A 57,671-nucleotide genomic window follows, 5' to 3' on the forward strand; every position below is an offset into this window, starting at 1 on the left:
GGTCGCGTCAACAGCCTGTGGACCGCGCAGGACGTGTTTGGCGACAGCGCCGGCACCATCGGCATGGGCCTGCTGGCGATGCTGCTGAGCCCTGCCGCGGGAATCTTGGCGCTGGGCCTGGGCGCCTTGGCGCTCGCCGCCGCCGTGACCGCCACCGCCACCACGATGCGCGGAGCGCCGATGAGCGACCCCGCCCTGGAGGGAACCGGATGATGACGCGCGCCATGCCGATCCTGCTGACCGCCGCCCTGCTCGCCGCTGCCTACCCCGCCGCCGCCCAGACGCGGGTGAAGGTGACGGCGGTGGTCGCCGCCCCCGTCCGCCAGACGCTGCACCTCCCCGGCACGCTGGTGTCGCCGCAGAGCAGCGCCCTATCGGCCCAGGTCGAGGGCCGGGTGGACTCCCTGCTGGTCGAGGCCGGCGACCGGGTGGAGGCCGGGCAGCCCCTGCTGCGGCTGGACGACATCGTCGCCCGGCTGGAGCTGGAGCGGCTGGAGCATTCCCTGGCCGAGGCCGAACACCTGCAACGCGACGCCCTGCGGCTGGCCCGCGAGGCCGAGGCCCTGGCCGGCGTGCAGAGCGTATCGCAGTCCCGCTTCCGCACGCAGCTCGCCCAGGCCGCCATTGAGGAGGCCAAGGTCCGCCAACTCCGCGCCGCCGTCGCCATCCAGCGCGAGCAGGTGGCGCGCCACGGGCTGACCGCGCCCTTCGCCGGGGTGGTGACCGAACGGCGCACCGAACGCGGGCAATGGGTGGGGGCCGGCGGCTCGGTGCTTCAACTCACCGTCACCGACCCGCTGCGCGTCGTCGTTGACGTGCCGGAGCGCCAGCACGGGCGCATCGAGGCCGGCACGCCGGTCACCGTTCTGGTCGCCGACGCGGCGGACGGGGCCGGCATTGGTGCGGCGGTCGAGCGGGTGGTGCCCGCCGCCGATCCGGTCAGCCGCAGCTTCCGCATCCACATCGCGCTTCCCAACCCCGAGGGGCGGCTGATGCCCGGCATGTCGGCGCGCGTCGGCGTCGCGCTCAGCCCGGCGCCGGGAATGGCGGAGGTCGCGCTCCAGGTCCCGGCGGACGCGGTGCAGCGCCATCCCGACGGCAGCGCCCGCGTTTGGGTGGTGCAGCGCGGTGGCGACGGGGCGGTGGCCCGGCCGGTGGCGGTGCGCACGGGCCGCCATTCCGGCGACCATGTGGAGGTCCTCAGTTCCGAGCTTCGCCCCGACGATCTGGTGGTCGTCCAGGGCAACGAGGGCCTGCGCCCCGACCAGCCGGTGGTCCCGGACATGGTGGGGTGAAGAGTTCAGCCCTCTCCCCTCTGGGGAGAGGGTGCCCGCGAAGCGGGCGGTGAGGGGGTTGCGCTCGGCGGTACGTCCGGCAAAAGCGCAACCCCCTCACCCTAACCCTCTCCCCAGAGGGGAGAGGGAAAACCGCAAGTTTCCTATCCGGAGTCACGATGACCCGCCTGATCCTGCGCAACCCGCTGGCCGCTTTGGTGTCGGTCCTGATCCTGTGCCTGCTGGGCGCGGTGTCGGTCTTCCGCATTCCGGTGCAGATGATCCCCGACATCAGCCCGCGCCGGATCATGGTGGAAACCAACTGGCCCGGCGCCACCCCGCAGGACGTCGAACAGGAAATCCTGATCGAGCAGGAGAAATACCTGCGCGCCATCCCCGGCCTCGTCCGCCTGTCCTCCAGCGCCGAGTTTGGCGGCGGTCAGGTGGAGTTGGAGTTCCCCTCCGGCACATCCGTCGACGAGGCGCTGATCCACATCGACAACGCGCTGTCCCAGGTCACCGACTATCCGGAAACGGTGGACCGCCCGCGCATCGTCGCCGAATCCGCGACGGCCGAGCCCTTCCTGTTCTTCGGCGTCGAGCGGCTGGACGGTGCCACCGACGCAGAATCCATCCAGCGCGAGACCAATTGGATCGAGAACGTCCTGCGCCCGCGGCTGGAGCGTGTGGCCGGCGTGGCGAAGGCCGAGGTGATCGGCGGGGCCGCGCAGGAAATCCACATCCTGCTCGACCCGCTGAAGCTGTCCGCCCGCAACCTGAATGTGGGGACGGTGCGCGACGCCGTGCGGGCGCGCAACCGCGACGTCTCCGGCGGCGACCGCGACTTCGGCAAGCGCCGCTATTTCCTGCGCACCATCGGGCGCTTCGCCGATCTGGAGGATCTGGCCGACCTGATCGTCGCGCGCGAGAACGGCACGGCGATCCGCCTGCGCGACGTCGGATCGGTGACCATGGCGACCCAGGAGGCGCGCAGCGTCGCCTTCGCCGACGGGCGCCCCACCCTGCTCGTCACCATCGGCAAGCGGGCCGGCGCCAACGTCATCGCCGTCAAGGAGGCGGTGACCGACGCGGTGGAGGAGCTGAACCGCCACGCCCTGAAGGAGCGCGGGCTGACCATGCGGCTGCTGTCGGAGGACGTGCGCTACATGGAACGGTCCATCGACAACGTCCTGAGCAACCTGATCGCCGGCAGCGTGCTGGCCGCGGTGGTGCTCCTGCTGTTCCTGCGCTCCATCCCGGCGACCGCGGCGGCGGCGGCGAGCATGCCGGTCTGCACGCTGGCGACCCTGCTGGTCCTGGCGGCGGCGGGGCGCAGCATCAACGTGATCTCGTTGTCCGGCGTCGCCTTCGCCATCGGCATGACGCTGGACAACAGCGTGGTCGCGCTGGACGCCATCGCCCGGCACCTGCGCATGGGCAAGTCGAAGGCCGCCGCGACCGAGGACGGCATCGCCGAGGTCTGGCCGGCGATCCTGTCCTCCACCCTCACCACCGTCCTGGTCTTCCTGCCCGTGCTGTTCATCACGGCGGAGGCCGGACAGCTCTATTCCGACATCGCCATCGCCATCACCGGCGCCGTCATCATGTCGATGTTCGCCGCCCTCGTCCTGGTCCCGGTGGTCGCTGGGCGTTGGTCGGTGGCGTCCCCGGCAGGAAACGCTCCGGATAAGGAGGGTGCGCTGGGTGTGGCGGTGCGCTGGATGCTGCGCAGCGCCCGGCGCGAGCTGGCGATCCTCGCCGTCTCCGCCGCGGCCATGGTCGCCGTCATGCTCACCATGGTGCCGCCCGCCGAATATCTGCCGGAGGGCGAGGAGGCCACCGTCTTCAGCTTCATGGCCGCCCCACCCGGTTACAGCATGGACTCGATGCAGGAGGTCTGGCGGCAGATCGACCCGCTGCTGAGCCGTCAGGTGGGTGCTGCGGACACCGACGCCGAGACCGGCATTCCGCCGCTGCGCGTCAATCTGAGCTTCATCCGCCCCGGCTTCATCCGCTTCGTGACGGAGCCGATCAACCCCGCCGACACCGACGCGCTGATCGCCAACGTCACCAAGCGGATGCGGGCGATTCCCGGAATGCGCGGCTTCGCCGCGCGCGGGTCGATCTTTTCCGGCAACAGCGGCGGCGCCCGCGCCATCCGGCTGGAACTGAGCGGCGGCGACCTGACCGCGCTCTACGCCACGGCGCTGACGGTGCTCGACCGCGCGGGCGACCTGTTCCCCGACGGGCAGGTCAACAGCGACCCCTCCCCGCCCACGCTGGCCATGTCGCAGCCCTTCCTGGAGCTGCACCCGAACTGGGAGCGCGCGGGCGAGATGGGAATCGGGCTGGCCGAGCTGGGCTACACGCTGCGCGCCTATTCGGATGGCGCCTTCGCCGACGAGTATCTGCTGAACGACGAGACGCTGGACATCTATCTGCGGGTGGCCGGGGGCCTGGGCCGCGACCGCCAGAGCTTCGCCGATCTGGTGCTCCACACCGGCCGCGGCGCCCCGGTGCCGCTGTCCAGCCTCGCCGAGCTGCGGGAAACCGTGGGCTCCTCCAGCATCGCGCGGATCGACGGATTCCGGACGGTCACCCTGACCATCATCCCGCCGCGGTCGGTGGCGCTGGAATCCGGCATCGCCGCGGTGCGGACCGATCTGGTGGACCGTCTGCGCGCCGAGGGCGTGATTCCCGACGGGATGAGCACCCGCATCACCGGGGCCGGCGGATCGCTGGACGAGTTGCGCTCCGCCCTGACGGGCGGGTTCCTGCTGGCGCTCGCCATCACCTATCTGGTTCTGGTCGCCGTCTTCTCGCACTGGGGCTATCCGCTGATCATCATGGCGGTGGTGCCCACGGGGATCGGCGGCGGGCTGGTCGGGTTGTGGCTTTACAACCTTGTCGCCGGCCTGCCCGGAGGCTTCGGCCCGCCGCAGCCCTTCGACGTGCTGACCATGATGGGCTTCCTGGTGCTGGTCGGGACGGTGGTGAACAACCCCATTCTGATCGTCGAACAGGCCGCCGTGAACCGACGGACGCACGGCATGTCCGGGGCGGAGGCCATCGCCGACGCCTTGCAGAGCCGGTTGCGCCCCATCCTTATCACCACGGTGACGACCATCGCCGGCCTGATCCCGATGGTGGCGGTGTCCAGCGCCGGGACGGAGCTGTACCGCGGGCTCGGGCTGGTCGTGCTGTGCGGCCTGCTGATCTCCAGTCTGGTGACGGTGACGGTCCTGCCCGTCGTGCTGTCCCTGGTCTTCCGCCTGTCCGACCGCTTGGGCGCCAGAACGCACGACCGGAGGGTGGCGGAAGCGGGCGATTAATTCCGAGAGCGAAAAATCCCGCGTCGGTTGCAGAAAGCACTTGCGTGGGAATGGACATATCCCTATATTGCGAATGAGAATCATTCGCATTTCTATGTATGCGGACGCCGCTCACGGCCCCGGCAGAACGCCGGTGGTGATTCCCGCGCCCACACGGACCGGTAGCGGCGCGCCTTTTTTCCGAACATGTCAACGTCGTCCGCCCTGGCGGATGGACAGTGGAGGCTCGTGTTTCCATGGACGTTCTACCCCTGCCCGCCGGGGAGCGGCCGCTCGGCGGCCGTTCCGACCCGGATTTCGCCTTCGCCTCGCGTGGCCGCGTCCTGAAAGCCTACGGCGTGGATGAGCGGCTGGACGTGGCCCTCGACGACCGCAGCTTCGCCGATGGCCGGTGGGAGGAGGCGCTGGACCGCGCCTTCCGCCGCCGCAAGGCCCAGGGTGTCGAGAATCCAATTCTGGTCGGCGCCGTCCCCTTCGACGGACGCCAGCACGCCCGCCTGTTCATTCCCGAGCATTGCGATTACGAGGACGCCGGCCGGATGGCCGCCGACCCCGACCCCGTCGCGCTGAACGCCATCGAGGAGACGGTGGGGCGCAACGCCTTCGAGGCGGCGGTGGCCCAGGCCATCGACCTGTTCCGCGACACCGCTTTGAAAAAGGTCGTGCTGTCGCGCCCGCTCGACGTGGAAGCACGCGAGGCCTTCGCGCCGGGCCGCCTGCTGCGCGCCCTGCTGCGGCAGAATCCCGGCGCTCATGTCTTCGCGGCCCCGGTCGCCTACGGACAGACCCTGGTGGGGGCAAGCCCGGAACTGCTGATCCGTAAGACCGGGCGGACCGTGGTCAGCAATCCGCTGGCCGGCTCCGCCCCGCGCAGCCCGTCCGCCGAGGTGGAGCGCCAGCGCACCGCCGCCCTGCTCGCCTCCACGAAGGACCGGACGGAGCACCGATACGTCGTCGATGCCGTGCGCGCGGCGCTTGCCGGCCATTGCAACCCGTTGTCCGTTCCGGACGCCCCCAGCGTGATCCGCACCCCGACCATGCTGCACCTGTCCACCGAACTGACCGGTGAATTGGCCGATCCCGCGGTGTCGTCGTTGCGGCTCGCCCACGCGCTGCACCCGACGCCGGCGATCTGCGGCACGCCGACCGGCCTCGCCCGCGACGCCATCGACCGGCTGGAGGGCTACCCCCGCAACTGGTACGGCGGCATGGTCGGCTGGATGGACAGCCGGGGCAACGGCGAATGGGCGCTGTCCATCCGCTGCGGGCTGGTCCAGGGCCGGCATCTGCGCCTCTACGCCGGGGCCGGCGTCGTCGCGGATTCCGACCCGGCGGCCGAGTGGGAGGAGACGGCGGCGAAGCTGACCACCATGCTGAACCTGTTCGGCGTCGCGTCCGCTCAACCCTCCAACACCGACCTTCCGGTGGAGCTGGCGTCGTGACCATTCCCTTCACGCCCTGGCCCGCCGCGTTCGCGGAGCGCTACCGCGCCAAGGGCTACTGGACCGGCGATCCGCTGACCGACGTGATCGACCGTCACCGGGGTGCTGCGGCGGAGGCCACCGCGATCCTCTGCGGGGAACGCCGGTTCCGCTACGCCGACCTGCAGGTACTGTCGCTCCGTCTGGCGGCGGCCTTCCGCGCCCGCGGCCTGCGGCCCGGCGACACGGCGTTGGTGCGGCTGCCCAACCGCGCGGAATTCTATCTGGTCTTCTTCGCCCTGCTGCGCTGCGGAGTGGTGCCGGTCAACGCGCTGAACAGCCACGGCGTCTACGAGCTGAACGCCTACGCGCGCCAGATCGAACCGGCACTGGTCGTCCTGCCGGCGGCGGACCAGGCTTTGGTCACCCTGATGACGCAGACCGTCGGGGCGGAGCGGCTGCTCCTGCTCGGCGCTCCGTCCGACGACGGGATCGGCGGCTTCGCCTGGGCCGACGGCGATGCGCTGGCGGAGGACGCCGCCGGGCCGGACCCGTCCGCCGACTTGGCCGCCGACCCGTCCGGCGTGGCCTTCTTCCAGCTGTCCGGCGGCAGCACCGGCACGCCGAAGCTGATCCCGCGCACCCACGACGACTATCTCTACAGCGTCCGCCGCAGCGTCGAGATCTGCGGGCTGGACGAAACCTGCCGCTTCCTCTGCGCCCTGCCGGCACCGCACAACTTCACGCTCAGCTCGCCCGGCGCGCTCGGCGTGTTCCACGCCGGCGGCACGGTGGTGATGGCCGGCGACCCCAGCCCCGCCACCTGCTTCCCGCTGATCGCCCGCCACCGCGTCACCTGGGCGGCGCTGGTCCCGCCGATGCTGTCGGTCTGGCTGGAGGCCGCCGGCGGCGGCGAGGACCTGTCGAGCCTGGAGGTCGTCCAGGTGGGCGGCGCCAAGCTCAGCCCCGCCGTCGCCGAGCGGGTGCCGGAGCGGTTGGGCTGCCGTCTCCAGCAGGTCTTCGGCATGGCGGAAGGGCTGGTGAACTACACGCGGCTCGACGACGATCCCTGGACGGTGGTCAACACCCAGGGCCGCCCGATGAGCCCCGACGACGAGATCCGCATCCTCGACGCCGCCGGCCACCCGGTCCCGCCCGGCGCGGTGGGGGAACTGTGGACCCGCGGCCCCTACACCTTCCGAGGCTATTACAAGGCCGACGCGCACAACGCCCGCGTCTTCGACGCCGAGGGGTTCTATTGCAGCGGCGATCTGGTCAGCTTGGCGCCGGGCGGCAACCTCGTCGTCTGCGGGCGCAACAAGGACCAGATCAACCGCGGCGGCGAGAAGATCGACGCGCAGGAGGTCGAAGACCTGCTGGCCGCCCACCCCGCGGTGAGCCACGCTGCCGTCGTCGCCATGCCCGACGCGCTGATGGGCGAGCGGGCCTGTGCCTTCGTGATCGCCTCGCCCGGCACCAAGGCGTCGGAGCTGCGCCGCTTCCTGCGCGGCCAGGGGCTCGCCGACTTCAAGCTGCCCGACCGCTTCGTCTTCGTCCCGGACCTGCCCAAGACCGCCGTCGGCAAGGTCGACAAGCAGACCCTGCGCGAGCGGGCGCGCCAAGACAACGCTCTTATGGAAACGACCGCATCATGACCATCCGATCCATCGCCCCCTACGCCCTGCCCACCGCGGCGGACCTGCCGCAGGACAAGGTATCCTGGAACCTCGACCCCGCCCGCGCGGTCCTGCTGATCCACGACATGCAGGACTATTTCGTCGGCTTCTACGGCGCGGGGAACCCGGCCATCGTCAGCTGCATCGACCGGATCGCCCGGCTGAAGCGCCATCTGAAGGCGCTGGGCGTGCCCGTCGTCTACACGGCCCAGCCGGCGGTGCAGTCCGACGCCGACCGCGCCCTGCTGAACGACCTGTGGGGGCCGGGCCTGACGGCCAAGCCGGACCTCGCCGGCATCGTCGCCCCGCTGGCTCCGGACGCCGACGACCGGGTGCTGACGAAATGGCGCTACAGCGCCTTCTTCCGCGCTCCGCTGGCCGAGATGATGGCGGAGGCGGGACGCGACCAGCTCCTGATCTGCGGGATCTACGCGCACATCGGCGTGATGCAGACGGCGCTGGACGCCTTCATGCGCGGCATCAAGCCCTTCCTGGTCGCCGACGCCATCGCCGACTTCTCGCGCGAGGATCACATGATGGCGCTGCGCTACGTCGCGCGCAACGCCGGGCGGACGATCCATTCCGACAGTGTGCTGGCCGCCCCCGCGGCGGTGCTGAGCAAGGACGGGCTGCGGCGCATCCTGCTGGCCTCTCTCGACGAGGTGCCGGGGGACGACGACAACCTGATAGATTTCGGCCTCGATTCCATCGCGGTGATGCAGGTGGTGGACCGCTGGAAGGCCGCGGGGGTCGAGGTCGGCTTCGCCGAACTGGCCACACAGCCGAGCATCAACGGCTGGTGGGCGCTGATCGAGCCCCGGCTGGCCGCTTCCGGGCGCGTGGCAGCATGACGGACTTCGCGGGCCGGACCGCCTGGGTAACCGGCGCCGGGCAAGGGATCGGGCGGGCCGTGGCCGACCTCTTCCACGCCCGCGGCGCCATCGTCGTCGCCTTCGACCGCCACTGGCACGACAGCGGGGAGCGGCCCTACCGCGCCGTGACGCTGGACATCGCCGACGCCGGCGCGGTCGCCGGAACCTGCGAGGCGTTGTTCGCCGAGGGCACGCGGATCGATGTCCTGGCCAACGTTGCGGGCATCCTGCGCATGGGACCGGTGGAGGCGATGACCAACGCCGACTGGAGCGACACCTTCGCCGTCAACGTGGCTGGTCCCTTCCACATGATGCGGGCGGTGATCCCGGCCTTCAAAAGCGGTGGGAGCGGCGGCGCCATCGTCAGCGTGTCGTCCAACGCCGCCCATGTGCCACGGATCGGCATGGCCGCCTATGGAGCGTCGAAGGCCGCGCTGACCAGCCTGACCATGACGGTGGGGCTGGAATTGGCGCCCTACGGCGTGCGCTGCAACGTCGTTTCCCCCGGCTCCACCGACACGCCGATGCAGCGCGCGCTGTGGAGCGGACCGGACGGCGCGGCGCAGACCATCCAGGGCAATCCCGGCCAGCACAAGCTCGGCATCCCGCTCGGCAAGCTCGCCACGCCGCGCGACGTGGCGGAGACGGTGGTCTTCCTCGCCTCTCCCGCCGCCGGCCACATCACGCTCGCCGACCTGCTGGTGGACGGCGGGGCGACGCTCGGGCGCTAGCCTTTTCATTTCAGGGACGTACCCGATGACCAACGACCAGTATGTGAACCCCTTCGACGACGAGCGTCACGACTTCCTGGCGCTGGCGAACGACGCCGGCCAGTTCAGCCTGTGGCCGTGCTTCGCCGCGGTGCCGGAGGGCTGGACCGCCGTCTTCGGCCCCGCCGGACGCGCCGCCTGCCTCGACCACATCGAGGCCGCCTGGACCGACCTCACCCCCCCCGCCGCCTGACGGCTTTTCAAAGTACTTATGAGGACAGGGCCATGCGCATCATCCCCCTGCTGGGCACGCAACTGGGCATCTGGCTGGCGGATCAGGTCGCGGCCCGGAAGAACGCCTATGTCATCGCCCACGCCATCGAGCTGAACGGCGCCATCGACGCCGTGTGCCTGTCCCAGGCCATCCGCGATGGGCTGGCGGAGGCCGACACGGTGACCGCGCGCTTCGCCGAGCGGGACGGCCGCGTCGTCCAGATTCTGGGCGGCGATGCGGTGGCCGAGCCGGAGCGTCTGGACCTGACCACCGCCGCCGACCCGGAAGCAGCGGCACGCGCCGTCATGGCCGACGATCTGGCCGGCGACCTGCCCGCCGACGGCGAGCGCCTGCTGTGCCGCCAGATCCTGTTCGACGTCACCGTGGCGGATGGGGCGCCGCGCTGGATCTGGTACCAGCGCTATCACCACATCATGCTGGACGGTTACAGCTTCAACGCGCTGACCCGCCGCATCGCGGATTTGTACGGCGCATCCGTGCAAGGGCGGGCGCCGGCCCCCGGCCCCTTCGTCTCCGTCGCCACGGTGGCGGAGGAGGAAGCGGCCTATCTCGCATCTGACGCTCTGCCCCGTGACCGCGCGTACTGGAGCGGGCTGTGCCGGGATTTTCCGGCGCCGCTGACCCTCTCCGTCCAGGGCGCCAAGCCGACCGAGCAGCAGGCGACGTCGGAAGTGGTGGCCCACACTGCCGCCCTCCCCGACTCTCTGGCCCGCGCGCTCGCCGGGCTGGCGGAAAAATGTGGTGTGTCGGTCGCCGATCTGGCGATGGCCGGCATCGCCGTCTATCTGCACCGGCTGTCCGGCGATCCCCGCCCGGTGGTGGGCGTGCCCTTCATGCGGCGCATGGGGTCCGCCGCCGTCCATGCGGTGGCTCCGGTGGTCAACGTGCTGCCGGTGCGCATCGACCTGACCGGGGCCGGCACGCTGGCCGAGGCCGCCGGACGGGTGCGGGCCGCGCTGCGGGAGGCGCGCCGGCACCAGCGCTACGACGCGGAGCGCATCCCCCGCGACCTGGGGCAGGTCGGGTCGGGCAAGGCGCTCTACGGCCCGGTGGTCAATTACCGCCTGTTCGATTACGACCTCGACTTCGCCGGTGTGGAGGCGATCACCCACCATCTGGCGACGGGACCGGTGGACGACTTCGAATTCGGGCTGATGACCCGCGGTGGCGGCATAGCGCTGGAACTGCGCGCCGACCGCACCCGCTACGACGCCGCCGAACTGGCCCGCCACGCCCGGCGCCTGGTCCGGTTGCTCGACGCTGCGGTGACCGGCGCTCCGCTGGACGGCCTGCCGGTGATGGACGCCGACGAGGAAGCGGCCATCGCCGCTTGGTCCAGCGGTCCCGTCTTCGCCGCGCCGGAGCGCCCGGCGACCCTGGTGGAGGTTCTGGACGACCAATCCGCCGAGACGCCGGAGGCCACGGCGCTGGTGTTCGGCGACACCCGCATCACCTTCGCGGAGCTGTCGGGCGCGGTGTCGCGACTGGCCCGGTTGCTGATCGCGCGCGGCGTCGGTCCCGGCGACGTGGTGGCGGTGGCGGTGCCGCGCTCCGCCGACGCGGTGGTCGCCATGCTGGCGGTTCTGGCGAGTGGCGCCACCCACCTGCCATTGGACCTCGACTACCCCACCGAGCGGCTGGCGATGATGTGCGAGGACGCTGGGCCGCGCTGCGCGCTGACTTGGACCGCGGTGGCCGGGCGGCTGCCCGCCGGGCTGGAGGCGCTGTGCCTGGACGACGCCGACCTGCTGGCCGCCTGCGCCGCCCTGCCCGGTGGTCCTGTCGCGACGGCGGAACGCAAGGTGCCCCTGACGCCGGCCCACATCGCCACCATCATCTTCACCTCGGGCTCCACCGGACGCCCGAAGGGGGTGATGAACACCCACGGCGCGCTGCTGAACCTGCTGCTGTCGCACACGGCGACGGTCTACGGCCCGGCGCTGGAGGCCGTCCGGCGCCGCCATGGGTCGCGCGTCCTCAGGGCCGCGCACACCCATTCCTTCGCCTTCGATTCCTCCTGGCTGCAAATCTTCTGGATGCTGCTGGGGCAGGAGCTTCACGTCTTCGACGAGGAGATGCGGCGCGACGCCCACGCGCTGGTGCAGGAGGTGCGGGGTCGGCGCATCGACGCCATGGACCTGCCGCCCTCCTTCTGCGCGCAGATGCTGGCCTGCGGCCTGATGGAGCCGGGCCATCACCACCCGACGCTGATCCTGATCGGCGGCGAGGCGGCCTCCCCCGCCCTGTGGACGGACCTCCGCAGCCATGCCGATCTGATGGCGGTGAACCTCTACGGCCCGACCGAGAACACGGTGGACACGCTGCGCGCGCCCGTCACGGTGGCAGAGCGGCCGGTGGTCGGGCGCCCGGTCGGCAATGTGCAGGTCCTCGTTCTGGACACCCGGCTGCGCCCGGTGCCGGTCGGTGCCGTCGGCGAGCTGTACATCGGCGGCGCCGGTCTGGCCGCGGGCTATGTGGGCCGTCCGGGACTGACCGCCCAGCGCTTCGTCGCCGATCCCTTTGGATCGGGCGGACGGCTTTACCGAACCGGTGATCTGGTGCGCTGGACCGGTGACGGGCAAATCGACTTCATCGGACGCGCCGACCACCAGATCAAGGTCCGCGGCTACCGCATCGAGATCCCGGAGGTGGAGGCCGCCCTGCACCGCCTGCCCGGGGTGTCGGGAGCGCTGGTGGCAGCGGAGGCGGTGAACGGCAGTCACCGGCTGATCGCCTACTGCACCCTGGCCGAAGGGGTGGATCGGACGTCCCGCGACCTGCTGCATGGATTGCGTGAGCGGCTACCCGACTACATGGTGCCCTCGGCGCTGGTGGTGCTGGACGCCTTCCCGCTGACCGTCAACGGAAAGGTGGACCGCGCCCGTCTGCCCGCACCGGCGGCGGAGACCGATGGCGCGGCCCCCGCCACCCCGGTGGAGGCGCTGCTCTGCCGCGCCATGGCGACGGTTCTGCAGTTGCCGTCGGTGGGCGCCGACGCCGATTTCTTCGCACTCGGCGGCGACAGCATCAGCGCCATCGCGCTGGGCAGCGCGCTGCGCGCCCACGGGTTCGAGCTGCGCCCGCGCGACGTCTTCGCCGGGCGCGACCCGCGGCGCATGGCGCTCGCCCTGAAGGCGCTGGTTCCGGAAAGCCGAACCCTCGCGGCGGCGCCGGCCATCGATCCCACGGCGCTGGAGGCCCGTCACGGCCCGGTCGCGGCGGCGGTGCCGTTGCTGCCCTTGCAGAAGGGCATGCTGTTCCAGAGCCAGCTCGGCGGAAAGGCCAGCGCCTACAACGCCTTCACCGCGCTCGACCTCGACGGGCCGCTGGACGCGGAGCGGCTGGAGCGGGCCTTCGACGCGGTGCTGCGCCGTCACCCGCAGCTTGCCGGGCTGTTCGACCATGACGGCAGCGGCGACCCGCTGCTGGTCATCCCCGCACTGCCGGACGGCGGCGCCGGGCTGTGGCCCTTCGAGCGGCACGACCTGTCGGACGAAGCGCCGGAAGCCCGAGCCACAGAGTTGGCCCGCATCGAGGCCGCGGCGGCGGAGCGCGCCAACCCGACCGACCGTTTCCTGGGTCTGGTGAAGGCCATCCTCGTCCGCACCGCGCCCGACCGTCATCGTCTGCTGATCGCCGTGCATCATCTGGTGGTCGACGGCTGGTCCACGCCACTGCTGCTGCGCGACCTGCTGACCGCCTATGGGCAGGGACCCGACGCACTGACGCCTCTGCCCATCGGCTATCCGGCGGTGGTCCACGGCCTGCTGGCCCGTGACTTGTCCGCGAGCCGGGACGCCTGGGGTGCGGCGCTGGCCGGGGCCACCCCGACCGTCCTGTTCGACCCGGCCCGGTCCGGCGGCGACGCGCCGATGGAGGAGGCGGAGCTGGCCCTGCCGGCGGAGCTGACCGACGCCCTCCTCTCCCGGCTGCGGGCGGAAGGGCTGACCCTGAACGCCCTGATGCAGGCGGTGTGGGGACTTGTGCTGAGCAATCTGGCGGGGCGCGACGATGTGCTGTTCGGCACGCCGGTCTCCGGACGCTCCGCCGCCGTTCCGGGCGTCGAGCAGCAGGTGGGGCTGTTCCTGAACACCCTGCCGGTGCGGGTGGCGCTGGACCCGGCGCGGTCGCTGTGGGAGCAGCTTCCGGCCGTCCAAGAGCGCCACATCGCGCTGATGGAGCATGATGGACTGGGCCTGTCGGAGCTTCAGTCGATGGCCGGCGGCGCCGCGCTGTTCGACACGCTGCTGGTCGTGGAGAACTACCCGGACAGCGGATACGAGGCCCTCGACCTTGGCGGCGTCCGCGTCTCCGGCGTCCACAACCGCGGCTACAGCCACTACCCGCTGGCCCTGCTGGTGCTGCCGGGCCGGGAACTGACCCTGCTGGTGGAGAACCGCGGCGCGGTGCCCGACGCGGCGGCGCTGGCGGAGCGGGCCCGCGGCTTGCTGACCACGCTGGTCCGCCATCCCAAGACGCCCGTGGTCGCCCTGCCGACGCTGACGGAGGGGGAGCGGCGGCACCTCGCCGCGGTGAACGCCACCGCGTGGGCGGTGCCCCGGACCACGCTGCGCGACCTCCTCGTCGCGCAGGCGGCGCGCACGCCGGACGCCCTCGCCCTGGTCGACGAGCGGGAAAGCCTGACCTTCCAAGCCGTGCGGCGGCGGGTGACCGCTCTGGCCGGGCGGCTGCGCGCCCTGGGGGTGCGCCCCGGCGACGTGGTGGCGGTGGGCGTGCCGCGCTCCGCGTCCCTCAGCCTGTCGATCCTGGCGGTCATCGAGGCGGGGGCGGCCTATCTGCCGCTCGACCTCGGCTACCCGGCGGAGCGGCTGGCCTTCATGCTGTCCGACGCCCGCCCGCGGGTGCTGATGACCGACGCTGCCTCGCGCCCGCTGTTCGGCGACGCGGTGCCGGTGCTGTTCGTCGATGAGGACACCGTCGTGGTGGCCCGCGTGGTGGATGAAGCGCCTGTCCTTGCGGACGAGCTGACGCCGGAACACCCGGCCTACGTCATCTACACCAGCGGCACCACGGGACGGCCCAAGGGCGTGGCGGTGTCGCACGGCGCCATCGTCAACCGCATCCTGTGGATGCAGAACGAGTATCCCCTGGGGCCGGACGACGCGATCCTGCAAAAGACGCCCTGCGGCTTCGACGTGTCGGTGTGGGAGTTCTTCTGGTCCTTCCTGGTCGGGGCACGGCTGGTCATGGCGCCGCCCGAGGCCCACCGCGACCCAGCGGCGCTGGTCCGGCTGATCGAGGATCACCGCGTCACCACGATCCACTTCGTGCCGTCGATGCTCGCCCTCTTCACCGCCAGCGTGATCGAAAGCCACGGCACCGATGCCACGGCCTGCACCAGCCTGACCCGCGTCTTCTGCAGCGGCGAGGCGCTGGGGCGGAGCCTGTCGCGCGCCTTCGCCGGCCGCTTCGGCGCGGCGCTGCACAACCTCTACGGCCCGACCGAGGCGGCGGTGGACGTCACCTATTGCCCGGCGTCCGGCGGCTGGATCGCGGGGGACGGCGGCGTTCCCATCGGCCGGCCGGTGTGGAACACGCAGCTCCGCATCCTCGACCACGCCCTGCGCCCGGTGCCGCCCGGCGCGGTGGGGGAGCTGCACCTGTGCGGCGACCAGCTCGCCATCGGCTATCTCGGTCGCCCCGGACTGACCGCGTCGCGCTTCGTCGCCGATCCCTTCGACCATGGACGGCGCATGTACCGCACGGGCGACCTCGCCCGCTGGCTGCCGGACGGGGCGGTCGAGTATCTGGGCCGCACCGACCATCAGGTGAAGATCCGCGGCCAGCGCATCGAACTGGGCGAGATCGAAAGCGCGCTGGCCGACCTGCCCGGCGTGGCCCAGGCGGTGGTGTCCGCCGTGGTGCTGGGCGACGGCGGGTCCGAGCCGGGCATGGACCGGCGGCAACTCGTCGCCCATCTCGTCCCGGCGGTGGACCATGCGCTGGACGAGGCCGCCATCCGCGCCGCCCTGCGGGACACGCTGCCCCCGCACATGCTGCCCGCCGCCTATGTGACGCTTGCCGCCCTGCCCCTGTCGCCGAACGGCAAGCTGGACCGCAAGGCGCTGCCCCTGCCCACAATGGGCGCTGAGGCGGCTTCGTCGGGCCGTCCACCGGCGCCGGGGCTGGAAAGCCGTCTGGCCGCCATCTTCGCCGAACTGCTGGAGCTGGAGCGGATCGGCGCGGACGACGATTTCTTCGCCATCGGCGGCCATTCGCTGCTGGCGATGCGGCTGGCGGCGCGCATCCGCCGCGACCTGGGCCAGCCGGTCGCGGTCAGCCAGATCATGGTCGCCCCCACCGTCGCCCGGCTGGCCGCCCTGTTGGCCGAAGCGGGCGGGCGGGACGAGCCGGAGAATCTCGGTTTCGCGCCGGTGATCCGCCTGCGCGACGGCTCGGGGCCGCCTCTGATCTGCCTCTATCCGGGGTCCGGCCTGTCCTGGCAGTACAGCGTCCTGTCGCGTTACGTGAGCGGCGACCGGCCCATCGTCGGGCTGCAATCGCCGCGCCCCAACGGCCCGCTGGCGCTCAGCGCCGACCTCGACGAGCTGTGCGACCGCCAGCTCGCCATCCTGCGCGAGGTGCAGCCGCAGGGCCCCTACCATCTGCTGGGCTATTCGCTGGGCGGCACGGTCGCCTACGGCTTGGCGGTGCGGCTGCGGCGGATGGGGGAGCGGGTGGATTTCCTCGGCCTGCTCGACACCTATCCGGCGGAGGCGCACGACTGGAGCGGACTCGGCCGCACCGACGCCGACCAGGCGGCGGAACGGGAGCAGGAACAGTTCCTGGGCGACGCCCTGGCCGACGTGATGGACGAGGATCTGCGGCGGGAGAAGGTGGAGATGTTCGGCCACATCTTCGGCAACTACAAGGACGCCGTCCGGGTTCTCTCGAAGGCCCGCACCCCCGCTTACGACGGCGAACTGACGCTGTTCGTGGCGGAGAAGTCCATCCCACCGGACATTGATCCCGAAGGAAGCTGGACGGGCCGCGTGGGGCGCCTGTCCGTCCACCGCCTGTCCCATTGCTCGCACGAGGACATCATCGCCCCGGCGTCCCTGCGGATCGTCGGCCCTCTGCTCGACCGGGTGATCTCGGCGGTGGGAGTGGGATCGGCGACGGCCGACGCGGAGCCGGTCCGGGCCGCGGCCGGCGGATGAGAAAGGAAGGGCGATTGAAGCGTTTGACACGCGTGGGAATGGTGATGATGGTTCTGAACGCCTGCGCGGGGGTGCCGGACGGCTCCCCGTTGATTCTCGACGTTCCCGTGTCCGGCACGGAGCGCAGCGCCGTCCATCCCTTGGACCTCGACGACGGCGATTATGTGGAAGGCGTGCTCGATTCGGGAACCGACGCGGCGGAGCTGCGGCTGATCGACCGGGAAGGACGCCCTGTCCGGCTGCTGTTGAACGGCACGGCGGGCCGGGAGGTCTTCCGTTTCGTCGCCGAACCCGGCATGGCGGCGCTGCGGGTCACGCTGCGCGGGGTTGGCGGCTATCGACTGGCGCTGACCCGGCGCATCGCCGTGGCCGACCAGCGTCCCGTCCTTCAGGGGCACCTGAGCCCGACCATCGCCGCCTTGGCCGAAACGGTGAAGCGCGGCGGCGGGACCGAGGACTTCTGGCAGGACATCGCCCGGCGCGGCACGCCTTTGGTGGAGCCATTGAAGGACGCGCTGAAGGACGCGCCCGGATCGGACCGCGTCGCAATGACCTTCCTGGCGCGGGGCGCCCGCCACAACGTGCGCCTGCTCGGGGGACCGACCTCCAACCATGAAAATCTCGAACGGCTGGGCCGGAGCGACGTCTGGTTCAAGAGCTTCATCGTCCCCGCCTCCACCCGCGTGTCCTACCAGATCGCGCCCGACGTGCCAGATTTTCCCGGTACCTGCCGCGAATGCCGGATGGCGATCCTGGCGCAGCTTCAGGCCGATCCGCTGAATCACCGTCCCTGGCCGCCCGACGCCCCCGATCGCTACAATCAGGTTTCCCTGGTGGAGCTGTCTGGCGCCCCGCTCCAGCCCGGCCTGGAAGGCGGCTGGGCCGAACCGGCGGGACGGCTCATCGCGGAACGCTTCACCAGCCGCATCCTGGGCAACACGCGCGACGTCACGGTCTACGCACCGCCCGGCGTCGATCCGGCGGGCAAGGACACCGTGCTCCTGCTGCTGTTCGACGGGCCGGACTATCTCGACCGGCACGCGCCGGTTCCGACCATGCTTGACCGGCTGACCGGCAATGGCCGCCTGCCGCCGACCGTCGCCGTCTTCATCGCCAACCCCGGCACCGAGGCGCGGGAGCGCGAATTGCCGGCCAATCCCGCTTTCGCCGCGATGCTCGCCGACGAGCTTCTTCCCTGGTTGAGCGAGCGGATGGGCATCCGGCCCCGGCCCGACCGCACCGTGCTGGCCGGGTCCAGCTACGGCGGGCTGGCGGCGGTGTCCGCGGCGCTCGCGCACCCGGACCGGTTCGGGAACGCGCTTTCCATGTCCGGCTCCTTCTGGTGGCATCCGGCCGATGCGCCGCCGGACCGTCCGGAGCATATGGCTGGCCTGGTGGCGTCTCGTGATCGCCGTCCGGTGCGTTTTTTCCTCAGCGCCGGCCTGTTCGAGAGCGGAAGCGACGGTGAGATCGGCATCCTTGAAAGCTCCCGCCACCTGCGGGACGTCTTGGAGGCCAAGGGCTACGAGGTCACCTACCGCGATTATGCCGCCGGGCACGACCGGTTCGCTTGGCGTGGCGCGCTGGGCGACGGGCTGCTGGCGCTGTTCGGACGCTGACTGCACGAAACGAACCGCGGACGCGCTCCCTCACCCCCATTGGATGGCGGCGTCGGGATCGCCCAGCGCCAGCCCACGGGAACAGGCCCGCCCGTCCGGCATCCAGGCTCGCCGGATCATCGCTGCTCCGCAGCGGATTCCGCCGTCTCGCCAATGCGCGCAGAAAATATGTTCAGAAAACAGCGCCGCTACTCATGGTCACCGGCTGGCGGCATGGAGACCACCATATCGACCCAAATGCTTCCGCCCGTGGTCATGTGGTCGTGCATGTGCCGGCGTGCGGCCTCGCCATCCCCTTCCAGGATCGCTTTCACGAAACGGTCGTGCTCCGTGTAGGACTTCAAAGGGCGCGCGGTGTGCTGGAACGGATACTGGCGGTAGATGCGCAAGCGGCTGCGAATGAGTTTCGCCTGATGCTCCAGATGCTCGTTCCGGCTTCCGGCGTAGATCAACTCATGCAGTTCGCGATTGAGATTGTCGTAAGCCTCGATGTCGCTGGCCTCGGCGGCGGCGCGGCTCGCCTCGTGCACTTCCAGAAGACGCTTGCGCCCGGCGATTCCCATGCGGCGGGCGGCAAGGCTGGCGGCCAGGGATTCCAGTTCGACCAGAACCTCCATCATGCCGACGAGCTGCTTGGCGGACATCCGCAATACGGAGGCGCCGGCTCCCGGCTTTATCGTGACCAGTCCGCTCGAGCCAAGCTGGGACAGCACCTCGCGCACCGGCGTCCGTGACACACCGAACCGTTCGGCCAAAGCTCGTTCGTCCAGGCGCTCGCCGGGCGTGAGGACGCCGCCCAGTATTTCCTGTTCGAGCACCTGCCGCATTTCCATTACGCGGCTTGGCTTTTCCGCCTGCATGGCATGATCCGTTGGCAAATCGGGATTGGTCGACCGTATCGCGTCCGCTGGGCGACGTCAATGTCATGGTATGCCAAAACTCGGTTTTGGTCGACCGAACAACCGCAGCCGGCGGAGAAATCAGGCTGTGGCGGAGCATAGCGCACCCTCATCCAGCGGAGGGTTTTGGCTCTTCCCACGGCGTAAAGGCTTCTAAGGAAAATACCGCCACTCATTGCGCGCCCCGTCAACCATAGGCGTGCCAAACTTTCCATGTTGCATTCCATTATCACTCTCTGGTATGCATGAACTCACTCATGGTTCTTTAGAAAAACAAAGGCGGTATCCATAGGGCCGCGCCGTCGCCAATGACGGCACCTGGGAGGAAACGATGAACGGGACGCCACGGGGTCAATCGGACAGGCCGGCGACAGCCCCCCAACTGACCGTGAACGACGCGGTGGGCACCATCCGGCTCAACCGCCCGCTCCAGCACAATCGGATCGACGTGGCGGACATCGCCATTCTGGAGGACAAAATCGCGGCGGCCGAAGCGAACCCGTCCGTTCGCGTGCTGGTGCTGACCGCGACGGGGCCGAGCTTCTCGTCCGGCTACGACCTGACCGCGGCCCAGTCGTCCCGGCGCGGCGTGTCGGACGGCCAGGACGGGGAGAACGCCTTTGCACGGTTGTGCGATCGCGTCGAAGCGGTCCGTGTCCCGACGATCTGCGCCCTCAACGGCAGCGTCTATGGCGGCTCCACCGATCTGGCGCTCGCCTGCGACTTCCGCATCGGCGTGACTGGAATGCGGATGCGCATGCCGGCCGGGCAGCTTGGCATACACTTCTACCCCGGCGGCCTTCGCCGCTATGTGTCGCGGCTTGGCCTCAACGCGGCCAAGCGCCTGTTCCTCACGGCGGAAACGATCGCCGGCGACGACCTGCTGAGCATCGGCTTCCTGGACCGGATCGTCGCTCCCGACGACCTCCCGGCCGCCGTGGACGAACTGGCCGGACGCATCACCGCCTGCGCGCCGCAGGCCATCGCCGGCATGAAACGCGCGCTCAACGAGATCGCCCGCGGCGAACTGGACGATCGGGCGGCGGAAGCGGCCTTCGCCGCGAGCCTGCGGTCGGACGAGTTCGCCAACGCCCTGAAGGTCTGGTCGCAGCGCCGGGCGTCCTGACCGCCTCCGTTCCCCGGCACGCGCGGGATCGGCACACCAGCCGCATTCGGCCAGTCCTATTCAAAACCGGCCCTATTCAAAAAGAGACCGTCCATGACCAACCAGAACCTGGTTCTGAACACGACCCCCCATGCCCTCGCGCGCGAGTTGTCGGGTTTGCTGCTGATCGGCGGCGAACTCCGGCCGGCGGCCACGGGGAGGACCTTCGATGTCGTGAACCCCGCGACGGGTGACGTGATCGCCACGGCGGCGGACGGCGGCGAGCGGGACGTCGATGCCGCCGTCCGCGCGGCGGTCGCGGCGCAAGGCGCCTGGGCTCGCCTCTCGGCGCGCGAGCGGGGCCGGCTGCTGGTCGAATGCGGGCGCCGTCTGGTCGGCCATGCCGAGGAGATCGGGCGCCTGCTCGCCCTGGAGACGGGCAAGGCCATTCGCACCGAAAGCCGGGTCGAGGCGTCGCTGGTGGCGGACACCCTAACCTTCTATGGCGGGCTCGCGTCCGAGCTGAAGGGCGAAACCGTTCCCTTCCACCCGAAGATGCTGACCTTCACCCAGCGCGAGCCGATCGGCGTCGTCGGCGCCATCATTCCGTGGAACGTGCCGCTGTACCTGATGGCGCTCAAGATCGCGCCGGCGCTGGTCGCCGGAAACGCGGTCATCGTCAAATCCGCCGAGGAGGCGCCGCTGGCGGCCCTGCGCGTCATCCAGGTCATGAACCAGGTTCTGCCCGCGGGTGTCCTCAACATCCTGTCGGGTGACGGCCCCGGATGCGGGGCGCCCCTGGTCACCCATCCAGGAGTCGGCAAGGTCACCTTCACCGGCTCGGTGGAGACGGGGAAGATCATTTCGCATCTGGCGGCCGACAAGCTGATCCCCGTCACCCTCGAACTGGGCGGCAAAAGCCCGATGATCGTAATGGGCGACGCCGATCTCGACAAGGCCATCGACGGCGCCGTGGCGGGCATGCGCTTCACGCGGCAAGGCCAGAGCTGCACCGCCTCATCGCGCATCTTCGTCCACGAGAGCCTGCACGACGCCTTCGTCGACAAGCTGAAGGCGAAGGTCGACGCCATGACCATGGGCGACCCGCTGGACGAGGCGACGGACATCGGCACCATCATCTCGCCGCAGCAATTCGAGCGGGTGCAGTCCTACATCGCGCTCGGCGAGGCGACGGCGGGCGCGGTGGCGCACCGGTGCTCGGCCCTGCCGACGGACGAGCGGTTGGCGCGCGGCCTGTTCGTGCAGCCCGTCCTCTTCACCGGCCTTGCCAACGATCACCGGCTGGCCCGCGAGGAAATCTTCGGACCGGTCACCTGCGTGATCGCCTTCCGCGACTACGAGGACGCGTTGGCCATGGCCAACGACAGCGATTTCGGCCTCGCCGCGACCATCTGGACGCGCGACCTCCGCACCGCCCTCGACGCGACCCGGCGGCTCCAGGCCGGCTTCGTGCAGGTCAACCAGAACCTCGTGGTGCAGCCGGGCCTGTCCTACGGCGGCTTCAAGCAGTCCGGCCTTGGAAAGGAAGCATCCCTCGAAGCGATGCTCGATCACTTCACGCACAAGAAGACGGTCATCATCAACATGGACTGATCAAGAGTTCACCAAAAAAGGGAGGAAACAAGAATGCGTACGTCCTTCATCGCCGCGCTTTTGGCCACGACGACCTTGGCGGCCGGAGCAGCCCAGGCCGCCGACGTCATCCGGATCGGCGTTCTGAACGACCAGTCGGGCCTGTACAGCGAATTCGGCGGCGCCGGTTCGGTCGAGGCGGCGAAACTGGCCGTCGAGGATTTCGGCGGCCAGATCCTGGGCAAGAAGATCGAGGTCCTGTCGGCGGACCACCAGAACAAGCCCGACATCGGGCTGGCGAAGGCCCGCGAATGGTTCGACACCCAGGGCGTCCATGCCATCGCCGACCTGACCAATTCGGCCATCGCCATCGGGGTCCAGAACCTCGCCCGCGAACGCGGGAAGATCACTCTGGCCACCGGTCCGGGGACGACGCGCCTCACCAACGAAGACTGCTCGCCCAACGGCTTCCACTGGATGTGGGACACCTATTCCCAGGCGGTCGGAACCGCCCGTGCCGTGGTCCAGGACGGCGGCAAGGACTGGTTCATGCTGACCGCCGACTATGCCTTCGGTCATCAGATGGCCGCCGACATCGACAAGACGGTCAAGGAGAACGGCGGCAAGGTGCTGGGGCAGGTCAGGCACCCGCTCGGCAACGCCGATTTCTCATCCTTCCTTCTCCAGGCGCAGGCGTCCAAGGCCGCGATCATCGGGCTCGCCAACGGCGGGACGGACACCACCAACGCGGTCAAGCAGGCGGCGGAGTTCGGCATCACCAGCAGCGGCCAGAAGCTGGTCGGGTTGGCCGTCCTGATCAGCGACGTGCACGCGCTCGGCCTGGAAAACGCCAAGGGCCTCATCGCGACCACGGCCTACTACTGGGATCGCGACGAGGGCAGCCGCAAGCTGGGCGAGCGCTTCGAGGCGCGCATGAAGCGCAAACCCAACATGGTCCAGGCCGGCGTGTACTCGGCGGTGACGCATTACCTGAAGGCGATGCAGGCGGCCGGCACCGACGACGGCACCGTGGTCGCCGCCAAGATGCGGGAACTTCCCGTCGACGATCTCATCACCAAGGGCGGCAAGGTCCGCGAGGACGGCCGGGTCATTCGTGACATGTACCTGATCGAGGTCAAGACACCGGCCGAGTCCAAGGGCCCCTGGGATTACTACAAGGTTCAGCGCACCATCCCCGGAGATCAGGCGGCAATCCCCTTGAGCGAAAGCAAGTGCTCCCTGGTCAAGAAGTGACCCACTGAGAGACCCTTCCGGAGGAAAATCATGGCGCGGATTGCTTTCATCGGACTCGGCAACATGGGCCGTCCCATGTGCGACAACCTCACCAGGGCCGGGCACGACGTCATTGGGTACGACGTGGTGGCCGCGGCGCGCGACGCCTACGCCGCCGCCGGTGGCCGCGTGGCGGCCACGTTGGCCGAGGCGCTGGCCGATGCCGACACCGTCATCAGCATGATCCCGACAGGAAAGCATGTGCGGGCCGCCTACGAGGATGAGGGGGGCGTGCTGACGCACGCCCGTCCGGGCACGATGCTGATCGACTGCTCCACCATCGACGTGGAGAGCGCGCGGGCGGTCAGCAAAGCGGCGGCCGATGCCGGCTTCGTCATGGTGGACGCCCCGGTTTCCGGCGCGGTCCCGGCGGCGCAGGCCGGGACCCTGACCTTCATGGTCGGCGGCACCGCCGAGGGCTTCGAGCGCGCCCGCCCGGTGCTGGCCGCCATGGGTCCCAAAATCTTCCATGTCGGGGCATCCGGGAACGGCGTGGCCCTGAAGATCTGCAACAACATGATGGCGGGCATGAGCATGGTCGCCATCAGCGAGGTGTTCGCCCTGGCCGAGAAGCTCGGGCTCGACCACCAGACGGTCTACGACGTCATGACCGTGTCCTCGGGCAATTGCTGGGCCTTGCAGAGCTATTGCCCAGTTCCGGGGCCGGTGCCGGCATCGCCGGCCAACCGCGACTACCAGCCGGGCTTCGCGGCGGCGATGATGCTGAAGGACATGCGCCTGTCCCAGAACGCGGCCGCGACCAGCGGGGCCGCCACGCCGCTCGCCGGCAGCGCCGCCGCGCTCTACCAGATGCTTGTGGAGCACGGTCACGGAAACAAGGATTTCAGCGCCGTCTTCGCCCTGATCACCGGACGGCTGACATCGGCGTGATGCCGTCGAGCGTAAGTCCTGACTTACCCTCGACGGTAAGGGCCGCGACGGCGGCCCCGCAGGCTCATGCCTGCGAAGGCAAGCGGCCGGACGGCCGCGCCCGCCGTCTGAGGGCAAGCGCAAAGCCTGACGTGTCAGGCTTTGCGCTTGATTGAATGAAAGGGAAACCGATCATGGGTCATGCGATCCGCGTCCACCAGCCCGGTGGTCCCGAAGCCCTGGTCTGGGAGGAGGTGGCCGTGCCGCCGCCCGGCCCGGGGGAGGCCTTGGTCCGCCACACGGCGATCGGCGTCAACCTCATCGACACCTATCACCGCTCGGCCCTCTCCGGGCAGTACGCGATCCCGCGGCCGGCCGTGCTGGGCGTGGAGGGCGCCGGCGTCGTCGAGGCGGTCGGCCCCGGCGTCACCGATGTGGCGCCCGGCGACCGCGTCGCCTATTGGATGCTGCTCGGCGCCTACGCCGAGCGGCGCATCGTTCCCACGCACCGCCTGGTGAAACTGCCGGACACGGTGTCGGACGAGGTGGCCGCCGCCGCGATGGTCAAGGGGACGACGGCGCAGTATCTGCTGCATCGCGTTCACCCGGTCAAGGCGGGGGAAACCCTTCTCGTGCACGCCGCGGCGGGCGGCGTCGGCCAGATGCTGTGCCAGTGGGCGCACGCTTTGGGAGCGACGGTGATCGGCACGGTCGGCTCGCCGGAAAAGGCGGCCGTCGCCCGGGGCGCCGGCTGCGATCACGTCATCCTCTACCGCGAGGAGGATTTCGCCGCGCGCGTCCGCGACATCACCGACGGTCGCGGTGTCGACGTGGTCTATGATTCCGTCGGGCAGGACACCTTCATGGCGTCGCTGGACTGTCTGAAGCCCTTCGGCCTGATGGTCAGCTTCGGGCAGGCGAGCGGCCCGGTGCCGCCCTTGGATATCAGCGTGCTGGCGCAAAAGGGCTCGATCTTCCTCGCCAAGCCGACGCTGGCCACGGTCACCCGCAGCCGCGACGACATCGAGACCCTGGCCGGCGGGCTGTTCGAGGCCCTGGCCTCGGGCCGGGTCCAGGTCGGCATTGCCCACCGGGCGCCGCTCACCGAGGCCGCATCGGTGCACCGCGACCTGGAAGCCCGCCGCACGACGGGATCGATCGTGCTCATTCCCTGAAGCGAATCGTCCTCCGCCTCGGAATCACATGGCCCGCATCGCGGCGACAGGAACACCGGAATGACGCACAATCTCTACAGCCTGCTTTTGAAACCCGGAGCGACGTCCGATGCGCGGGTGGCCCTGAAAATCGATACCGGGCGAACCGATACCGGGCGAACCTGGACATACGCGGACCTGTGGCGGACCGCCGGACGCATGGCGCACGTCCTTCACGAGGCCGGCGTCGGCCCGGGAAACCGGGTCGCCGTGCAGGTGGCAAAGTCGCCGGAGGCGGTGTGCCTTTATCTCGCCGTCCTGCAACTCGGGGCGGTCTACCTGCCGCTCAACACGGCCTACACGCTGGCCGAACTGCGCTACTTTCTCGACGATGCGGAACCCACGGTGTTCGTCGGACAGACTCCGGTCGTCGGCGATCTGGTGCCGCCGGCCGGGTGCCGAACCTTCACGCTCGATCCGGACGGCGAAGGAACCGTGACGGCGGCGTGCCGCGGACTACCGCCCTGGGAGCGTGTCGCCGAGGTCGGCCCCGACGATGTGGCGGCGATCCTCTACACCTCCGGAACGACGGGGCGCCCCAAGGGCGCCATGATCTCCCACGGCAATCTGGCCTTTGGCACCCGCACGCTGAACGCGCTTTGGGGCATCTCCGACGCCGATGTGCTGTTGCACGCCCTGCCCATCTTCCACGCACACGGCCTGTTCATCGCCTTGAACTCGATGCTGTATGCGGGCGGATCCTGCGTTTTCCTTCCCAAATTCACGGCTGACGCCGTGATCGAGCATTTGCCGCACAGCACCGTGTTCATGGGAGTCCCGACGCTCTACACGCGCCTCCTGGCCGACCCGCGGCTCGCCAGGGAGCGCTGCGGAACCATGCGCCTGTTCACCTGCGGCTCGGCTCCTCTGTCACGGGAAATCTTCGAGGCGTTCGAGGCCCGGACCGGGCATCGGATTCTCGAACGCTACGGCATGACCGAAACCACGATCATCGCCTCCAACCCCCTCGACGGCGAGCGCCTGCCCGGCACGGTCGGCTATCCGCTGCCGGGGCTGGAGGTCCGGGTTGTGGACGCCGCCGGACAGCCGCAGCCTGCGGGCACGGTCGGCGGCCTCGAACTGCGCGGTCCGAGTGTGTTCAAGGGCTATTGGCGGATGCCGGAGAAAACGGCGGCGGAATTCCGGCCGGACGGCTTCTTCATGACGGGGGATCTGGCGCGCGCCGCCCCGGACGGCCGTCTCACGCTGGTCAGCCGCGCGAAGGAACTCATCATTTCCGGCGGCTACAATGTTTATCCGCGCGAGGTCGAGATCGTGCTCAATGGCATCGAGGGGGTGGGCGAGACCGCCGTCTTCGGCGTTCCCCACCCCGATTTCGGCGAGGGCGTGGTGGCCGCCGTCGAGCGCCAACCGGGCGGCGAGCCGCTCGATCCGGCCGCCATTCTCGCACGGGCGGCGCGCGAACTCGCCGGATACAAGCTGCCCAAGGCCGTGATCGTCCAGGATGCCCTGCCCCGGAACGCCATGGGAAAGATTTTAAAGAACGAACTCAGCGCGCTGCACAAGGATGTGTTCAGGAAGCGGGACGCAACCGGTTGAGGTGTCGATGCACGAAGGCAATGGGGCTGGAGGGCGAGACGCCTTGGCAGATGTGCGGAGTCGTCGTGTCCCTGCGGGTGGCCGCCACCGGGTTGGTGTCCGAACGCTTCCCGGTCCGCCGCATCGTGGGCGCCGATTCCGGCTGCATTCCCTGATTGCCCTGATTGCCGGGCAGTTTAAACAAAATAATATCGTTGATTATCTGAAAATCACACTTTTTGTGGAAGAGGAGAGTGGGATCGCCTATCCTTGCGGCAGAGCCTTCCGTTCCCATCGCCAGCCGGGTGTAGCCAGCATGCTCGACATCGGAAGAAAGTTGCAGGATCTGCGTGAAGCGCACGGCCTGTCGCAGCGCGCCCTGGCGCGCCGGGCCGGCATCAGCAACGCCCTGATCTCGTTGATCGAGAAGGAGAAGACCAGCCCGTCCGTCGCGTCGCTGAAGAAGATCCTCGACAGCTTCCCCGTCGAACTGTCCGACTTCTTCGCGCCGCGGAAGTAACCGTCCCTTCAACCGGCCGCCGCGGGTCCGGTGGCGAACTCCGCGGCAAATTCCGCCGTGAACAGCGCAACAAGATGCTCGATCACAGCCCGCACCCGCGGCACGTCGCGCAGGTCCGGGTGCAGCACCAGCCACGCCTCGCGCTCCAGCGGCGGGGCATCGCAGAGCACCGGCAGCAGGTCCGGCTCCTCCGCCGCCAGCCAGAAGGGCAGCAGCGCCACCCCGAATCCCGCCTTCGCCGCCGCGAGTTGGGTCTGAAGGCTGTTGGAGCGGAAGGCGACGCGGCGGCCGGCCATGTGGCGGGCCAGCCAGACCGCCTCCGGCAGCTCGGCCAGCGCCTCGTCGTAGCCGATCACCGTGTCGGGCGCCCCGGCGGCGGCGAACAGGCCATAGCCCATGGTGGCGAGCCGCCGCGCGATCAGGTCGCCGCGCTGCGGCCGGGCAAGCCGGATGGCGATGTCGGCCTCCCGCCGCGCGAGGCTGAGCGAGCGGTTGTCCACCGTCACCTCCAGGTCGATTCCCGGATGGCGGGCGCGAAACGGCCCCAGCCGCGGCATCAGGAAGCGGTCGGCCAAAGCCTGGGTGGTGGTCAGCCGGACGGTGCCGGTCAATCCGGCCCCCCGCCCGCCCTGGCTCGACACCTGGCGCAGGATGGCCAGCGCCCGCTCGTCCATCCCGTCGGCCAGCGCCAAGACCGCCTCGCCGTCGGCGGTGAGGCTGTAACCGTCGGCCCGCCGATCCACCAGACTGCGGCCCAGCCCCTCCTCCAGCGCGGCGACCCGGCGCCCGACCGTCGCGTGGCTGATCCGCAGCGCGCGCGCCGCCGCCGACAGGCTGCCGGTGCGGGCCAGTTCCAGGAAGATCCGCAGATCGTCCCAGTTCAGGGTGCCCGTCTGTTTCGGGGTGCCTGTCTGTTTATGAACAGTCATTGCGCAAACCTATCGAATGTCCGGCCAAAAGCACACAGGGCACACTGCGCCCCGACCGTTCCCTTTTCCGGAGCCGCAACCGCCATGAGCGCCACACCGAAGACCCTGCTCGCCCTCGCCGGAGCCCCCGCCACGCCGAGTCCCCTCGACACCGCGGCGCTGCTGCTGATCGACGCCCAGCGCGAATACACCGAGGGCGCCCTTCCCCTGGTCGGGGTGGAGGCCGCGGTGGCCGAGGCCGCGCGTCTGCTGGAACGGGCGCGCAAGGCCGGCACTCCGGTCTTCCACATCGTCCACCACGGCAAGCCCGGCGGCGCCCTGTTCAACCCGGAAGGCCCGCTGTCCGGCATCGTCGCGCCGTTGATCCCGCTGGACGGCGAGACGGTGGTGGTGAAGCACCTGCCCAACGCCTTCGCCGGGACGGAGCTGGACGCCCTCATCCGCGCCACCGGGCGCAAGGAGCTGATCGTCGCCGGCTTCCAGACCCACATGTGCGTCAGCAGCACGGTCCGCGCCGCCCTCGACCTCGGCTGGCGGACCACGGTGGTGGATGCGGCCAGCGCCACCCGCGACCTCCCCGACGGGGCCGGCGGCGTGATCCCGGCCGAGGCGCTGCACCGCGCCAACCTCGCCGCCCTGGCCGACCGCTTCGCCGTGGTCGTCAAGGACAGCCGCGCCTGGGGATAAGAGCATCGGGCAGCGGGCGCGGGTCATGGCGGGTCCTGCCATACGGCCCGCACCGCCGCCCGCAGCGCCTGGAGCGCCGGCTCCCCCTCCTTGTCCAGCGGCAGGATCAGATGGAGGTGGCTGCGCAGGGCCTCGCCGGGCCACAGCGCCACCTCCCCCGCCGCCGCGGCCGCCAGCGCCTGCTCCTCGCGCAGCAGGGCGAGGCCCAGCCCTTCGGTCACCAGCCCCTTCAGGGCGCTTTCCTGGTCGACCTCGATGATCGTGCCGGGGGCGACGCCGTTCCGGGCGAAGGCCCGCGCGGCGATCAGGTGGAAACTGCAGCGCGGCGGTGTGCCGACCCAGGGCAGAGCGGCCAGATCGCTCCAACCCGCCCCGGCCAGCCGGTCCCGCCAAGCCGCCGGCCCGACGACGCGCAGCCGCACCGGCGCCACCGGCAGATGACGCAGCGCCCGGTCGGGCCGCTCCTCCAGAACGAAGCCGGCGTCCAGGCGCCCGTCCTGCACCTGATCCACCACGTCGGCGGACAGGTGATGCGACACCCGCAAGCGCAGCCGGGGGTGCGTGGACAGCAGCGTGGACAGCAGCGTTCCCAGCCGCAACGCTGCCGGATCGCTGGCGATGCCCAGAGCGAGTGGCCCGGCGGCGTCACCCTGCAGGCCGCGGGCGCGGTTGACCAGCGCCTTGGCGGCGTCGAGCGTGCGCTCCGCCTCCTCCAGCAGGATCAGTCCCTCGCGGGTCAACTGCATGCCCTTGGCCGTGCGTTCGAACAGCACGGTGCCAAGCTCCTCCTCCAGCAGCTTGATATGGCCGCTGACCGCCGGCTGGCTGAGCAGCAGGATCTGCGCGCTTCGGGTCAGGCTGCCCTCGCGCGCCACGGTCGCGAAGGTCTTCAGGTGATGCAGTTCCATGAGCGCTCCGCCGTCCGGCTTGCCCTCTCCCGGCACGGTCGCCGGGACACGCATCATACGACACTGCAAGTACCATTGCACAAAATTCAATCGCATCGTCGTGTTAATAATATTTAACGCTCGCCGCCAACAGTCAATCAATCAAACATACAAAGTATTTGTTCAGTCCATGAACGCTAATTCATTTTTACAATTATTTGAAAATACATTCGTGTGGATCGGCCCACCCATCAATTTCGCCGATATTGGGGCTCGAAATTATTTATTGGACAGGGATCGGGCCTTCGACTGATTTCTCTATTAGATCACTGCGTAAATAAATTCAAACAACATGCAGGATCAGTGTTTCACACGGACGCCTTCCCAACGGAAGCCGCCACCACGAGCGAGTTCCCAATGTCAGACCCTGCCGACCAACGCCCGCCAACTCAGAATTCTTCCGCCGGAAACTCCTCCGGGCCTCCGGCCATTCCGGAAACACCGCTCGCCGACGCCCTGCTGGCGGCGGCCGGAAGCACCCGGGCGTCCTTCCACGCGCTGCCGGTCAGCCGGCGCGGCTCCATCCGGGAGTCGGCCCTCGCCGACGCCTATGACGCGCTGTTCGGGCGCGGCCTGTTCAGCGAGGCGACGATCACCGCCCCGCCGCTGGACAGCTTCTTCTTCCCGCACCGCTCGCTGGCCCGCGCGGAGGAGCTGGCGGCCCGCGCCTTCGGGGCGACGGGCACGCTGTTCGTCACCGCCGGGACGACGACGGCCAACCTGATCGCGCTGGAGGCCCTGATCGCCCGCCCCGACGTCCGGGTGCTGGCCGACAAGGGCACCCACCAGTCGATCCATTTCGCCCTGTCCGACAAGCACGCGACGGTCGACTACATCGAGCCGCGGGTCTTCTGCGAGCATTCGGAACGCGCCGCCCTGTCCCTGCCCGCCCTTCTGGAGCAGGCGGCGGCGGCGGAGCGCGCGGGCACGCCCTACGAACTCCTGGTGCTGAACGGCCAGTCCTACGACGGCGTCGTCTACGACATCCGGGCCATCCTCACCGCGTTGGCGGAGGCCAGCCCGTCGCTGACCACCGTCTTCGTGGACGAAGCCTGGGGCGCCTGGAGCTATTTCCACGAGGCGACGCGCGGGCGCACCGCCCTGCACGCCCGCGCCGCCGACCGGGCGCTGGAACGCTTCACCGTCGTCGCCACCCACTCCGCCCACAAGTCGCTGAGCGCGCTGCGCCAGGGGTCGCTGATCCATTTCAGCGGCGATCCGGAGCTGGCGGAACGGCTGCGGCTCGGCCGCTACCGCCATCACACCACCTCGCCCAGCTACCCGATCCTCGCCTCGCTCGATCTCGCCCGCGCGCAGATGGAGCTGGAGGGGCGGGATCTGGTCGAACGCTCCCTTCGGCTCGCCCGGCGGGTGAGCGAGACGGTGGCCGGCGATCCGGCGCTGAGCGCCTTCTCGGTCAACGCCCCGGCGGTGCCGGACGCCTTCGCCGGCCACGCCGCCATCGACCCGACGAAGCTGTCGCTGAGGGTTTCCGGCCTGCCCATCGAGGCGCCGGAACTGCGCGAGCGGCTGTACAGCCGGCACGGCCTCTACGTGAACCGCTGCACCCGGACCTCGCTGCTGCTGAACCTGCACATCGGCATCGGCGACCAGGAGGTGGCGGCCCTGCTCGACGCCCTGCGCGCGATCCAGCGCGAGCTGTCGCCCGCCGTGGAGCGGCCCGACGAACAGGCCGGGGAACGGCGGTTGTCCACCTCCTTCATCATCCCCTACCCGCCGGGCGTGCCGATCATCGTCCCCGGCGAGGAGATCGGCGGCGACACGCTGCGACGGATCGAAGCGTTCCGATCCGCCGGCGCCCGCATCTACACCATCGAACACCGCCCACGCTGAGAGACGACCATGATTCCCCTGTCCCGAATCGAGGAAATCGCCGCCTCGCGCGCCGATCTGGCGGCCATCGTCGCCGGCCATGAGACCCTGAGCTGGCAGCAGTACGCCGAGGCCGTGCGCGACGCGGCGGAAGGGCTGGCCGGCACTGTCGCGCTGGACGAGCTGCGCACCGTCGCCTTCCTGTCGCACAACCGCGCGGAGCTGGTGGTTGCCGCGTCCGCCGCCGCCACGCTGAAGACGACGCTGTGCGGGCTCGACTACTCCCTGTCGCCGGCCGCCCTGACGGACCTGCTGGAGCGCATCGAGGCCGACCTGCTGATCGTCTCCTCCGGCTTCCTGGCCGACCGCGGCATCAACGTCCGCACGCTGGCGGCTGGCCGCGCGGTGGTCGATCTCGACAGCCGCCTGCCCGGCGCCACACCCTACGCCGCCTTCACCGGGCTGGCCGCCGGGCGGCGCGCGCCGAACGCCCCGGCCCGGCCGTTCCGCGCCATCTCCTTCACCTCCGGCACGTCCGGCACGCCGAAGCCGGTGATCCGCACCGCCTCCTTCGACGCGCGGCGCTTCGCCTACTTCACGGCGCGCTACGGCTTCTCCTCCGCCGACCGTCACCTCGCCACCATCCCGCTCTACCACGCGGCGGGCGGCGGCTGGGCGCGGCTGTTCCTCCAGCTCGGCGCGACGCTGGTGCTGGCCCCGCCCGACGATCCGCTGGAAACCGCCGAGCTGATCCGCCGGGAGTGGATCACCTCCAGCACCATGACCCCGCCGATCCTGTCGGGCGTGCTGCGCGAGGTCGCCCGCGGCCGGGCGCGCGTCACGCCCAACCAGCTCCGCTTCGTCCTGGTCGGCGGCAAGCATTTCCCCGCCCCGGCCAAGCAGGAGGCGCTCCAGGTGCTGGGGCCGGTCGTCTACGAGTATTACGGCACCACCGAGACCGGGGTGAACACCATCGCCGAGCCGGCGGACCTGCTGACCCACCCGGCCAGCGTCGGGCGCGTCTATGACGGCAACCGCATCCTGATCCTCGACCCGGAGCGCAAGCCGGTGCCGGCGGGAATCGTCGGGTCGGTGGCCATCGCCAGCTACATGAACATGGACACCTATCTGGGCGCCCCGGCCAACCGGGTGCAGATCGACGGGGAGCGCTACCTGATCACGTCGGAGGCCGGCTATCTGGACGAGGACGGGCGGCTCTACCTGCTCAACCGCTCGCAGGGGGCGGACAGCGTGAACCTCTACGCGCTGGAGAACGCCATCCGCCACATCCGCGGGGTGGAGGACGTGGCGCTGCTGCGCCGGGCCGGGGCCGGGCCGGTGGCGGTGGACTGCGCGGTGGTGCTGAAGGCGTCCGCCGGGGCCGGAGCCGCCGACGAGGTGCGGGCCCGCGCCGCCGAGATCCTGCGGCGCGAGCGGATCGCCCTGGCGCGTTTCGAACCGCTCGACCAGATTCCCTACAGCCCGTCCGGCAAGGTCCGCGCGGCGGCGCTGGAGGAGGCCATCGGCCGCGCCGGGGAGGAGGCCGCCAAGCCGGCGGCCGGCAAGCCCGCGGCGAAGGCGCGGACCGGCGGCACGGTGGACGGCGTGCTGCTGGGCATCGCGCTGCTGGCGCTGACCGCCATCTCCTGGGGCGGCATGTTCCCGGTGGCCAAGGCGGCGTTGGCGAGCATCGACGGCTTCTACCTGACGCTGCTGCGCTACGGCTTCGCCTCGCTGATCCTGATCGGCATCCTGGTCCGGGTGGAGGGCTGGCGGGCGCTGGCCACGGAGGGCCACGGCGGCAAGCTGTTCTTCTACGGCTCCATGGGCTTCGCCGGCTTCAGCATCCTGGCCTTCGTCGGGCTGGCCCATTCCAAGGCGGAGCATGGCGCGATCATCATGGCGCTGATGCCGCTGATCACGGCGCTGCTGACCTGGGCCATCAAGGGGGTGCGCCCGAACCGGGTGACCTTCCTGTGCATCGCCGCGGCCCTGGCCGGTGTGGCGCTGGTGGTGACGCGGGGCAGCCTGTCGGCGCTGGACGGCGGCGCGCTGCTGCCCGACCTGCTGATCCTGGGCGGGGCGGCGAGCTGGGTCGTCTACACGCTGGGCGCGGCCACGGTGCCGGGTTGGTCGCCGCTGCGCTACACGACGGTCAGCGCGGCGCTGGGCACCGTCACCATCGCCGCCGTGACGGCGCTGGCCACCGCGGCGGGGTTCGTCGCGGTGCCGTCGCTGGAGACGGTGTGGTCGGTGCGGGCGGAGATCGCCTATCTGGTGCTGATCGCGGCGGTTCTGGCGGTGTTCAGCTGGAACATCGGGATCAAGCTGCTGGGGCCGGTGAACGGGGTGCTGTTCATCAACCTCGTGCCGATCACCGCCTTCGCCATCGGGCTGGCCCAGGGCCGCGCGTTCGGGGACGTCGAGCTGGCCGGCGCCGGCCTGACCATCGGCGCGCTGATCGTGAACAACCTGAACAGCCGCGGTCTCTTCCGCTTCCGCCGGGCGGAACGGGCGGTTGGCGGCGGCGCGCTGACGCCGGTTCCGGTCGGTGCCGGGGGGCGGTAAGTCCTTGCCCCCTCCCTAACCCTCCCCCGCTAAGGGCCCGCGGCGAAGCCGTGGGAAGGGTGGGGCAACCACTCCACCCGCTCGAACCGCTCACCCCGCCAGCAGACAGGCCACCCGATGCCCCTCCCCCACCCCGCGCAACGCCGGAACCTCCCGCCGGCAATCGGGCCGCGCCATGGGGCAGCGCGGGTGGAAGGGGCAGCCGGCGGGCCGCTCCGCCAGGGACGGCGCCTCGCCGCGCACCGGCACGGTTCCCTCCGGCAGGGCGCTTCGGGAGTCGGCCAGCAGGGCCTGGGTGTAGGGATGGCGCGGGCGCTCGAACAGGGCGTCCACCGGCCCCTCCTCGACCACGCGGCCGAGATACATCACCACCACCCGGTCGCAGATGTGGCCGACCACCGACAGGTCGTGGCTGATGAACAGGATCGCCAGACCGTCCCGGTCGCGCAGATCGAGGAACAGGTTGAGGATGCCGGCGCGCACCGACACGTCGAGTGCCGTCACCGGCTCGTCGCAGACCAGCAGGTCGGGCCGCACGGCCAGCGCGCGGGCGATGCCGATGCGCTGGCGCTGCCCGCCGCTGAAGCGGTGCGGATGGTGGCGGCGCAGCGCCGGGTCGAGGCCGACGCGCAGAAGCTGCGCCGCCACATGGTCGGCCAGCGCGGCGCGCGGCACCAGCCGATGGTAGCGCACCGCCTCCCCGACGATCTCCTCGACGGTGAAGCGCGGGTTCAGGCTGGCGTGGGGGTTCTGGAAGACCATCTGCACGCGCAGCCGGGCGGCCCGCGCCTCGGCGGTGGACCGTTCGGCGACGTCCTGCCCGTCGATCAGCACGCGGCCGGCGCTGGGCGGCAGGAGCCCGGCGGCGATCCGCGCCACGGTCGATTTCCCGCAGCCCGACTCCCCGACCAGCCCGACGAGTTCCCCGCGCCGCACCGCCAGATCCACCCCGTCCACGGCGCGCAGGACGGCGCCCCGCCGCCCCGGAATGGGGAACAGCCGCGAGACGCCGCGCAGCTCGGCCAAGGGCGCGTTCATCGCGAGCCCTCCGGACCGGGATTCAGGCAGCGCACGCCGCCCCGCCCGTCCGCCCGCCCCTGCCAGGGTGGGTCGGCGGCGCAGGCCGGCACGGCGGCAGCGCAGCGCGGACGGAAGGCGCAGCCCGCCGGGCGTCCGGACAGCGTCGGCGGCAGGCCGGGAATCGGCGTCAGCCGGCTGCCCCGCGGTCCCCGCGGCAGGCTGGCGAGCAGACCGGCGGTGTAGGGGTGCGCCGGGCGGGACAGCAACTCCGCCGCCGGAGCCTGCTCGACGATGCGGCCCGCATACATCACGGCGATCTCGTCGGAAAGCTGTTCGGCCACCGAGAGGTCGTGGGTGATCCACAGCACCGCCGCCCGCCCGCCCCCACCGAACGCTCCGCCGGCAAGGCCGCGGATCTCCCGTAGAATCTGCGCCTGGATGGTGGCGTCGAGCGCGGTGGTCGGCTCGTCGGCGATGATCAGGTCCGGCTCGTGCAGCAGCGCGATGGCGATCGCCACCCGCTGGCGCAGGCCGCCGGACAGCTCGTGCGGGTGGGCGTCCAGCCGCTCCTCCGGTCCCGGCACGCCGACCCTGCCCAGCGCGTCGCGCGCCCGCTGCCGCGCCTCGGCACGGCCGACGCGGGCGTGGGCCAGCACGGTCTCGACGATCTGGGCGCCGATGGTCAGCACGGGATTCAGCGTCATCATCGGGTCCTGGAAGATCATGGCGATGCGGTTGCCGCGCAGGCGGCGCAGCTCCCGCTCCGGCAACCCGGCCAGTTCCCGCCCGGCGAAGCGGATCGAGCCGCCGGCCACCCGCGCCGGCGGCTCGAGCAGCCCCATGATGGAGAAGGCCGTGGCCGACTTGCCCGACCCGGACTCGCCGACCAGCCCCATGATGCGCCCGCGGCCGAGGGAGAAGCTCACCCCGTCCAGCACGTTCAGGGGCACGTTCAGCGCGCCCTGGCGCGCGGGAAGCTCGGTGCGCAGGCCGCGCACCTCCAGCAACGGAAGGGTGGCGGTCATTGGCCGAGCCTTGGATTGAGGGCGTCGCGGAAACGGTCACCGGCCAGATTGATCGCGGCCATCATCAGCAGCAGGGCCACGCCGGGGTAGAGGCTGATCCAGGTCTCCCCGGACAGCACATACTGCCGCCCGTTGGCGATCAGCAGGCCGAGCGACGGCTCCGTCACCGGCACGCCGAGGCCGAGGAAGCTCAGCGTCGCCTCCAGCGCGATGGCGCGGGCGACCTGGGTCGTGGCGATCACCACCAGCGACGGCAGGCAGTTCGGCAGGACGTGGCGCAGCAGAATCCACCAGGAGGGCAGGACGAGTCCGCGCGCCGCCTCCACATACTCCGCCTTCAGCTCCACCAGCGCCGCCGAGCGGGCGGCGCGGGCGTAATAGGCCCACTCCACCAGCACCAGCGCCAGCAGCACGTTGCCGGTGCCACGCCCGAGGAAGGCGATCACCATCAGCGCGATCAGGATGGACGGGCAGGACAGTTGCAGGTCGGCCAGCCGCATCAGCGCCGCGTCGGCGCGCCCGCCCGCCTGGGCTCTGGAATGGGCGGCGGCCAGCCCGACCAGCGTGCCGAGCGCGCCGGCGATCACCGCCGAGCCGATGCCGACCAGCAGGCTCAGCCGCAGCCCGAACAGGATGGCCGACAACATGTCGCGCCCCTGGTCGTCGGTGCCCAGCCAGTAGGTGCCGACCAGCGCTCCCTCCGCTCCCGGCGGCAACCGCCCGTCGAGCAGGTCGAGCTGGGTCAGGTCAAAGGGATTCTGCGGCGCGATCCAGGGCGCCAGAGCGGCGGCGGCCACCAGCAGCAGGACGACGGCGAGGCTGCCCAGCGCCACCCGCGAGGCGGCGAAATCCCGCCACAGGACGCGCATTGGCGACAGGGGCGGCGACGGGGAAGATTCGGGCGCGGCAAGCGCCGGGGCGGGCGGTGGACCATCTTCGGCGAGGCTGCTCATGCTCCGCTCCCCGCCCCGGCGGTGCCGACGCGCGGGTCGAGCAGCCGGTAGAGGATGTCGGCCAGCAGGTTCACCGCGACGAACAGCAGGACCACCGCGACCAGATAGGCGACGATCACCGGCCGGTCGAGCACATGGATGCTCTCCACCATCAGCCGCCCCATGCCGGGCCAGGCGAAGATGCTCTCCGTCACCATGGAGAAGGCGACGGTGGAGCAGAACTCCAGCCCGATCACCGTAACGATGGGAATCAGGATGGTGCGCAGGATGTGCACGCCGACCACCCGCGACGGGGCCAGCCCGCGCGCGCGGGCGAAGCGGACGTAATCGAGATGCACCACCTCCCGCACGCCGGCGCGGGTCAGCCGCAGGATGAGCGCCAGCTTGAACAGGGCGAGGTTGGCGGCGGGCAGGATCAGATGGGCCAGCCCATCGGCGGTCAGGAAGGACCAGCCCACCCCCAGCACCGCCACCGTCTCCCCCCGTCCCGAGCTGGGCAGCCAGCCGAGCCGCACCGAGAAGCCGACCACCAGCATCAGCCCGACCCAGAATCCGGGCAGGCTCAGCCCGACCACGCTGCCCGCCATGATCAGCCGCGCCGCCGCCGCGCGCGGGCGCAGCCCGGCGTAGAGGCCGAGGCCGATCCCCAGCCCGGCGGCCAGGATCAGGGCGGCCAGCGACAGCTCCAGCGTCGCCGGCAGCCGCTCGACGACCAGCGCCAGGGCCGGCTGGTTGTAGATGAAGCTGCGCCCCAGATCGCCTTGGAGCGCGCGCGCCACAAACAGCAGATACTGCCGCCACAGCGGCTGATCCAAGCCGAAGGACGCGGCGATGCGCGCCCGCTCCGCCGCGTCGGCCTCGGGCGGGACCAGGATGTCCACCGGGTTGCCCGCGACATGAAGGCCGACGAAGACGAACACCGTCATCGCCAGCACCACCAGGGCGGCCTGCGCCGACCGCCGCACCAGCCAACCGGCCATCGAGCCCGTCATCGGACGCCTACACCGGAAGCGACGGGTACAGGCCGGCCCAGGGCCGGGCGCGCTCGATCTGCGCGGCGAGCTGGAGCACGCGCCCGTCCTCGCCCAACGGGGCGGCGATCTGCACGCCGACCGGAAGCCCGTCCGCGAGCGCGAAGGGCACGCTGGCCGCCGGGATGCCGGCGCTGTTGTAGACGGAGGTGAAGGCGCTGTAGCGGCGCAGCGTCTCGTAATAGCCGTCCAGATCCGTGCTCTGCATGTCCACCGTGCCGATGGGCAGCGGCGGGGCGGCGAAGGTCGGGGTCAGCAGCGCGTCGTGACGCTGGAAGAAGCGCCCGAACAGGCGCGACAGGCCGTGGATCGTCCAGATGGACCGGGCGAGGTCGGCGCCGCTGTAGCGGGTGGACTCCCCGGCCCACAGGCGGGTGATCGGTTCCAGCTCGTCCGGCTCGACGGACCGCCCCAGCGCCTCTTCGCGGGCGCGCAGGACGTTGGCGATGTTGGAGGCGACGATGATGCGCGTCGCCCGTTTCAGAGCGGCGCCGTCCACGCCGGGGCTGGCCTCCTCCACCCGGTGGCCGAGCGATTCGAGAAGCGCCGCCGCGTCGGTGACCGCCTTGGCGGCGGCGGGATCGACGGCGCGCCCCTCATGGTCCACGGTCTGGAAGGCGATGCGCAGCGGCGCGGGATCGCGCTCCACGAGGTCGAGGTAGCGCCCGTCGAAGCGCGGCGCGGCGTAGGGGTCGCCCGGCTCCGGCCCGTGGGTGGCGTCGAGCAGGGCGGCGCTGTCGCGCACCGACCGGGTGATCGCGTGGTGCACCGACAGGCCGTTCCAGCCCTCCCCCAGGTCGGGGCCGAAGGGGTTGCGCCCGCGCGTCGGCTTCAGCCCGAAGGTGCCGGTGTTGGAGGACGGAATGCGGATGGAGCCGCCGCCATCGGTGGCGTGGGCCGCCGGAACGATGCCCGCCGCCACCGCCGCCGCCGCGCCGCCGGAGGAGCCGCCGACGCTGCGCTCCACATTCCACGGGTTGCGGGTGGGGCCGAACAGGGCCGGCGCCGTCTCGCAGGCCAGCCCGAGTTCCGCCGTGTTGGTGAAGCCGAACAGCAGCAGACCGGCGGCGCGGTAGCGCGCCGTGACGGTGGAATCCTTGACCGCCCGGTGGTCGCGCCACAGGCGGCTGCCGTTGCTGGTGCGCTGCCCGAGCACCTGGATGTTCAGATCCTTCAGCAGGAAGGGCACGCCGGCCAGCGGCTCCTCCCCCGTCAGGCTCCGGGCCTGGGCGAAGGCCTCCTCGGCGAACCGGTCGACCACGGCGTTGATGAGCGGGTTGACCGCCTCCAGCCGGGCCAGGGCGGATTCCAGAAGCTCGACCGGGGACACCGCGCGGCGCCGGACGAGGGCGGCGAGGCCCACCGCGTCGTGGGCCTGATAGTCGGAAAACAGGGACATGGCGGGATTCCTCAGACCGGCTCGGCGAAGACGGCGTTGGTGTGACCGAAGGCGTTGCCGGGAACGAAGCGCACGTAGCCCTTGCGCCCCGCCCAGTTGAAGCGCGGGTAGAAGACCGGGATGACCCCCACGTCCTCCTCCAGCGCGGCCAGCGCGTCGCGGATGCGGGCGACCCGCCGGTCGGCGTCGAAGTCGCCGAGCGCCGCCAGCAGCGGCGCGTCCAGCTTGGGGTTCGAATAGCGCTGGCGGTTGAAGGGACCGGCCCCGGTGTCCTGGTCCTTGGTCAGCACCACCTGCCGCAGCAGCTCCGCGCTGTTGGTGGTGGCGTAGGTGGTCAGGAACAGGGCGAATTCCCGGTTGGTGGCGCGGGAGAAGAAGGTGGCGATGGGCAGCGTCTCCACCTTGGTCTCCACACCGATGCGCGAGAAGCCCTGGGCGATGGCCTGGAGCACCGCGACGTCGCCGGTGAAGAAACCGCTCGGCCCGTGGATGGTCAGCCCGAAGCCCTCGGGGTAGCCGGCCTCCGCCAGCAGCCGTTTGGCGCGGGCGACGTCCACCGCGATGGGTGCGCGGTTGGGCAGCCGGTCCGGGGCGGGCGGCGGGGCGAACTGGTCGGCGGGCGTGCCCTGGCCGAGCAGCAACCGTTCCACGATGCCCTTGCGGTCGATGGCCAGCGACAGCGCCTGACGCACCCGCACGTCCTTCAGCGGGTTGCGGTCCAGCGGCCGGCCGGCGCGGTCGGTGACGAAGGGCGCCTGGTCGCGGCTGGCGTCGGGGAACAGATAGGCGCTGGTGGCGCTGGCGACGCTGAAGATCTCCACCTTTTTGTCGGCGGTCAGGTGAGCCACGTCCTGCACCGGCACGCCGTCGATCAGGTCGAGGTCGCCCGACAGCAGCCCGGCGACGCGCGCTCCGGCGTCGGGGATGAAGCGGGTGCGGATGCGGCTCCAGCCCGGCGTCCGGCCCCAATAGGCGGGGTTGGGCTCCAGCTCGATCTGCTGGCCGACGGTGAAGCCGGCGTAGCGGAAGGCCCCGGTGCCGACGGCCAGCTTGCCCGACGTGAAGTCTGCCGTCTCGGCGCCCGCGTGGATCTTGCGCGACAGGATGTAGAGGTTCGTGAAGTCGCGGTCGAGGAAGGGGTTCGGCGTCTTGCTGCGGATGCGGAAGCTGCGGTCGTCGATCACCTCCACCGCCGCGACGTTGCGCACGTAGGGCACAAAGGAGCCCGGGCTGTTCGGGACGTTGGGCACCCGCTCGATGGTGTAGGCGATGTCGTCCGGCGTCAGCGGCGTGCCGTCGTGGAAGCGGATTCCCGGGCGCAGTTTGAATTCCCAGGTGGTCTCGTCCAGCGCCCGCCAGGATTCGGCCAGAAGGGGGCGCAGCGTTCCCGTCGCGTCCTCCGTCACCAGCGGGTCGAAGATCTGCCGCAGCGTCTGGTTGTTGGTCGGCGACTGGTAGAAATGGGGGTCCAGCGAGTTCGGGGCCGAGATCGCCCCGATGGAGAGCGGGCGGGAGCCGGAGGAGGCCGCGGGGTTGCTCTGGGCGAAGGCGGCGGTGCGGGTGAAGGCGGCGGCGGGCACCAGCCCGGCCATCGCACCCAGGAAGGTACGGCGATCCATGAATCTCTCCACGGCAGGGGTGACGGGGCCACCGGTGGCGCCCAATCACCAGATTATTTCGCTAAATCATTTTTATTCATCCTATTTGCTTGTTGAGTTCACGCAATCGTCCAAAATTGAACAGCGTTTGTGCTCCGATGAACAAGCGCATGCAGGCGTCGGGGGCAGGAATCGCGGCGCGCCGGACAGGGCGGGCAGGCCCCGTTCCGACGCGCAACGTCCTTTCGCCGTCTCGCTCCCTGCCCGTCCTCACACCGGAACGATGTCGGCCCCGCTTTCGGTGAAGGCCAGCCGGTAGCCGCTCTTCGCCAGAATACCGGCGCCGAACAGGTCCCAGGTCGTGGCGCCCCCGGCACGGAACCGGCTGCGGAACTCCTCCTCCTTCGCCTCCTTTTCGCGCGAGACGCGGGCGACCTCGTCGAGATCGGCCAGCGGGATCACCACCACGCCGTCGTCGTCGCCGATGATCAGGTCACCGGGTTCGACCCGGATTCCCCCCACCTCGACCGCCTGGGCGAGCGGGCCGAGCCGCGCCTTGTCGCCGCGCGACCGCAGGCTGACTCCGCGCGCGAAGACCGGAAGGTCCAGCTTGCGCAGCTCCGCGGCGTCGCGGACGGCGCCATCGATCACCACGCCGCCCAGGCCGCGGGCGAGCGCCGCCGTGGCCATGGTGTCGCCGAAGGAGGCGCCGTCGACGAAGCCGCCCGCGGAATAGACGATCACGTCGCCGGGGCGGGCGAAGGAGATGGCCGCATGGGCGGTCAGGTTGTCGCCCGGCTGCCCCTGCGCGGGAAAGGCCGGCCCCAGGATGCGGAAGCCGGGCCGCAGCGGCTTGATGACGGAATCGAGAGCGCCGCGCCGGCCTTGCGCCTCGTGCGCGGTGGCGGCGGTCACCCCTTGGAAGGCCGCGATCTGGTCCGGGGTGGGGCGGGGAAAGTCGAAGTCGGGTCGGCTGGTCATGCTCTGTCGGTCCTTCTCAATCATCGCCTTCGGTCGTGGTGGCGCCGAAGGGGTCCAGTTGGAAAAAGGCAGGGTCCGGACGCGCCGCCCCGCTCTCGATGCGGCGCACGGCGTCGCGCACCCGCCGGTTCGCCCAAGCGTCGACGCCGGTGTCCTCAGCGCGGGCGAGGACCGGTCCGTAAATCTCCTCGACCTCGGTCCGCCGCCCCTTGAGGATGTCCTGACCCATGGAGGGACGCTGCCCGGCGGCCTTGCCGGAGACGGCGGAGGCCGTCAGCGCGCTCTCCACCTCGGCCAGCGCCGCGCGATCGCCTTCCGCCGCACGGGCGAACAGGGCGGCGGGCGTGCCGCCGATCCCTTCCAGCCGCAGGCCGAGACGCTCGCCGATCAGGACAGCCTCCCCGGCCAGCCGGATGCCGAAGCGGCGCAGCAGCGGGTCGCGGTCCATCGCGTCGATCGACAGGCCGGTTGCCGCGGACAGGCCGTTGCGCATGGCGTTGGCCGCCAGCTTCGACCAGCGCTCGCCGGTCAGGTTGCCGGTCACCGTCACGGAATCCACCTTGGCGACGAGAGCGCGCAGCGCTTCGATGCGCGGCGTCGTCCGCCCGTCGGGCTCGCCGATCCGGAAGACCGGAATGCCCGGACTGCCGCGGGACACCCGCCGCAGGATGCGTCCGGCGCGGTCGAGTTCGACCCCGATGCGCGCCGCGATCAGCCCGACGACGCGGTCCCCGCCGACAACCTCCGCGATCACCGGCTCGTTCAGGCCGTTCTGGGCCGAGACGACAAATCCGCCGGGGGCCAGCCGGGGGCGGAGCAGCTCCGCCACCCGCCGGGAGTCCCAGGACTTGACGGCGACGATGGCGACGTCGATGGGGCCGAGGTCGGCCAGCCGGTCTTCCGGCAGGATCGGGACGCGCACGGTCTCGTTCTCCTCCGGCCGCGCGCCGGTGATGGCGAGGCCGGAGCGGGCGACCGCCGCCACATGCTCCGCCCAGCCGTCGACCAGGGTCGCGTCCTCGCCCTCCGCGAACAGGCGGGCGCCGATGTAGCCGCCGACCGCGCCGGCCCCCAGCACCGCGATGCGGGGACGTGGCGGGACGGTCGCCGTCACGCCCCGCCCTCCAGCCACAGGTTCTTCAGCGAGGAGAAGGCGGCGTCGGGCCGGTCCTCCAGCCCCTTGACCCGGCGGCTGTGCAGCGTGACGCGCTCCAGCTCGAACAGCGGGATGTTCGGCAGGTCGGTCATGGCGATGCGCTGCCAGGCGTGGAACGCCTCCGTCCGCTTGGCCGGATCGGATTCGCGCAGCGCCGTCTCGATCACCGCGTCCAGCTCGGGGTTGGAATACTGGGCGCCGTTGGTGTTCGGCACGCCCGGCGCGATGGAGCTGGTGGCGTAGAGCCGGTAGAGCCCCAGCGACGGGTCGATCATCGCCGAGAACTGGCCGGAGCGGGTGTCGTAGTCGTAGTTGGTGTAGACCCGCTTGTAATAGGTCGGCAGGTCGGCGGCGCGCAGCTTCAGGTCGATGCCCACCGCCTTCAGGTTCTGGCGCAGGAATTCCGCGGTGTTCTGCTGGGATTCGGTGTCGTTGGAATAGTCGTGCCACAGCGCGAAGCGGACGCCGTCGGCGCCGCGCCTGTATCCCGCCTCGTCGAGCAGCCGTTCCGCCGCCGCGGGGTCGAAGGGATAGCCGGCCACATCCTTGGTGTAAGCTTTCTGGTAATGCGGGATCGGGCCGGTCGCCGGGGTGCCGAAGCCGTACCACGCGGCCTCGATCAGCCCCTTGCGGTCGATGGCGTGGGCAATGGCCCGGCGGACCCGCACATCGCCGGTGATCTTGGATTTGACGTTGAATTCGAAGGTGAAGAAGGGCGACAGCCACTGGTAGCCGGCGGTGGTCAGCGCCAGCTCGGGGTTGGCGCGCAGGCGGGCCGCGTCGGCCAGCGGGATCGGGTCGAAGGGGCCGTAGACCACCTCCCCGGTTTCGAAGGCCGCGGCGCGCGACGCGGCGTCGGGGATGATGCGGAAGATCAGGCGGTCCACGTGGGGCTTGCCGGCGTCCCAGTAGGTGGGATTGCGCTCGAAGGCGATGTACTCGCCGCGCTTCCACTCCACGAAACGAAAGGGGCCGGTGCCGACCGGGTTGATGTTGCGCGGGTTGGTCCGGGGGTCGGTGTTCTCGTAGAGGTGGGCGGGAAGCACCTGCGATTCCGCGGCGGACAGCGCGTTCAGGATGATCGCCGAGGGGCGGGACAGGCGCAGGACCGCCGTCGATGCGTCCGGCGTCTCCACCGCCGTCACGTCGCCGAAGGTGGTGCGCCCGCGCGGGTGGTGCTTCTTCCACAGCTCCAGCACGCTGTAGGCCACGTCCCGGGAGGTGAAGGGCGTCCCGTCGTGCCAGGTGACGCCCTTGCGCAGGTGGAAGGTGATCGACAGCTTGTCGGACGACACCTCGAACCGCTCCGCCAGGGCGGGGATCGGGTTCATCTGCTGATCGTAGCTCAGCAGCCCGTCATAGATGTTGGGCGACACCACGTTGACGCTGAAGTGGTTGTTGACGGTGTTGGTGAGGATCGGGGGTTCCGGGTTGATGACCGCGATCAGCGTCCCCCCCTTCACCGGCCCCGCCGCGGCTAAGGCGCGCCCCGCCCCGACGGCGAGGACGGAGGCCCCAAGGGTCAGGGCGAGGAAGGAACGGCGTTCGATGGGGATCACGGAAGTCTCCTCAGGGGACGAAGGGTGTTGGCTTCGGTCGGATTCGTTTCGGCCGATGGCGTCGGGGCCAGATGGCAGGCGACGCGGCGGCCGTCGGCGGCGTCACGCAGGGCGGGCACCTCGCGCCGGCAGCGCTCGACGGCAAGCGGACAGCGGGTGTGGAAGGCGCAGCCCGGCGGCGGGGCGAAGGGGCTGGGCAACTCGCCCGCCAGGACGGTCCTGGTCGCGGCGCGTCCCGCGTCCGGGTGGGCGGCGGGGGCCGCGGCCATCAACGCGCGGGTGTAGGGATGGGCAGGCTTGTCCACCACGTCGGACCAGTCGCCGATCTCGACCACCCGCCCGAGATACATCACGGCCACCCGGTCGGCCATGTGGCGGATGACGCCGATGTCGTGGCCGATGAACAGGTAGGCCAGCCCGTGCCGCTCCTGGAGATCGACCAGCAGGTTCAGCACTTGGGCCTGCAGGGACACGTCGAGCGCCGAGACCGGCTCGTCGAGGACGACGAAATCGGGCCGGGGCGCGATGGCGCGGGCGATGGCCACGCGTTGCCTCTGCCCACCGGAGAGCTGGTGCGGGAAGCGGTCGGCCAGCGCGCGGGCCAACCCCACGTCGTCCATCAGCGCCACCACCCGCCGCGCCCGCTCCGCCGCGTCGCGGACGGTGGGCAGCAGCGGTTCGGCGATGGCCCGCGCCACCGTATAGCGGGGGTCGAGCGAGGCGGCGGGGTCCTGGAAGACCATCTGGACCCTGGCGGTGAAGGGCGCCGCCGCCCTCCCCGTCAGCCGCGTCACGTCGGTTCCGTCGAGGAGGATGCGGCCCGACGCCGGGGCGGTCAGGCGCATCACCGCCCGCGCCAGCGTGGATTTCCCGCAGCCGGACTCCCCGACCAGCCCCAGCGTCTCGCCGCGCCGCAGGGTGAGGTCCACCCCGTCCACCGCGTGGACGGTGCCGTTCCGCGTCCGGTGGGTAACGTGGAGCTTTTCGATGGTCAGCACGCGCCGCCCCCTTCCCCGGAGATCACAAAAGGCACCGAGGTGTCGGCGAGGCGCGGCCGGGGTCCCCCGCGCGTCCGGCGTCCCGGCCGCGCGGCCAGCAGGGCGCGGCCGTAGGGGTGGCGGGGACCATCGAAGAAATCGCGGACGCCGCGGTCCTCCAACAGCCGCCCGTCGCGCATCAGCAGGACGCGGTCCGCCGCTTCGGCCACCACGCCCAGGTCGTGGGTGATGAGCAGAAGCGCCATGCCGAGTTCGTCCTTCAGGCGGATGAGAAGCTGGAGGATCTGCGCCTGGATGGTGACGTCGAGCGCTGTCGTCGGCTCGTCGGCGACCAGCGCGACCGGCGACGCGGCGAGCGCCAGGGCGATCACAACCCGCTGGCGCATCCCGCCCGACAGGCGGTGCGGGTATTCGGAGAAGCGGCGCCCCGGTTCGGGGATGCGCACCAGATCGAGCAGCTCCAGCGCGCGGGCGGCGGCGGCGCGGGCACCGGTCCTCCCGTCGGCGCGCACCGCCTCGACGATCTGGTCGCCGATGGTCAGGACGGGGTTGAGCGCCGCCTGCGGGTCCTGGAAGACCATCGACACCGCGGGATGCCCGGCCAGGCGCCTCTCACGGGGCGTCCGGCCGAGGATGTCCGCGCCGGCCAGGGTCACGCGGCCGGTGATCCGCGCCTCCGGCGGGGCCAGCCCGGCGATGGACAGGCCGGTGACCGTCTTGCCGCTGCCGCTTTCCCCGACCAGCGCCGTCACCTCGCCCGCCGCCATGGTGAAGGAGAGGCCGTCCACCGCCCTGGCTCCCGCGAAGGCGATCGACAGGTCGCGCACCGCGATCAGCGGTTCGGCCGCCAACGGCTCACCCGGAGTCATCGCACGGCCTCCCGCGGGTCGAGCCGCTCCGACAGGCCGTTGCCCAGCAGGGTGAAGGCCATCACCGTGGCGAAGATGGCGAGGCCGGGCAGCGCCATCAGGTACCACAGCGTGCGCAGCAGAGGCCGCGCGTTGCCGATCATCGCCCCCCAGGACACGAGGTTCGGGTCGCCGAGGCCGAGGAAGGCCAACGCCGCCTCCACCAGAACGGCGTGGGCGACCACCGCGGCGATCATCGCCACCACCGGGGCGATGCCGTTGGGCAGCACATGGTTCAGCAGGATGTGGCCGTGGCCCAGCCCCATCGTCCGCGCCGCCAGCACCCAGTCGGCGTTGCGTATCCGCAGCACCTCCGCCCGCGTCAACCGGGCGATCTCCGGCCAGGAGGTCAGGCCGATGGCGAGCATCACGCTGCCGATGGACGGCGCCAGCACGGCGACCAGGACCATGGACAACAGGAAAGACGGCAGCGTCTGGACATAGTCGCACAGCCGCGACAGCAGATGGTCCGCCACCCCGCCGAAATAGCCCGCCACGGCGCCCAGCCCGACGCCGATCAGCGTCGCCACCGCGGCAGCCCCGACGCCGACCGCCAGCGACACCCGCGCCCCGAACAGGAGCTGCGCCGCCACGTCCCGCCCGAGCTGGTCGGTGCCGAGCGGGAAGGCGCCGTCGGTCAGCGGCCACAGACCACGCGGCCCGACCATCGCCATGGGATCGCCCGGCCGCAGCAGGCCGGCCGCCGCCGCCAGCAGGGCGAGGAGCGCCACGCAGAGCACCCCCAGCCGCAACGTGGAAGGCGTGGAAAAGGAGAACCGTGCGCTCACGCCGTCACCTCGATCCGTGGGTCGAGCGCGGCATAGGAGACGTCGACGAGGATGCCCATGACGATCACCAGAAGCGAATTGCAGAGGAAGAGGCTGAGCAGCAGGTTCACGTCGCGGTCGGCCACCGCCTCGAAGGCAAGGCGGCCCAGGCCGGGCCAGGAGAACACCGTCTCCACCACCACCGCCCCGCCCAGCATCGAGCCGAGCTTCAGGCCACTCAGAGTCACCACGGGAAGCAGCGCGTTGCGCAGGATGTGCCGCAGGGTCACCCGCGTTTCGGAAATGCCCTTGGCCCGCGCGGTGCGCACGAAGTCCAGCCGGCTCGTCTCGATCACCGCGGCCCGCGTGACCCGCGCGTAGAGCGCGGCGTAGCCCAGCCCCAGCGTGGCGGCGGGAAGCACGAGATGGGCCGCGACGTCCACCGCGTGCGGCCAGCCGACGCCCGGCGCGCCCACCGTGGCGTAACCGCCGATGGGCAGCCAGCGCAGCTGGACGGCGAACAGCACGATCCCGACAAGCCCGATCCAGAAGGACGGCACGGCGAAGATCAGGGAGGACAGGACGGACACCGCCCGGTCGAAGCGGCCCCCCGGACGGCGCCCGGCCAGGACCCCCGCCGCCACGCCGACGGCCACCGCCGCCAGAACCGCCACGGTGACGAGCAGCGCCGTCGCCGGCAACCGCTCCAGCACGAGGTCGGCGATGGGCCGGTTGTAGCGGAAGGAGAAGCCCAGATCGAACCGCAGGAGCTGGGACAGATAGGCCTGGAACTGGTCGAGGGCCGAGCGGTCGAGCCCGAACCGCGCGCGCAGGTCGGCCATCTGCTCCGCCGTGGCGATCCCGCTTTCACCGGCCATCACATCGACCAGATCGCCGGGGACCGCCTTCAGCAGCAGGAAGTTCACGACGATCATGACGACGACCATCGGCGCGGCCGCGAGCGTCCGCCGCGCTGTGAAAGCGAATAACGTCATGGTTGCAGCTCTGGGGTGCTTTTGCACATTTCAACGATTGGAAAATCGGACGAAGCGATCATCGCTTGATTTGTAATTTACCTCTTGATTCCTACTCTGTCTATAGGCAATAGTCTGTTCGCGGTACAGGGCGAGCTTGTTGTTTCCTCGTCCAGAGAAAAACCACCGCCTTTTCAGAAAAAGTCCGACAGCGCCCGCTGGCGGTCGAAGTCACCTCATTGACTGCGCGTGGCCGTTCCTTCGACGGCGGCGCTTCATACCCTGGGAGTTCTCATGAAGATCGCGAGGGTTGAGAGCTTTTTCTTCAATCCTGGCCGCGCCAAGAATCTTCTTTTCGTTCGCATCGAAACGGAGAGCGGGATTTACGGCTGGGGCGAGGGCTACGTCACCGCGGCCAAGGAAAAAGTCGTCGCCGCCTATGTGGACGCCATCGCACCGCTTCTGATCGGGCGCGAGATCTGGAACATCCGCCAGCTCGCCCAGACACTGCTCGACGATTTCTCGATCCGCCGGACCTCCGTCGACTTCCTGTGCGCGCTGAGCGCGGTCGAGATCGCGTCCTGGGACATCGTCGGCAAGCGCGCCGGCCTGCCGGTGCACAAGCTGCTGGGCGGCGCCGTCCGCGAGAAGATCCGGGTCTACGCCAACGGCTGGTGGTTCGGCGCGTCCTCCATCGACGACACCGCGAACCGCGCCGCCGCGGTGGTGGCGCAGGGCTACGACGCGCTGAAATGGGACCCGATCCCCGGCCCGTGGCGCAACTACGTCGATCCGAAGGACCTCGACCACGCCGTGGAGAATGTCCGCGCGGTGCGCGAGGCGGTCGGCCCGAACGTGGAACTGCTCATCGACGGCCACCGCCGCCTGTCGCCGAACCACGCGATCCGCCTGATCGAGCGCCTGCGCGAATTCGGCATCGCCTGGTACGAGGAGCCCTGCCCGCCGGAAAACCTGGACCTGACGGCGGAGGTGCGGCGCACGACCAACGTCCCCATCGTGTCGGGCGAAGCGCTCTACACCAAGGAGCAATATCTGCCGCTGTTCGAGAAGCGCGCCGCCGACATCATCAACCCGGACATCAGCGCCGTCGGCGGCATCCTCGCCATGCTCGACATCGCAGCATTGGCGCAGCCGCATTCCATCGCGGTCAGCCCGCACAACTTCAACAGCCCCATCGTCGGTCTGGCCGCGACGGTCCACCTGTCGGCGCTGGTCACCAACTTCACCATTGCCGAGCTGTTCGTGAACCTCGTCGAGCCGACGCGGGAGCTGGCCCTGCAGGGGCTGACCATCGCCGACGGCTACGTCGACATCCCCGAGACTCCGGGTCTCGGCGTCGATCTCGACGTCGAGGTGCTGCGCCGGCACCCCTATCAACCGCTGTCGGGCAAAGGGCTGCGCGACCACCGCGACGAGTTCCCCCGCCGCGGTCCCCCCTCCACCTTCAAAATCGCCGCGACCGCGTGACGCGGGCTTGGGAGCCATTCCGACATGACCAGCATCCGCACCGATTTCCCCCGCCCCACCCCCGAGCAGATCGCGGCCTTCGCGACGATCGGCGCCGCCACCGTTCATGAGGCGCTGGGCCGCCGCGGCGCCGTCGATTCGGCGATCAAGCCGATCTGGCCGGGCCTGCGCATCGTCGGGGCCGCCTTCCCGCTGAAGACGCAGCCGGGCGACAACCTGACCCTCCACGCCGCGATGAAGCTGGCCCGTCCGGGCGACGTCCTCGTGGTGGACGCCGGCGACTACACCGAGCAGGGCTCGTTCGGCGACGTGATGGCGACCTCCGCCCAGTCGCTGGGGCTCGCCGGTCTGGTGACCAACGGCGGCGTCCGCGACGCCGCGGCGATCCGCGACATCGGCTTCCCGATCTTCTCCCGCGCCATCTCTATCAAGGGGACGGTGAAGGCGACGCTGGGGCCGATCGCCCAGCCCATCGTCGTGGGCGGCGTCACGGTGCATCCGGGCGACCTGATCGTCGGCGACGATGACGGCCTCGTCGTCGTTCCGCTGGACGAGGTCGAGGCCGTCCTGACGGCCTCCCGCGCCCGGCTGGAGAAGGAGGAGCGGCTGCGCGCCGACCTTCAGAGCGGCAAGACCACCTGGGACATCGGCAACTACGACGCGCTCCTGGCCCAGACCGGCCAGAGCCTGCAAGCGTGAACAGGAGGAGCAGAACGATGCCTGTGAAGAAGACGACGGCTGCCGCCCCCGCCGCCGAGAGCGTGTCCTGGCTGCGCCTGCCGGCGCCGCCCCAGGACGACCGCACCGACGCCCTGTTCGAGCATTCGGTGTCCGTCCGCGGCTACATCCGCAACACCCAATCGGTGCTGGCGCACATCCCGGCGCTGGTCCTGGCGCAGGAAGCGCTCAGCCGGTCGGTGACCGTCGATTTCACGGACGGGCTGACGGGCCGCGAACGCGAGCTGATCGCGCTTGCCGTCAGCGTGCAGAACCGGTGCGAGCCCTGCGTCTGGGGGCACGCCGGCAAGCTGCGCGAGATCACCGGCGATCCCCGCTTCGTCGGGCTGGTGGAGGTGAACTACCGCCGCGCCGACCTGACGCCGCGCGAGCGGGCCATCGTCGATTACGCGGTGCTGATCACCGAGCGTCCCTGGACCATCGAACCGGCGGACCTCGACGGGCTGCGCGCGGCGGGCCTGTCGGAGCGGGAGATTTTGGAGGCCGCGGCCATCGCCGCCTACTTCAACTTCTCCAACCGGGTGAACAGCGCGCTGGGCGTCCATCCCAATCCCGAACCGTTCGACGCCAACCGCTGACGAAAGACGAAGGACGGCCATGTCCCGAGATCGGTTTCCCGCGCTTGACCGGCGCTCCTTCCTGACCGCTGCCCTGGCCGGCGCCGCCGCGACCACCCTGGCCGGGGTCGCCGCCCCGGCGGCCCGGGCCGCGGCACCCACGTCCTGGCCGACGCAGCCGGTGCGGCTGGTCGTTCCCTTCCCGCCCGGCGGTGGCACCGATCTGCTGGCCCGCGCGCTGGCCGACCGGCTGTCGAAGCTTTATCCGCAGCCCTTCGTGGTCGAGAACCGGCCCGGCGCCGGGGCGGCGGTCGGCACCGACTACGTCGCCAAGTCCACCGACGGCCACACCTTCCTGTTCGCCTCGTCGAACCATGTGACGGTGCCGGCTCTGTCCACGGCGGTGCGCTACGACATCTTCAAGGACTTCAAATCGGTGGTGCTGGTCGCCGATCAGGCCAGCGTGCTCGCCGTCGATCCGGAGCTGCCCGGCAAGGACACCGCCGAAGTCCTCGCCCACATCAAGGCCAACCCCGGCAAATACAATTACGGCACGGCGGGCATCGGGTCGGGCCAGCATCTCAGCACCGCCTTCCTCCAGCAGCTCACCGGAATCGACATCGTCCATGTGCCGCTGAAGGGCCAGGGAGAAATCATCTCGGAACTGCTGGGCAAGCGCATCCAGGCCGGATTCCTGGTGCTGTCCACGGCCCTGCCCTACTTCCGTTCCGGCCAGATCCGGCCCCTGGCCGTGGCGCTGCCGGAGCGCAGCCCCTTCGCGCCGGAGATCCCGACCTTCGGCGAAGGCGGATTGAAGGACTTCGTCGCCCGCTCCTGGCTCGGCCTGCTGGCACCGTCGGCGACGCCGACGGCGGTCGTGGACCGGCTGCACGCCGACATCGTGGGCTTCGCCAAGGACAAGGACTATGTCGCCATCACCGAAAAGGCGGGGATGGCCCTGGTCAACGAGGGACCCGCGGCCTTCGACGCGGAGATCGCCGCCGGCTACGCGCAGTGGAAGCAGGTGATCCAGACCGCCGGCATCAAGCCGAGCTGAGGGGAGCGATGACCGATCCGAAAATCGCCGAGGAGCTGGCCGCCTATTCCGACCGGCTGCTCGGCCTGCTCGACCCCGCCATCGTCCGCCGTGTCGCCATCGACCGGCCCGACGCCGCGATCATCGAGCGTTATCTCGCCTTGCCCGACCTGACCTCCCAGGTCGCCGACATCCTCGACGGGCTGGGCTACGACAGCGCGGTTCCCCGGCGGCGCCTGCCGCCGCTGGAGGGGGGACGGCGCGTGGCGGGTCCCGCCGTCACGGCGCGGCAGATTCCGGCGGCGCGCGCGCCGGGATACTCCATCGCCTCCGGCCACCGGCCGAAGGGCGGCGGCATCGACCAGATCACCCTGACCCGGCGCGGCGACGTCTTCGTCATCGACGCCGGCGGGGTGGCCGAGGCGTCGAGCTTCGGCGGCATCCTGGCCACGGCGTCGATCGCCGCCGGTCTGGCCGGCATCGTCGTCGACGGCGCGGTGCGCGACAGCGCCAGCATCAAGGCGGGCGGCCTCGCCGTCTGGTCGGCGGGCGTCACGCCGCGCACCGGCAAGCACCGGCTGGAGCTGGCGGAGTTCAACGGGCCGGTCACCATCGCCGGCGTCCAGGTTCATCCCGGCGATCTGGTGCTGGGCGACGACGACGGGCTGCTCTTCGTGCCCGCCGCGCTGATCCTGGAGGTCATCGAACGGGCGGAGGCGGCGGCCAGCCAGGAAAGCGCGCTTCTCGGCGCCCTCTCCTCCGGCGGATCGGCGCGCGAGGCCGCGGCGATCCTGCACCCCAGCAAATGGTGAACGGCATGGCCACCCCCAGCACTCCCATCCCCCGCATCGGCATCCCCCGCATCGGGATCATCGGCTTCGGCGAGGTGGGGTCGAGCTTCGCGCGGGGCCTGATCGCCGCCGGGGCGGGCGACATCGTCGCCTACGACGTGCCGCCCGGCCCGACTGAGCGCCGCCTCGCCCTGCGCCGGGCGGACGAATTGGAACTCGCCCTCGCCTTCGATCCGGCGGCGCTCGCCGACCGGGACATCCTCATCTCCAGCGTGACGCAGGACGCGGCGGACAACGCCGCCTCCACGGTGGCTCCGCACGTCGCGGCGGACGCGATCTACGCCGACGTGAATTCACTGTCGCCGGAGGTGAAGGCCGCGGTCGGCAGGCGGCTGGACGCCGTTCCCGGACGCTTCGCCCCCGGACGCTTCGTGGACGTGGCGATCATGGGCGCGCCGGCGTCCGACCTGCACCGCGTGCCGCTTCTGGCGGCGGGCGGGAGGGCGGAGGAACTGGCCGCGAGGCTGGCCCCCTTCGGGACCGCAATCCGCGTCGTCGGGCCGGAGCCGGGCCGGGCGGCGGCGGTGAAGATCCTGCGCAGCATCCTCACCAAAGGGCTGGAAACCCTGCTGGTCGAGGCGCTGACCGCCGCGCGGCGCCACGATGTGGAAGCGGAGGTTCTGGGCGGCTTCCTGGAGTTGTTCGACCGGCGCCCCGCGCTCGACTTCGTCGAATTCCTGGTGCGCTCCGACACGGTCCATTCCGGGCGCCGCGCGCTGGAGGCCGCGCAGTCGGCGGACACCGTCGCCGCGGTCGGGCTGGAGCCGGCGATGAGTCGCGCGGTGGCGGCCCGCCTGTCGCAGCTCGCCGGCCTCGGTCTCAAGGAACGCCTGGGCGGGGTGCCGCCCGCAACCCTGTCCGACGCGGTGACCCTGTTCGACGAGGCGCTCGGGCGCCGGCATCCCGCGGAGCGGCGACATGGCATCGAACATCCGCAGAACTGAGGAGCTGGCCTCCGGCCTCGCGCTGGCCGCCCTGGGCGCGGCGGCCGGCGCCTTCATCGTCGCCAGCTACCCTCTGGGAACGGCGCGCCAGCTCGGCCCGGGGGCGATGCCCGCCCTGGTGGCGCTGATCCTCGTCCTGCTGGGCGGCGTCATCGCCGTCCGGGGCCTGTGGGAACAGGGCCACGGCGGGGGGATCGACCTGCGCTCCGCGCTGCGGCCCGCCGGGCTGATCCTGGGAGCCATCCTGCTGTTCGGCGGGCTGGTGGACACGCTGGGCGTGGTTCCGGCCAGCGCCGTCGCGGTGATCGGCTCAGGGCTGGCCAGCCGCCGGACGCGCAAGCGGGAGATCGCCGCGCTGGCGGCGGTTCTCGCCGTCGCGGTGCCGGCCCTGTTCGTCGGGATTCTCGGCATGCCGCTGAAGATCTGGCCGACGCTGCAATGAGAGAGGATCGACCGGCGTCATGATGGATTCGCTCGGGGGGATCGCGCACGGGCTGTCGATCGCGGCCTCTCCCGCCAACCTGCTGTATTGCTTCGCCGGGGCGCTGCTCGGCACCTTCGTGGGCGTCCTGCCCGGGGTGGGGCCGCTGCTGACCATCGCGCTCCTGCTGCCCTTCACCTTCTCGCTGGAGCCGACCGGCGCGCTGATCATGCTGGCCGGCATCTATTACGGCGCCCAGTATGGCGGGTCGACCACGTCGATCCTGCTCAACATGCCGGGAGAGACCTCGTCGGTGGTGACCTGCATCGACGGGCATGCCATGGCGCGCCAGGGGCGCGGCGGTCCGGCCCTGGCGGTCGCCGCCATCGGCTCCTTCATCGCGGGCACGCTGTCGACCGGGATCGTCGCCTTCTTCGCGCCGGTCCTGGCCGGCGTCGCCATCCGCTTCGGTCCGGCCGACTATTTCTCGCTGATGGTCCTCGGGCTGGTCGGGGCCATCGTTCTGGCGCAGGGGTCCTTCGTCAAGGCGCTGGCGATGATCGTCCTCGGGCTGCTCTTCGGCCTCGTCGGAACCGACGTCAACAGCGGGGAGCAGCGCCTGACCTTCGGCATCCAGGCCCTGGCCGACGGCATCGGCTTCGTCCCGGTGGCGCTGGGCGTCTTCGGCATCGGCGAGATCATCCGCATCCTGATCGGGCAGGAGCGCGACGGCGGGCAGGTCATCCCGCACGGCTCGCTGATGCCGAGCCGGCAGGATCTGCGCGATTCCTCCGGCGCCATCGCGCGGGGATCGGTGATCGGATCGGCGCTGGGGCTGCTGCCCGGCGGCGGCGCGGCGCTGGCCGCCTTCGCCTCCTACACCGTGGAAAAGAAGCTGGCGCGCGACCCCTCGCGCTTCGGGCGCGGCGCCATCGAGGGGGTGGCGGGGCCGGAATCGGCCAACAACGCGGCGGCGCAGACCTCCTTCATTCCGCTGCTCACCCTCGGGCTGCCGTCCAACGCGGTCATGGCGCTGATGATCGGCGCGCTGATGCTGCACGGCATCACCCCCGGCCCCCGCATCATGCAGGCCGAGCCGGACCTGTTCTGGGGCGTGGTCGCCAGCATGTGGATCGGCAACGCCATGCTGATCGTGCTGAACCTGCCGCTGGTCGGGCTGTGGGTGCGGCTGCTGCGCGTGCCATACCGCTTCCTCTACCCGACCATCGTGCTGGTCAGCTGCGTCGGCGTCTATGGCGTGTCGAACAGCGCGTTCGACCTCGTGACGACGGCCGTCTTCGGGCTTCTCGGCTGGGTCCTGCAGGCCCTGCGCTTCGAGCCGGCGCCGCTGCTCCTGGGATTCGTGCTGGGGCCGATGATGGAGGAGAATCTGCGGCGCGCCATGATCCTGTCGCGCGGCGATCCGACCGTCTTCCTGCGCGAACCGATCAGCCTCGCGCTGCTGGTCCTGACCGGCCTGCTGCTGGCCGCCATCATCCTCCCCACCGTCCGCCGGAACCGCGAGCGCGTGTTCGCGGAATGACCGGCGGGCGGCATGGGCGCGCCCCTGGAGTCAGGGAAGTCAGGGCTGCGGTGCCGAGCCGATGAAGGCCGAGGCGCGCTCGCCCCACCGCTCATGCGGGTAGTAGTCCCAGACGGCATGGTGCTGGGTGGCCCAGTTGTCCCAGAAGACCAGAGAATTGGGGCGCCAGTGGATGCGCGTCTGGAAGGCCAGGTTCTTTTCGATGTGGCGGAACAGCAGACCCAGGACGGCGTCGCTCTCGGTGCGCGTCAGCTGGACGATGTGGCTGGTGAAGGCCTCGTTGACGAACAGGTACTTGCGCCCGGTCAGATGATGGCGCGCCACCACCGGATGCTCGGTGGACGGAAAGGTCTGACCCGGCTGCGGCGTGGCGCCGTAGCCCGCCGTCCAGGCCTTGCCGCCGTCATGAACCGCGGTCAGGCCGTCGAGCAGCGCCTTGACCTTCTCCGACAGCGAGTCGTAGGCGAGATACATGTTGGCGAAGGCGGTGTCGCCACCGATCTCCGGCTGCCGGGTGACCCGCAGGAAGGAGCCCCAGATGGGTTCGGGATCGCAGGTCACGTCGGAATGCCACGCGTCGCCGGCGGTGTAGCGGGCTTCGGGGCCGGTGCGCCAGGCCAGGATCTCCGGATCGTGGTCGTTCGACGACAGTTGCCGGGCGCCCCCCAGCACATGGCGGTGCAGCGTGCCAAAGTGGCGGGCGAAGCGCTTGTGGTCCTCCGCGGTGATCTCCTGGTCGCGGAACACCAGCACCAGATGGTCGGCGATGGCCTTGCGGATGTCGGCCAATTGGGCGTCGCTCAGCGGTTTGGACAGGTCCACGCCCTCGACCTCGGCGCCCAGGATGGGCGACAGCGGGCGCACCGCGATGCTGTCGTAGCTCGGCCGTTCGCGGCGGCTCCAGTCGGCGATGGCGGTCTTATCATGGAAGTCGCGATAGAAGCTCATGATTCTCCTCTCAGATTTCATAGGCGAACGGAAGCTCCGCCGCGGTGAAGAACTCGCGGTGGATTTCCTTGCGCAAAGCGATGAAGTCGGGGCTCGACCGGTCGCGCGGGCGCGGCAGCCGGACCGGCAGCCTCTTGCGGATGGTGCCGGGCCGCGACGACATGACCACCACCTCGTCGCCGAGGAAGACGGCCTCGTCGATGTCATGGGTGACGAGAATCATGGTCGTGCGCTGCGCCTCCCAGATGCGCAGGATTTCCTGCTGCATCTGGATCCGGGTCAGGGCGTCCAGCGCGCCGAACGGCTCGTCCAGCAGCAGCACCCGCGGCTGGTTGACGAGCGCGCGGGCGATGGCGACGCGCTGGGCCATGCCGCCGGAGAGCTGGTGCGGGTGGGCCT

Annotated in this window: 47 protein-coding genes (2 of these 47 cut by a window edge); 28 read left to right on the plus strand and 19 right to left on the minus strand. The window is 70.5% G+C overall.

Annotation, left to right across the window (positions count from 1 at the left end):
* From entS to ABAZ39_RS25240, 10 genes are all read left to right on the plus strand, one after another.
* On the plus strand, positions 1–213 hold the 3' end of the coding sequence (gene entS, locus ABAZ39_RS25195) for an enterobactin transporter EntS (RefSeq protein ID WP_040136713.1). 1,038 nt of this gene lie to the left of the window's left edge; 213 of the gene's 1,251 nt are visible here — the last part of the coding sequence; its start codon lies beyond the left edge, outside the window; it ends in the stop codon at positions 211–213.
* Complete coding sequence (locus tag ABAZ39_RS25200; protein WP_040136715.1) at positions 210–1,295, plus strand: efflux RND transporter periplasmic adaptor subunit; 1,086 nt, start codon at positions 210–212, stop codon at positions 1,293–1,295. The genes entS and ABAZ39_RS25200 overlap by 4 nt, the downstream gene beginning before the upstream one ends.
* A gap of 158 nt (positions 1,296–1,453) precedes the next feature.
* On the plus strand, positions 1,454–4,606 hold the full coding sequence (locus tag ABAZ39_RS25205) for an efflux RND transporter permease subunit (protein ID WP_040136717.1): 3,153 nt from the start codon (positions 1,454–1,456) through the stop codon (positions 4,604–4,606).
* Between the two features lie 236 nt (positions 4,607–4,842).
* Entirely contained in the window at positions 4,843–6,048 is a 1,206-nt protein-coding gene (locus ABAZ39_RS25210; protein ID WP_040136720.1) for an isochorismate synthase, read from the plus strand.
* Positions 6,045–7,682 carry a (2,3-dihydroxybenzoyl)adenylate synthase gene (locus ABAZ39_RS25215; protein ID WP_040136723.1) on the plus strand — a complete coding sequence of 546 codons (1,638 nt, stop codon included), beginning with the start codon at positions 6,045–6,047 and terminating at the stop codon, positions 7,680–7,682. Before ABAZ39_RS25210 ends, ABAZ39_RS25215 begins: the two co-directional genes overlap by 4 nt.
* Complete coding sequence (locus ABAZ39_RS25220; RefSeq protein ID WP_040136725.1) at positions 7,679–8,554, plus strand: isochorismatase family protein; 876 nt, start codon at positions 7,679–7,681, stop codon at positions 8,552–8,554. The genes ABAZ39_RS25215 and ABAZ39_RS25220 overlap by 4 nt, the downstream gene beginning before the upstream one ends.
* Complete coding sequence (dhbA, locus tag ABAZ39_RS25225) at positions 8,551–9,306, plus strand: 2,3-dihydro-2,3-dihydroxybenzoate dehydrogenase (protein ID WP_040136727.1); 756 nt, start codon at positions 8,551–8,553, stop codon at positions 9,304–9,306. The genes ABAZ39_RS25220 and dhbA overlap by 4 nt, the downstream gene beginning before the upstream one ends.
* Positions 9,307–9,331: 25 nt before the next feature.
* Entirely contained in the window at positions 9,332–9,538 is a 207-nt protein-coding gene (locus tag ABAZ39_RS25230) for an MbtH family protein (RefSeq protein ID WP_040136729.1), read from the plus strand.
* Between the two features lie 32 nt (positions 9,539–9,570).
* Positions 9,571–16,761 (plus strand): non-ribosomal peptide synthetase, encoded by a 7,191-nt coding sequence (locus ABAZ39_RS25235; RefSeq protein WP_051658519.1) that lies wholly within the window; start codon positions 9,571–9,573, stop codon positions 16,759–16,761.
* Between the two features lie 44 nt (positions 16,762–16,805).
* Positions 16,806–18,380 (plus strand): alpha/beta hydrolase-fold protein, encoded by a 1,575-nt coding sequence (locus ABAZ39_RS25240; protein WP_247874796.1) that lies wholly within the window; start codon positions 16,806–16,808, stop codon positions 18,378–18,380.
* 188 nt (positions 18,381–18,568) lie between these two features.
* Here the strand turns inward: ABAZ39_RS25240 and ABAZ39_RS25245 are convergent, their stop codons facing one another.
* Entirely contained in the window at positions 18,569–19,240 is a 672-nt protein-coding gene (locus tag ABAZ39_RS25245; RefSeq protein WP_040136731.1) for a GntR family transcriptional regulator, read from the minus strand.
* Between the two features lie 370 nt (positions 19,241–19,610).
* Here ABAZ39_RS25245 and ABAZ39_RS25250 point away from each other — a divergent pair, with 370 nt between their 5' ends.
* The 6 genes from ABAZ39_RS25250 to ABAZ39_RS25275 all read left to right on the plus strand — a co-directional run bounded on the left by ABAZ39_RS25250 (position 19,611) and on the right by ABAZ39_RS25275 (position 26,914).
* Complete coding sequence (locus tag ABAZ39_RS25250; RefSeq protein WP_040136733.1) at positions 19,611–20,405, plus strand: enoyl-CoA hydratase/isomerase family protein; 795 nt, start codon at positions 19,611–19,613, stop codon at positions 20,403–20,405.
* A gap of 93 nt (positions 20,406–20,498) precedes the next feature.
* Entirely contained in the window at positions 20,499–21,998 is a 1,500-nt protein-coding gene (locus ABAZ39_RS25255) for an aldehyde dehydrogenase family protein (protein WP_051658522.1), read from the plus strand.
* A 33-nt stretch (positions 21,999–22,031) separates the two neighbouring features.
* Positions 22,032–23,231: an ABC transporter substrate-binding protein gene (locus tag ABAZ39_RS25260; protein WP_040136735.1), complete on the plus strand. Its 1,200-nt coding sequence runs from the start codon at positions 22,032–22,034 to the stop codon at positions 23,229–23,231.
* A 30-nt stretch (positions 23,232–23,261) separates the two neighbouring features.
* The gene (gene mmsB / locus ABAZ39_RS25265) at positions 23,262–24,161 is read left to right on the plus strand and encodes a 3-hydroxyisobutyrate dehydrogenase (protein WP_040136737.1); all 900 of its coding nucleotides are present in this window, start codon (positions 23,262–23,264) and stop codon (positions 24,159–24,161) included.
* A gap of 173 nt (positions 24,162–24,334) precedes the next feature.
* Entirely contained in the window at positions 24,335–25,315 is a 981-nt protein-coding gene (locus ABAZ39_RS25270; RefSeq protein WP_040136740.1) for a quinone oxidoreductase family protein, read from the plus strand.
* A gap of 60 nt (positions 25,316–25,375) precedes the next feature.
* Entirely contained in the window at positions 25,376–26,914 is a 1,539-nt protein-coding gene (locus tag ABAZ39_RS25275) for an AMP-binding protein (RefSeq protein WP_040136742.1), read from the plus strand.
* On the opposite strand, the gene ABAZ39_RS36440 is transcribed toward ABAZ39_RS25275, so the two are convergent.
* Positions 26,889–27,254 carry a hypothetical protein gene (locus tag ABAZ39_RS36440; protein WP_162473416.1) on the minus strand — a complete coding sequence of 122 codons (366 nt, stop codon included), beginning with the start codon at positions 27,252–27,254 and terminating at the stop codon, positions 26,889–26,891. The two genes, ABAZ39_RS25275 and ABAZ39_RS36440, sit on opposite strands and share 26 nt — an antisense overlap.
* On the opposite strand from ABAZ39_RS36440, the gene ABAZ39_RS25280 reads away from it, so the two are divergent.
* Positions 27,231–27,413 (plus strand): helix-turn-helix domain-containing protein, encoded by a 183-nt coding sequence (locus tag ABAZ39_RS25280; protein WP_040136744.1) that lies wholly within the window; start codon positions 27,231–27,233, stop codon positions 27,411–27,413. The genes ABAZ39_RS36440 and ABAZ39_RS25280 overlap by 24 nt on opposite strands.
* An 8-nt stretch (positions 27,414–27,421) precedes the next feature.
* Here the strand turns inward: ABAZ39_RS25280 and ABAZ39_RS25285 are convergent, their stop codons facing one another.
* On the minus strand, positions 27,422–28,342 hold the full coding sequence (locus ABAZ39_RS25285) for a LysR family transcriptional regulator (RefSeq protein WP_051658523.1): 921 nt from the start codon (positions 28,340–28,342) through the stop codon (positions 27,422–27,424).
* 84 nt (positions 28,343–28,426) lie between these two features.
* Between ABAZ39_RS25285 and ABAZ39_RS25290 the strand changes: the two genes are divergently transcribed.
* On the plus strand, positions 28,427–29,029 hold the full coding sequence (locus tag ABAZ39_RS25290) for a cysteine hydrolase family protein (protein WP_040136746.1): 603 nt from the start codon (positions 28,427–28,429) through the stop codon (positions 29,027–29,029).
* A gap of 23 nt (positions 29,030–29,052) precedes the next feature.
* On the opposite strand, the gene ABAZ39_RS25295 is transcribed toward ABAZ39_RS25290, so the two are convergent.
* Positions 29,053–29,994 (minus strand): LysR family transcriptional regulator, encoded by a 942-nt coding sequence (locus tag ABAZ39_RS25295; RefSeq protein WP_247881745.1) that lies wholly within the window; start codon positions 29,992–29,994, stop codon positions 29,053–29,055.
* A 339-nt stretch (positions 29,995–30,333) separates the two neighbouring features.
* Between ABAZ39_RS25295 and ABAZ39_RS25300 the strand changes: the two genes are divergently transcribed.
* Positions 30,334–31,830, plus strand: a complete 1,497-nt coding sequence (locus ABAZ39_RS25300) for an aminotransferase class I/II-fold pyridoxal phosphate-dependent enzyme (protein WP_051658524.1) — start codon at positions 30,334–30,336, stop codon at positions 31,828–31,830.
* Positions 31,831–31,839: 9 nt separating this feature from the next.
* Positions 31,840–34,377 carry an AMP-binding protein gene (locus tag ABAZ39_RS33775; RefSeq protein WP_063922720.1) on the plus strand — a complete coding sequence of 846 codons (2,538 nt, stop codon included), beginning with the start codon at positions 31,840–31,842 and terminating at the stop codon, positions 34,375–34,377.
* Between the two features lie 90 nt (positions 34,378–34,467).
* On the opposite strand, the gene ABAZ39_RS25310 is transcribed toward ABAZ39_RS33775, so the two are convergent.
* The 13 genes from ABAZ39_RS25310 to ABAZ39_RS25370 all read right to left on the minus strand — a co-directional run bounded on the left by ABAZ39_RS25310 (position 34,468) and on the right by ABAZ39_RS25370 (position 48,767).
* On the minus strand, positions 34,468–35,415 hold the full coding sequence (locus tag ABAZ39_RS25310; RefSeq protein ID WP_040136748.1) for an ABC transporter ATP-binding protein: 948 nt from the start codon (positions 35,413–35,415) through the stop codon (positions 34,468–34,470).
* Positions 35,412–36,422, minus strand: a complete 1,011-nt coding sequence (locus ABAZ39_RS25315) for an ABC transporter ATP-binding protein (RefSeq protein ID WP_040136750.1) — start codon at positions 36,420–36,422, stop codon at positions 35,412–35,414. Before ABAZ39_RS25315 ends, ABAZ39_RS25310 begins: the two co-directional genes overlap by 4 nt.
* Entirely contained in the window at positions 36,419–37,375 is a 957-nt protein-coding gene (locus tag ABAZ39_RS25320) for an ABC transporter permease (protein ID WP_144243626.1), read from the minus strand. The genes ABAZ39_RS25315 and ABAZ39_RS25320 overlap by 4 nt, the downstream gene beginning before the upstream one ends.
* Entirely contained in the window at positions 37,372–38,355 is a 984-nt protein-coding gene (locus tag ABAZ39_RS25325) for an ABC transporter permease (protein WP_040136754.1), read from the minus strand. The genes ABAZ39_RS25320 and ABAZ39_RS25325 overlap by 4 nt, the downstream gene beginning before the upstream one ends.
* 19 nt (positions 38,356–38,374) lie before the next feature.
* Complete coding sequence (locus tag ABAZ39_RS25330) at positions 38,375–39,805, minus strand: amidase (protein WP_040136755.1); 1,431 nt, start codon at positions 39,803–39,805, stop codon at positions 38,375–38,377.
* Between the two features lie 11 nt (positions 39,806–39,816).
* Positions 39,817–41,424 carry an ABC transporter substrate-binding protein gene (locus ABAZ39_RS25335; RefSeq protein WP_040136757.1) on the minus strand — a complete coding sequence of 536 codons (1,608 nt, stop codon included), beginning with the start codon at positions 41,422–41,424 and terminating at the stop codon, positions 39,817–39,819.
* Between the two features lie 249 nt (positions 41,425–41,673).
* Entirely contained in the window at positions 41,674–42,384 is a 711-nt protein-coding gene (locus ABAZ39_RS25340) for an RraA family protein (RefSeq protein WP_247881746.1), read from the minus strand.
* Between the two features lie 16 nt (positions 42,385–42,400).
* The gene (locus ABAZ39_RS33420; protein WP_051658525.1) at positions 42,401–43,498 is read right to left on the minus strand and encodes a ketopantoate reductase family protein; all 1,098 of its coding nucleotides are present in this window, start codon (positions 43,496–43,498) and stop codon (positions 42,401–42,403) included.
* A complete protein-coding gene (locus ABAZ39_RS25350) occupies positions 43,495–45,099 on the minus strand; it encodes an ABC transporter substrate-binding protein (protein WP_040136763.1) in 1,605 nt (534 codons plus the stop codon). The genes ABAZ39_RS33420 and ABAZ39_RS25350 overlap by 4 nt, the downstream gene beginning before the upstream one ends.
* Positions 45,096–46,097, minus strand: a complete 1,002-nt coding sequence (locus ABAZ39_RS25355; RefSeq protein WP_063922721.1) for an ABC transporter ATP-binding protein — start codon at positions 46,095–46,097, stop codon at positions 45,096–45,098. Before ABAZ39_RS25355 ends, ABAZ39_RS25350 begins: the two co-directional genes overlap by 4 nt.
* The gene (locus ABAZ39_RS25360) at positions 46,091–46,966 is read right to left on the minus strand and encodes an ABC transporter ATP-binding protein (protein WP_081863317.1); all 876 of its coding nucleotides are present in this window, start codon (positions 46,964–46,966) and stop codon (positions 46,091–46,093) included. The genes ABAZ39_RS25355 and ABAZ39_RS25360 overlap by 7 nt, the downstream gene beginning before the upstream one ends.
* Entirely contained in the window at positions 46,963–47,793 is an 831-nt protein-coding gene (locus ABAZ39_RS25365) for an ABC transporter permease (RefSeq protein WP_247881747.1), read from the minus strand. The genes ABAZ39_RS25360 and ABAZ39_RS25365 overlap by 4 nt, the downstream gene beginning before the upstream one ends.
* Complete coding sequence (locus tag ABAZ39_RS25370; RefSeq protein ID WP_040136767.1) at positions 47,790–48,767, minus strand: ABC transporter permease; 978 nt, start codon at positions 48,765–48,767, stop codon at positions 47,790–47,792. The genes ABAZ39_RS25365 and ABAZ39_RS25370 overlap by 4 nt, the downstream gene beginning before the upstream one ends.
* A 273-nt stretch (positions 48,768–49,040) precedes the next feature.
* Between ABAZ39_RS25370 and ABAZ39_RS25375 the strand changes: the two genes are divergently transcribed.
* From ABAZ39_RS25375 to ABAZ39_RS25410, 8 genes are read left to right on the plus strand one after another with little or no spacing between them, the layout of a single operon-like run.
* Positions 49,041–50,234 carry a mandelate racemase/muconate lactonizing enzyme family protein gene (locus ABAZ39_RS25375; RefSeq protein WP_040136769.1) on the plus strand — a complete coding sequence of 398 codons (1,194 nt, stop codon included), beginning with the start codon at positions 49,041–49,043 and terminating at the stop codon, positions 50,232–50,234.
* A gap of 24 nt (positions 50,235–50,258) precedes the next feature.
* Positions 50,259–50,933, plus strand: a complete 675-nt coding sequence (locus ABAZ39_RS25380; protein WP_040136771.1) for a 4-carboxy-4-hydroxy-2-oxoadipate aldolase/oxaloacetate decarboxylase — start codon at positions 50,259–50,261, stop codon at positions 50,931–50,933.
* A gap of 17 nt (positions 50,934–50,950) precedes the next feature.
* Complete coding sequence (locus ABAZ39_RS25385) at positions 50,951–51,550, plus strand: peroxidase-related enzyme (RefSeq protein WP_040136774.1); 600 nt, start codon at positions 50,951–50,953, stop codon at positions 51,548–51,550.
* A gap of 19 nt (positions 51,551–51,569) precedes the next feature.
* On the plus strand, positions 51,570–52,586 hold the full coding sequence (locus ABAZ39_RS25390) for a Bug family tripartite tricarboxylate transporter substrate binding protein (RefSeq protein WP_040136776.1): 1,017 nt from the start codon (positions 51,570–51,572) through the stop codon (positions 52,584–52,586).
* A gap of 8 nt (positions 52,587–52,594) precedes the next feature.
* Positions 52,595–53,377 (plus strand): RraA family protein, encoded by a 783-nt coding sequence (locus ABAZ39_RS25395; RefSeq protein WP_051658527.1) that lies wholly within the window; start codon positions 52,595–52,597, stop codon positions 53,375–53,377.
* A 5-nt stretch (positions 53,378–53,382) separates the two neighbouring features.
* Positions 53,383–54,360, plus strand: coding sequence for an NAD(P)-dependent oxidoreductase (locus tag ABAZ39_RS25400; RefSeq protein ID WP_247881748.1), 978 nt, complete (start codon positions 53,383–53,385; stop codon positions 54,358–54,360).
* Positions 54,335–54,802, plus strand: coding sequence for a tripartite tricarboxylate transporter TctB family protein (locus tag ABAZ39_RS25405; protein ID WP_014242386.1), 468 nt, complete (start codon positions 54,335–54,337; stop codon positions 54,800–54,802). Before ABAZ39_RS25400 ends, ABAZ39_RS25405 begins: the two co-directional genes overlap by 26 nt.
* Positions 54,803–54,824: 22 nt before the next feature.
* A complete protein-coding gene (locus tag ABAZ39_RS25410) occupies positions 54,825–56,324 on the plus strand; it encodes a tripartite tricarboxylate transporter permease (protein ID WP_040137283.1) in 1,500 nt (499 codons plus the stop codon).
* Between the two features lie 39 nt (positions 56,325–56,363).
* Here ABAZ39_RS25410 and ABAZ39_RS25415 read toward each other — a convergent pair whose 3' ends face one another.
* The gene (locus ABAZ39_RS25415) at positions 56,364–57,272 is read right to left on the minus strand and encodes a TauD/TfdA dioxygenase family protein (RefSeq protein WP_040136778.1); all 909 of its coding nucleotides are present in this window, start codon (positions 57,270–57,272) and stop codon (positions 56,364–56,366) included.
* 10 nt (positions 57,273–57,282) lie between these two features.
* Positions 57,283–57,671, minus strand: partial view of an ABC transporter ATP-binding protein gene (locus tag ABAZ39_RS25420; protein ID WP_081863318.1) — the end only. Its footprint extends 445 nt past the window's final position; 389 of the gene's 834 nt are visible here — the last part of the coding sequence; its start codon lies beyond the right edge, outside the window; it ends in the stop codon at positions 57,283–57,285.

It is taken from the genome of Azospirillum argentinense (assembly GCF_000632475.1).
Taxonomy (GTDB): Bacteria; Pseudomonadota; Alphaproteobacteria; order Azospirillales; family Azospirillaceae; genus Azospirillum; species Azospirillum baldaniorum.

Excerpts from the sequence above, each read along its gene's own strand:
- ABAZ39_RS25200 (WP_040136715.1), top strand. The coding sequence starts at position 210 with ATGATGACGCGCGCCATGCCGATCCTGCTGACCGCCGCCCTGCTCGCC.
- ABAZ39_RS25205 (WP_040136717.1), top strand. The coding sequence starts at position 1,454 with ATGACCCGCCTGATCCTGCGCAACCCGCTGGCCGCTTTGGTGTCGGTC.
- ABAZ39_RS25210 (WP_040136720.1), top strand. The coding sequence starts at position 4,843 with ATGGACGTTCTACCCCTGCCCGCCGGGGAGCGGCCGCTCGGCGGCCGT.
- ABAZ39_RS25220 (WP_040136725.1), top strand. The coding sequence starts at position 7,679 with ATGACCATCCGATCCATCGCCCCCTACGCCCTGCCCACCGCGGCGGAC.
- dhbA (WP_040136727.1), top strand. The coding sequence starts at position 8,551 with ATGACGGACTTCGCGGGCCGGACCGCCTGGGTAACCGGCGCCGGGCAA.
- ABAZ39_RS25230 (WP_040136729.1), top strand. The coding sequence starts at position 9,332 with ATGACCAACGACCAGTATGTGAACCCCTTCGACGACGAGCGTCACGAC.
- ABAZ39_RS25235 (WP_051658519.1), top strand. The coding sequence starts at position 9,571 with ATGCGCATCATCCCCCTGCTGGGCACGCAACTGGGCATCTGGCTGGCG.
- ABAZ39_RS25240 (WP_247874796.1), top strand. The coding sequence starts at position 16,806 with ATGATGGTTCTGAACGCCTGCGCGGGGGTGCCGGACGGCTCCCCGTTG.
- ABAZ39_RS25245 (WP_040136731.1), bottom strand. The coding sequence starts at position 19,240 with ATGCAGGCGGAAAAGCCAAGCCGCGTAATGGAAATGCGGCAGGTGCTC.
- ABAZ39_RS25250 (WP_040136733.1), top strand. The coding sequence starts at position 19,611 with ATGAACGGGACGCCACGGGGTCAATCGGACAGGCCGGCGACAGCCCCC.
- ABAZ39_RS25255 (WP_051658522.1), top strand. The coding sequence starts at position 20,499 with ATGACCAACCAGAACCTGGTTCTGAACACGACCCCCCATGCCCTCGCG.
- ABAZ39_RS25260 (WP_040136735.1), top strand. The coding sequence starts at position 22,032 with ATGCGTACGTCCTTCATCGCCGCGCTTTTGGCCACGACGACCTTGGCG.
- mmsB (WP_040136737.1), top strand. The coding sequence starts at position 23,262 with ATGGCGCGGATTGCTTTCATCGGACTCGGCAACATGGGCCGTCCCATG.
- ABAZ39_RS25270 (WP_040136740.1), top strand. The coding sequence starts at position 24,335 with ATGGGTCATGCGATCCGCGTCCACCAGCCCGGTGGTCCCGAAGCCCTG.
- ABAZ39_RS25275 (WP_040136742.1), top strand. The coding sequence starts at position 25,376 with ATGACGCACAATCTCTACAGCCTGCTTTTGAAACCCGGAGCGACGTCC.
- ABAZ39_RS25285 (WP_051658523.1), bottom strand. The coding sequence starts at position 28,342 with ATGACTGTTCATAAACAGACAGGCACCCCGAAACAGACGGGCACCCTG.
- ABAZ39_RS25290 (WP_040136746.1), top strand. The coding sequence starts at position 28,427 with ATGAGCGCCACACCGAAGACCCTGCTCGCCCTCGCCGGAGCCCCCGCC.
- ABAZ39_RS25295 (WP_247881745.1), bottom strand. The coding sequence starts at position 29,994 with ATGATGCGTGTCCCGGCGACCGTGCCGGGAGAGGGCAAGCCGGACGGC.
- ABAZ39_RS25300 (WP_051658524.1), top strand. The coding sequence starts at position 30,334 with ATGTCAGACCCTGCCGACCAACGCCCGCCAACTCAGAATTCTTCCGCC.
- ABAZ39_RS33775 (WP_063922720.1), top strand. The coding sequence starts at position 31,840 with ATGATTCCCCTGTCCCGAATCGAGGAAATCGCCGCCTCGCGCGCCGAT.
- ABAZ39_RS25310 (WP_040136748.1), bottom strand. The coding sequence starts at position 35,415 with ATGAACGCGCCCTTGGCCGAGCTGCGCGGCGTCTCGCGGCTGTTCCCC.
- ABAZ39_RS25315 (WP_040136750.1), bottom strand. The coding sequence starts at position 36,422 with ATGACCGCCACCCTTCCGTTGCTGGAGGTGCGCGGCCTGCGCACCGAG.
- ABAZ39_RS25320 (WP_144243626.1), bottom strand. The coding sequence starts at position 37,375 with ATGAGCAGCCTCGCCGAAGATGGTCCACCGCCCGCCCCGGCGCTTGCC.
- ABAZ39_RS25325 (WP_040136754.1), bottom strand. The coding sequence starts at position 38,355 with ATGGCCGGTTGGCTGGTGCGGCGGTCGGCGCAGGCCGCCCTGGTGGTG.
- ABAZ39_RS25330 (WP_040136755.1), bottom strand. The coding sequence starts at position 39,805 with ATGTCCCTGTTTTCCGACTATCAGGCCCACGACGCGGTGGGCCTCGCC.
- ABAZ39_RS25335 (WP_040136757.1), bottom strand. The coding sequence starts at position 41,424 with ATGGATCGCCGTACCTTCCTGGGTGCGATGGCCGGGCTGGTGCCCGCC.
- ABAZ39_RS25340 (WP_247881746.1), bottom strand. The coding sequence starts at position 42,384 with ATGACCAGCCGACCCGACTTCGACTTTCCCCGCCCCACCCCGGACCAG.
- ABAZ39_RS25360 (WP_081863317.1), bottom strand. The coding sequence starts at position 46,966 with ATGACTCCGGGTGAGCCGTTGGCGGCCGAACCGCTGATCGCGGTGCGC.
- ABAZ39_RS25370 (WP_040136767.1), bottom strand. The coding sequence starts at position 48,767 with ATGACGTTATTCGCTTTCACAGCGCGGCGGACGCTCGCGGCCGCGCCG.
- ABAZ39_RS25375 (WP_040136769.1), top strand. The coding sequence starts at position 49,041 with ATGAAGATCGCGAGGGTTGAGAGCTTTTTCTTCAATCCTGGCCGCGCC.
- ABAZ39_RS25380 (WP_040136771.1), top strand. The coding sequence starts at position 50,259 with ATGACCAGCATCCGCACCGATTTCCCCCGCCCCACCCCCGAGCAGATC.
- ABAZ39_RS25385 (WP_040136774.1), top strand. The coding sequence starts at position 50,951 with ATGCCTGTGAAGAAGACGACGGCTGCCGCCCCCGCCGCCGAGAGCGTG.
- ABAZ39_RS25390 (WP_040136776.1), top strand. The coding sequence starts at position 51,570 with ATGTCCCGAGATCGGTTTCCCGCGCTTGACCGGCGCTCCTTCCTGACC.
- ABAZ39_RS25395 (WP_051658527.1), top strand. The coding sequence starts at position 52,595 with ATGACCGATCCGAAAATCGCCGAGGAGCTGGCCGCCTATTCCGACCGG.
- ABAZ39_RS25400 (WP_247881748.1), top strand. The coding sequence starts at position 53,383 with ATGGCCACCCCCAGCACTCCCATCCCCCGCATCGGCATCCCCCGCATC.
- ABAZ39_RS25405 (WP_014242386.1), top strand. The coding sequence starts at position 54,335 with ATGGCATCGAACATCCGCAGAACTGAGGAGCTGGCCTCCGGCCTCGCG.
- ABAZ39_RS25410 (WP_040137283.1), top strand. The coding sequence starts at position 54,825 with ATGGATTCGCTCGGGGGGATCGCGCACGGGCTGTCGATCGCGGCCTCT.
- ABAZ39_RS25415 (WP_040136778.1), bottom strand. The coding sequence starts at position 57,272 with ATGAGCTTCTATCGCGACTTCCATGATAAGACCGCCATCGCCGACTGG.